Here is a 56,671-nt window from a genome sequence, read left to right as displayed (position 1 = left end):
GCGGGCCTCCCCGCACGGTCACGAAGGTGAGGTCCTTGATCAGTTCGGGCAGCCGCGCGGCGGTGCTCTCGTAGGGCAGGATCCGGTCGGCGTCCCCGTGGATGAGGAGGGTCGGCACGTCGATCTTGGGGAGGTCCTGGCGGAAGTCGGTCAGCCAGGTGTCCACACACGCGTAGGCGGCGTGCGCCGAGGCCGCGACGGCCGTGTTGAAGCTGTTGTTCCACGCCTGGTCGCTGATGCGGGTGCCGCGGTAGGTGTCGACGTTGTAGAAGTTGTCGAGGAAGTCCTTGAAGTAGGCCGGCCGGTCCTTGACGACGGCTTCCTTGATGCCGTCGAACACCGACCGGTCGACGCCCTCCGGGTTGTCGTCGGTCTTCAGCAGGAACGGCGGGATCGCCCCCATAAGCACCGCCTTGCTCACCCGCCCCGACCCGTACGTGCCCAGGTAGCGCGTGACTTCACCGGTCCCCATGGAGAACCCGCACAGGATCACGTCGGGCAGGGCCAGCTGGTCGAGGAGCGCGTTGAGGTCCGCGGCGAACGTGTCGTAGTCGTAACCGATCGTCGGCTGGCTGGAGTTGCCGAAGCCCCTGCGGTCGTAGGTGATGACCCGGAAGCCGGCGTTCAGCAGCTCCCGCTCCTGCTTCTCCCAGGAGTGCCCGTTCAGCGGGTAACCGTGGACCAGCACGACGGGCTGTCCGCTGCCGTGGTCCTCGTAGTAGATGTCGATCGGAGTGCCGTTCTCCTGGCCCACGTTCACGATGGCCATGCTCCACCTCAGTTCTCGTTCGCTGCCCCGTTCCCGGCCGTGTCGCGCCGGCGACCCACGTCGCCGGCCGGAAGCAGCACATTCATCCATGAATGCACCGAACGGGTGATTTCGCTACCGGGGTGGGCGTCGGCCCCGCGAGTGCACGCCGGCCTGCCCGTCCGCCTGCCCTGAAGTCCCTCGCCAGACCGGAACCCCCCGGCGATACTCCCTGCTCATGGACGGCTCATGGGCGCTCACGGGCGACCTGCGGGCGGCTCACGGGCGCGAGGCTCCCCACCGGGAGACGCGTGCCGCCCGCCCGCACCGCTCACACCGGCGAACCCGTGCCGCGCGCACCGGACCGCCCGTCCCGCCCGCACCGGGAGGTTCACGGCGCCCGCGTCCCCTTCGCGACCCGTGACCCGTCCGCCGCGCCCCCACCCCGCGACCTCATGCAGAAGACCTTCTGGAGACCCACCCCATGAAACTCACCACGCGTCTCACCCTCACGACCGCGGCCCTCGCCACGGCGGCCGTCGCCACGCTCTCGGGCGCGACGGCCGCGACGGCCGGCCAGGCCGCCGCGCAGCCCGCCCACATCGGCGTCGAGGTCCCCGCCGCGCTCAAGGTTCCCGACGGCAACCGGCTCACCGGCGTCTACTCCGCCGAGGGCGTCCAGACCTACACCTGCGCCGACGGCGCCTGGAAGCTGCTGGAGCCCGCCGCCACCCTGTGGGCCAGGAACGACCGCTCCCACCGGCCCGTCGCCCTCCACTCCCGCGGCCCGGTCTGGGTGTCCACGCGGGACGGCAGCGCCGTCAACGCCACCGCCGTAGCCAACTCGCCCAAGGCCGGCACCATCCCCGAGCTCCTGCTCCGGTCCACCGCCACCCGCGGCGAGGGCACCTTCGCCGACGTCTCCTACATCCAGCGCCTCGGCACCCACGGCGGTGTCGCCCCCACGACCGCGTGCGCGGGCACCGACCAGACCGCCGTCCCGTACTCGGCGACGTACGTCTTCTACAAGCCCGCGAAGTGACGCGGTAGCCGCGCCGGACCCCGTGGTCCGACAAAGCGGACGTGTCGCCCGCCCCCGGGCTCCCGGCCCTCCGTTAAGCTCGCGCCGCCACACAGGTTCGAACTTGACGGAGGGCGTGACGGCGAGGATCAATCGAGAGCGCCTCGTCAGGACGCTGACGTTCTGGCTGCGTCCTGCGTTCGCCCTGCGTGTCGTCAACCGCTTCCAGAAGATCGTCGGGTTCGACCGCTCGATGGCCCTGGCCTCCAGCGCGCTCACCGCGGTGATCCCCCTGGCCATCCTCAGCGGAGCCGTCCTCGGCGACGCCGTGCACTACGACCCCGCGCAGCGGATCATCAAGCGCTACCACCTCACCGGCGCGGGGGCCGACGCCGTCGACTCACTCTTCGCCCCCGCGAAGGACACGACCGCCGGCGTGGGCGTCTTCGGGTTCGTGTTCCTGACGATCTCCGTGCTGAGCTTCGCGCGCGCCACCCAGCGGCTCTTCGAGCAGACCTGGGAACTCAAGCCCCTCAGTGTGCGCAACACCCGCAACGGCCTGTACTGGACCCTCGCCCTGGTCGCCTACACGGTGATCGCGGGCTGGATCGCGGCGGTCCTCGGCGGCCACACGGTACGGCTGGTCGCCCTCGCCTGCCAGCTCCCGGTGACCGCCGTGTTCCTCGTCTGGAGCGGGTGGATCCTGTCCGCGAAACGGATCGCCTGGCGCCACCTGATCCCCTTCGGCGTCACCGCCGCCGTGCTGGCGGCGGCCTGGTCCGTGGCCGCGACCGTCTACCTGCCGCGCGTCTTCAACTCCTCCGTCGCGCGCTACGGGGTCGTCGGCGCCGTCTTCGCGCTGATCTCGGCCCTGTTCACCGCGATGCTCGGGCTGGTCGCGTCGGCGGCGCTCGGACGCGAGGTGCGGGACGAACTGAGCCGCATCCGGCAGGGACTGCGCCCCTCCGACAACGAGGTCCGCCGCCAGTGGGACACCCTGGTCGAACAGACCGGCTCGCGCTGGCGCAAGGTCCGGGCCCAGGCGTCCTACCGCCGGGGCAGGAACGGGGGCGGCGACGCGGGCGGGGGCGGGGGCGGGGGCGGGGGCGCGGACAAGGGTGCGGACCGCTAGTCGGCCGTACGGCCGTCGGGCCGTCATCGGGCGGTCGGTGACCGGTCGCCGACCGGTCACCGAAGGCCGGCGGGTCCCGCCCTCCACCCCACCCGCCGCATTTTCCCCGTGCACGAACCTTGACGCTCTCGGAGACGCACACTTAGCTTCGGAGCGATTTAAACGATTCAAAACCGTAGGCCACTTGAGGGCCCACTCCGTGCTGCCCTCCGGGAGAGTGAACCAGACGCATGAACGACCACTCCGCAGCTCACCCGAGACCGGGCTTCCGCCGTCGTGCGCTGCTGGGTGCCGCGATGGCGACGGCCGCCGCCGGGGCGCTCGACTGGGGCGTACCCGCCGTCGCCGTGGCGGACGCCGCGACCTCCACCGGCATTGAACGTTTCAATGCGGCGATCTTCGCCCGGCCGGAACGAGCCGCGGCCCCCAGGTTCCGCTGGTGGTGGCCGGACGGACTGGTGCAGCCGGACGAGATCAGGCGCGAGATCGACCAGATCGCGGACGCCGGGTTCGGCGGCGCGGAGATCGCCGCCGTGCACCACAGCGTCAGCGACACCTCCGTCCTCGACACCGCCAAGCACGGCTGGGGCGGCGCGGCCTGGGTCGCCGGCGTCGAGGCCGCCCTGAGCCAGGCGGCCCGGCGCGGAATCACCGTCGACCTGACGATCGGCCCCAGCTGGCCGGCCGCGGTGCCGGGCATCACCCCCGACAGCGACGCGGCCGTCAAGGAACTCGCCTACGGCACCGTCACGTTGGCCGCCGGCAGCACCTGGTCCGGCCCGGTGCCGGCCCCCGTGTACGCGGCGGCCTCCCAGGTGACCGAGCAGCACCTGCTGCTGGTGCAGGCGGCCCGGGTCGACACCGCCCACTCCACCCGCAAGGAGACCGGCCTCGACCAGGACTCCGTGCGGGACCTGACCGCCGACGTCAGGGACGGCACCCTCAACTGGACCGCGCCCGGCGACGGCACGTACGTCCTCATCTCGTACTGGGTCCGCGGTTCGGGCCAGACCCCCGAGGCGGGCCCGCACACCGACCCGCCCGCCTACGTCGTCGACCACTTCAGCGCGGCCGGCACCCGCGCGGTGACCGACTTCTGGGAAGCGCACATCCTCACGCCCGCCGTCCGCCGTCTGCTGAAGGTCTCCGGCGGAGCGCTGTTCGAGGACTCCATCGAGCTGGAGACCGACGGACTCCAGTGGACGCCGGGCCTGCCGGAGGCGTTCGAGCGGCACACCGGGCGCTCCCTGCTGCCACTGCTGCCCGCCGTGATCCTCGGCCACAGCAACCAGGTCTTCGCCTTCGAGGCCGCCGCCACCCGGCAGATCCGGCACGACTTCTGGGAGACCGTCTCCGGCCTCTTCAACGAGCACCACGTCACGGCGCTGCGCACCTGGGCCCACCGACTCGGCCTGGAGCTGCGCTCGCAGCCGTACGGCCTGCAGACCGACGCCATCGCCTCCGCCGCGCTCCTGGACATACCCGAAGGGGAGTCCCTCGGCTTCAAGAACCTCGACGACTACCGCTGCCTGGCGGGCGGCCGGGACATGGCCGGCCACACCGTGCTGTCCTGCGAGGCGGGCGCGTACGCGGGCGGGGCGTACAGCACCACCTGGCAGAAGTTCCTGCGCACCATGGGCGGGGCCTACGCCGCGGGCGTCAACCAGACCGTCATCCACGGCTTCTCCTACGCCGAGCTGCCGGGCGTCAAGTGGCCCGGCTACGCCGCCTTCACCCCGTACAAGGGGACCGCGGGCTACGGCGAGTCCTGGGGTCCCCGGCACGCCACCTGGAAGCACGTCCCCGACATCGCCGCCTGCCTCAGCCGCGTGCACGAGGTCCTCCGGACCGGGCGGCCCCGCGCGGACGTCGCGGTCTTCCGGCAGACCGGTTACTCCGCCACCGGCATCGGCGCCTCCTGGTTCACGGCGAGCGGCATCACCTCCGGCTGGACCCACCAGTTCCTCAGCGGCCCCCTGCTCGACCTGCCCTCGGCGACCGTGCGCCGCGGACGGCTCGCCCCCGGCGGGCCCGCCTACAAGGCCCTCTTCGTCGAGGGCGACTTCTTCTACGGCTCCAGCATCACCCTCGCCCTCTCCGACGCCCGCGCCCTGCTGCGGCTGGCCCGGGCGGGCCTGCCAGTCGTCATGCTCGGGGCCTGGGACACCGTCGTACCGTCCGGCCTGCCCGGGACCGGGGAGGCCGAGGAGCTGCGGTCCGTCGTCGGCCGGTTGCTCGCCGAGCCGCTGGTCCGGCAGGTGAGCGACAAGACGGCCGTACCCACGGCTCTCGCCGACCTGGGCGTGACGCCCGACGTCCGGTACGCGACCTCCTCCACCCTCCTCAACTTCCACCGGGTGGCCGACGGCGTCGACTACTACTACCTCTGCAACGGCAAGCACGCCGAGACCGTCAAGCCGGCCGTGGCGGCCATCGACCACGACGTCACCCTGACCCGCACCACCGCCGGGGCCGTGCCGTACCTCCTCGACCCGTGGTCCGGCCGGATCGAACGCGTCGGCCGCTACACCGAGGACGACGACACCGTCACCGTGCGCGTCGCCCTCCAGCCGGGCCAGATGCGGATCGTGGCGCTCGGCCGGCCCGGTCTGTTCGGCGACCGCGACGGCAACCGCCCGCACGCGGTCGCGAGCGAGGCGGAGGAGGTGCGCTTCACCGGGTCCGGCCTCACCGTCCGCGCCTCCGCGTCCGGCACGTACCGGACCGTCCTGTCTCAGGGACGCACCGTCACCACGACCCTGCGGGACGTCCCCGCCGCCACCGAGCCGACCTCCTGGCACCTGCACGTCGAGGACTGGCGCCCCGGCACCACGGCCACGGGCACCACGATCGTGGAGCACGACCTCGACCTGGACGCCCTGCTGCCCTGGTCGCAGATCCCCGAACTCGCCGACGTCTCCGGCATCGGCCGCTACCGCACCACCGTCACCCTCGGCGAAGGCTGGAGCGGCGGCCACGGCGCCCACCTCGAACTCGGCACGGTCACCGACACCTGCCGGGTCACCGTCAACGGCCACCGCCTGGACCCGGTGGACCAGATCCACCCCGTGGTGGACCTCGGCGGCCTGCTGAAGCAGGGCCGCAACATCATCGAGATCGAGGTCGCCACCCCCCTCGCCAACCGCCTCCGCACCACCGACCCCACGGTCTACGGCACCCTGACCCGAGCGCCCTACGGCCTCCAGGGCCCCGTCCGCCTGGTGCCGTACGGGGAGGACCGGATCGCGTGAAGGGCCACCCTGAGCGACCCGAACGCCGGCCGCCCGCCCGGTCGGCCGGGCCTGGAATCGCCGGGGCCCCTCGTGCGTTGAGGGGGGTGGGCCCGAGGGTGGCGGTGTGTGCGCCGGGTGGCCCGGATGATCGAGCTGACTTATGGAGGAGGGCCGATGGCTGCGCAGACGCAGAGGGCCGTGCTGGCGGGCGGATGCTTCTGGGGGATGGAGGATCTGATCCGCCGGCTCCCGGGAGTGGAGGCGACCCGGGTCGGATACACCGGGGGTGACGTGCCGAACGCGACGTACCGCAACCACGGCACGCACGCGGAGGCCATCGAGATCCTCTTCGACCCCGAGCAGACCGACTACCGCGCGATCCTGGAGTTCTTCTTCCAGATCCACGACCCGAGCACCAAGAACCGTCAGGGCAACGACATCGGTCTCAGCTACCGCTCGGCGATCTACTACGTGGACGACGAGCAGAAGCGGGTCGCCGAGGACACCATCGCCGACGTGGACGCCTCCGGACTGTGGCCGGGCAAGGTCGTCACCGAGGTGGAGCCCGTCGGTCCCTTCTGGGAGGCCGAGCCGGAGCACCAGGACTACCTGCTGCGATACCCGGACGGCTACACCTGCCACTTCCCCCGCCCGGGATGGCGGCTGCCCGCCCGCGCGGAGGGCTGACGCCGAGGCCGCCCGGCGCCGGGCGGAGACCGACCGACAGCGCCGGGCGCGAGGTGGCGACGCCTCGCGGGGTCCGACCCCCGGCGCGATTCACGCGCCGGGGGTGAGCAGTGCCCGCAGCGGGGCGGTGTCGGGGGCGTCGGCGACCGCAGACACGACAGCGGCGTCCAGGTCGGTTCTGGTGCCGTCGGCTGCCGGGGGCAGATGCGGGACGGCCGCGCGCTCCCAGGAGAACTCCCAGCGCAGCAGTGAGCGGGCGCTGAGCTCGGCCAGAGCCATGCTGCTGAGGGACTTGTGCAGGGTGGGGCGGACGAACGCGCGGAAGGCCCGGCACTGCGCGTCCACCGCGTGGTCGGACACCGGCAGCCGCTTCGCCAGCTGCCACAGGCCGCCGTCCTCTATCACCCGCAGCAGCGCGGGAATCGTCGGCCGGTCCTCGGTGTACAGGGCGAGCGCCCGTTGCAGGGGCGTACTGCTGGAAGCGAGGGAGGCGGCCATCGTGCGGTCGAGCAGTTCCTGCCAGTCGCGGGTGCGCTCGTGGTGTCGCAGGTCGTCCGCGAGGCAGGTGTCCTCCAAAGCGGTCATGATCCGCTCCGGGTCGTAGAGCAGGCTGAGGGCCGCGCCCCGGGCCTCGTGCGTACGCCCGTCGTCGGGCAGCTCCTCGATCCGGCGGACGCGGTCGGCGAGCGGCGGATGGGAGTCGTACGGCGACGAGGGCCCGGCGGACGGGTCCGCGCGCAGCCCGGCCATCTCCAGCCGGCGGGCGCTGAGCATGCGGCCGAAGCCGCCGAACACCTCACCGCGCGGGGGCAGCAGTCCCGCGCCCGAGCCCAGCATCGCGTAGTTGACCCTGTAGAACCCGAACGCGGCCTCCAGCACCGGGAGTTCGCGCAGTGCCGACGCTGTGGCGTCCCGGCCGGCGACCCGGACGGCGGCGGCATCGGCGGCGTACTCCTGACGGCGGGCCACGGCGAGTGTGGAGCGGAGGCAGAGCCGCGCGTACGCGGAGGGGATCCGCTCGCGCGCGGCGGCCCGGTCGGCCCGCCGCCCGATGCGCGTGACCGTGCGCAGGGCGTGGGTCCGGGCGCGCAGGGCGAGGGTGGCGAAACGGGTACCGGCGTCGGCCCGGTGGCCCAGTTCGTGTGCGAGGACCGCCCGCAGCTGAGCCTCCGACAGGCCCTGCACCAGCGGTACGCCGAGGTGCAGGCGGAGCGGCCCCGGCAGCAGTCCGAACAGGCGGACGGCCTCGGACACGGAGGCGTCGACCTCGGCGGTGAGCACGATGCGGGACGGGACGCGGGTGCCGACCCCGTCGGCCAGTTCCCTCACGGTCCGCCAGAGTTCCGGCTGGTCGGCCTCCGTCACCGTCAGCCCCGCCGTCGCCTCGCCCCGCTCGGCGCGCGGCGTCCGCAGGCCGCGTACCAGGAGAACGGCGAGGACGGCCGGCAGCAGCGTGACCAGCGTCAGCGCCGCCGCGACCGCGCCGGGCGCGTACCGGTGCAGCAGGTGGTCACCGGTGGCGAGCAGCACCGGCGGCAGCCCGCCGAGCAGGAGGAAGCCGGCGAGCGGCGGAAGAGCGCGGAACGCGCGCGGCGTCGTCCCCATCGGGCAGAGATCCCCCCACAGGACGGATCCGAGGATCGCGAGAACCCGGAACAGCGTCGGTCGGCATGAGTCGGCCCGGTGGTCGCGCGAGGCACGGGATGTGCGTGCTCATGACCAATACGGGTTGAGGGCGGAGTATGACCGACCGGTCCGCCGCGGAGCAACACACGCACCGCGGCACGGCGGCGGCACGTCACTGCGGGAGCGTCGCCGGGCTGCCGCCGTTCGCCTCGTAGCCCGCGACCGCGAGAGCGCGGTAGACCGCGAACTCCCCGGCCGGGTCGGCGGTCAGGGTCCAGGGCAGCGCGCCCACGTGCCCGTCGACGTGTATCAGCTGGTTCATGGCCTCCGCCCAGCGCTCGGAACGCACCAGGAAGAAGATCAGCAGGTGGCGGACGTGCGCGAGCATCGGGTCGTCGGAGCGCGCCGAGTGCACGGCGTGCAGCGCGCCGTGCATCGCCTTGGTGACGACCTCGCTCTGGTAGAAGCTGCTGACCAGGTTCACCTCGGGCAGGTGCTCGAAGACCGAGAACAGCGGCATCGCGGCGAGCAGGGAGCCATGCGGGGCGCGGGCGGCGGCGGCCTCCGCGAACGAGGTCGCCAACTCGCGCGAACCGTGCCACTTCTCGCACCAGTAGTGCAGCGCGGCCAGATGGGCACCCATGTGGGCCGGCGCCCGGTCCAGGATCCTCAGCCAGAGCTGCTCGAACTCCGCGTGGGAGTAGGCGAGTCCGCGGGCCACCGACAGTTCGACGATGTACGGGACTGGGTCGCCGGGGGCCAGCAGCGCCGCGTCGCCGCACGCCGAGCGCGCCTCCTCCATGATGATCCGGAACTCGTCCGTGCCGGGCGTCGAGGTGCGCCACGCCTGCTGCACCAGGAACTCCGCCTGTACGGCCGCTCCGCCCGCGTCCTTGGGGGCCTCGGTCCGCCACACCCGCAGCCACTGGCCGCCGGGGATCTCGCCCACCCCGCCGGGCCGCTGCTGGAGTTCCAGGGAGGCGGCGCCCGCGAACGCCTGGACGCGCTGCCAGCGCAGCTCGCCCTCGCTGCCGGTGCCCGCGAGGAGTTGTGCGGCGGCCCGGTAGTCCTGGGTGTGCTGCACCACGTCCAGGACGCCCAGCAGGTCCTGGTCGGGGCCGGGCATGCGGACGTCCAGCTCCTCCTGACGCGCGAATCCGTAGTTCGCCGGGTCCGCGGCGTCCGGGTGGCCGGGCGACACCTGCTCGATCATGCCGCGCCTGCGCCTCAGGAACGGAAGCAGCACGAAGCCGAGCATGACCAGCGCCATCAGGACCCACAGAATCTCCATGCCACAAGCGAACCAGACGGCGCCGACAATTGGCCAACCTGGCTCCCCGGCCTGTGGAAAACCCACGTCACCGGCCTCCGTCACGAGCGGCGAGAGCCCCCGCCGCGCGGCCTCTCGCGCCCCGCTGCCCGTACTCCCGAGCCCGGCCCTCCGGCCTCCGGCGCCCGGCCGTGCGGCCTTGTGTGCCCCGCCGTCCGACACCGGTCCCGCGAGCGCATTACCCTCGGTGCTCATGAGCGACAGGCACATCAGTCAGCACTTCGAGACCCTCGCGATCCACGCGGGCAACACCGCCGATCCCCTGACCGGCGCGGTCGTCCCGCCGATCTACCAGGTCTCGACCTACAAGCAGGACGGCGTCGGCGGTCTGCGCGGCGGCTACGAGTACAGCCGTAGCGCCAACCCGACCAGGACCGCACTGGAAGAGAACCTCGCCGCCCTGGAGGGCGGTCGCCGCGGTCTCGCGTTCGCGTCCGGGCTGGCGGCCGAGGACTGCCTGCTGCGTACGCTGCTCAGCCCCGGCGACCACGTGGTCATCCCGAACGACGCGTACGGCGGCACGTTCCGGCTGTTCGCGAAGGTCGTCTCCCGGTGGGGCGTGGAGTGGTCGGTCGCCGACACCAGCGACCCCGCCGCCGTCCGGGCCGCCCTCACCCCCAAGACCAAGGCGGTCTGGGTGGAGACCCCCTCCAACCCGCTGCTCGGCATCACCGACATCGCCGCGCTCGCCCAGGTCTCCCGGGACGCGGGCGCCCGGCTGGTGGTCGACAACACCTTCGCCACGCCGTACCTCCAGCAGCCGCTGGCGCTGGGCGCGGACGTCGTCGTGCACTCCCTGACCAAGTACATGGGCGGCCACTCGGACGTCGTCGGCGGTGCCCTGGTCGTGGGCGACCCGCAACTGGGGGAGGAGCTGGCGTACCACCAGAACGCGATGGGCGCGGTCGCCGGGCCCTTCGACTCCTGGCTGGTGCTGCGCGGCACGAAGACCCTCTCGGTGCGCATGGACCGGCACAGCGAGAACGCCACCAAGGTCGCCGACATGCTGACCCGGCACGCGCGCGTGACGAACGTCCTCTACCCGGGGCTGCCCGAGCACCCCGGTCACGAGGTCGCCGCCAAGCAGATGCGGGCCTTCGGCGGCATGGTCTCCTTCCAGGTCGAGGGCGGCGAGGAAGCGGCCGTCGAGGTCTGCAACCGCGCCAAGGTGTTCACGCTCGGCGAGTCCCTGGGCGGTGTCGAGTCCCTGATCGAGCACCCCGGGCGCATGACGCACGCGTCGGCGGCCGGCTCCGCCCTGGAGGTGCCCGCCGACCTCGTCCGCCTTTCCGTGGGCATCGAGAACGTGGAGGACCTCCTGGAGGACCTCCAGCAGGCACTCGGCCGCTAGTGCCGTGACCGGAGAGGTTCACCGGCTCGGGACGCCCGGCACGGCTCCCCCAGCCTTCGGCCGGGGGTACCCCCACGCCGCGTTGTCGCATCACCCGAGTACATCCAGTACGCGGGCGGTGCTCCGCCTTGCGATGCAGCGCACCGGACGCCGCGAGCTTCCCGGCAAACCTTCCCGGTCACGGCACTAGCCGGCATCACCGCCGGCGACCGGCACCACGGCCCCGGCCGGCACCACCGCCGGCGACCGGCACCACGGCCGCAACGGGCACCGGTGGGCGGTCGCCAGCGCGCGACCGGCCGCCGTCCTGCCGGCCGGCCGGCCGTTCACCAGCCCGAGACCGGTGGAGTCGTCTCCGACGGCGGCTCCACCCACGGCTGGACGGTCAGCGCCCAGACGGTGAAGGCCACGCACGCGGCGAGCAGCACCAGCCACAGCAGACGCCGTACGGCCGTCCGGCGGCGCAGCATGCGGCCGCCCCGGCGTACGACGTCGGTGTAGAGGTCCGGCGGAACGAGGGGCTGCGTGCCGTCCATGATCCGCCGCGCCTCCGCCTCCCGCTGCGACCGGTTCACGACGCGGCCACCTTCGCCCCCAGCACCGCGCGCGGGGGCCCGGCCGGCGGATGCAGCAGGGTGGCGGTCGCCCGGTCGCAGATCGCGTGGACGCGCTCCGCGGGCAGTCCGAGCAGGGCCGCGGCCTGCTCCTCGGCGACCCCCTCGTACAGCCGCAGCACGATGATCAGGCGTTCCTGCGGGGTGAGGACGGCCAGCGGGCTGTCCGGGTGCGGGCGGCCCCGGCCGAGGGCGCCGTACTGGTGCCATGTCCCGTGCGCGAAGCGGGTGGCCAGATACTGGCGGGCCCGGTCGTACGGGTCCTCGCCGCGCAGCCGGTCCCAGCAGGCGTACGTGTGGGCGAGGGCCAGCGTCAGCAGGCGCCGCGCGCGCGGGTTGTCGCCCGCCGCCTCCGCGGTGAGCAGGGTGGCGGTGTGCAGGAGCCGTCCCGACGCGCCCGCGACGAACGCCTCGCACTCCCGGGCCCGGCGGGCACGTTCGGACATCTGATGTTGTCGCACCGCGCCTCCCCCTGAGGGCGACCTGACGGAACGGACCCGGCCCGTGCACGCTGTCCGCGCCCGCGTACGGCATCGGATGCCCGTACGACCGGGGCCTCGGTCTCATATGAGGCCAGGGGTGGCCTTTCGGTCAAGAGCCTCGGGGACACGAGCGGTGGTCGGGCGAGCGGTGAGCGGCGTGGCGCGCACCCTCAACCCGATGTGCGCACCCGCGCGTGAGGGCGCGTGGCACCCGTCCGCCCGTGTCGACGCCGGAGGCCGCCGTTCAGGACCCCGCGGCCGCCTCGGCCGACGCGTCCGCGCCCGTGAGGCCGGGGGCTGCCGCCATCCGGGTGGACAGGGCGGTGTTGAAGCGGGTGAGGAGCGCGCAGAACGTCTCGCGCTCCCCCGGCGCCCAGTCGTGGGTCAGCTCGGCCATCAACTGACGCCTCGACGAGCGCACTTCCTCCAGCCGGGCCTGTCCGCGCGGGGAGAGCTGGAGCACCACGGCCCGCCCGTCCTCCGGATGCGAGGTGCGCTTGACGAGGCCGGTGTCGACCAGCGGCGCCACCTGGCGGGTGACCGTCGAGGAGTCGATCCCCATGCTCGCGGCGAGCGCCTTGACGCCCATCGGGCCTTCCTTGTCGAGGCGGTTGAGCAGCAGGTACGCGGCGCGGTCCATGGAGTTGCGCACCTGCCCGACGCCGCCGAGCCGGGTCTGTTCGGCACGGCGGGCGAACACCGCCACCTCGTGCTGCAGCGTGTCGAGGAGACCGGGATCACCGACGGTCGTCATGTCCATCGACATTTCAGGTGTAGTGGGCATGGCCGGGGGCTCGCTTCATGAAAGGGGTGCTGGGTTGGGGGACAGGGTACGCGGCCGGGGGGCAGGCCGTGCCGACGCCGGGAAAACCGGTCTCGGGGGTTGGTCACAGCAGCGGCCGCCGTCTGTGAACTGCGAGACTCGGGTCATGAACTACCGTACGGCCCGCCCCTTGCCGCCGGTCACCCTCGACGACGTGCGAGGCGCCCAGAAGATGCTGGGGGGCGTGGCGCGGACGACCGCGATGGAGGGCAGCCGGCACCTGTCCCGGCTGGTGGGCGCGCCGGTGCACCTCAAGTGCGAGAACCTCCAGCGGACCGGATCGTTCAAGCTGCGCGGCGCCTACGTGCGCATCGCCGGGCTGCTGCCCGAGGAGCGGGCCGCCGGTGTGGTCGCGGCGAGCGCGGGCAACCACGCGCAGGGCGTGGCGCTGGCGTCCGCGCTGCTCGGCGTGCGCTCCACGGTGTTCATGCCCCGGGGCGCCCCGCTGCCGAAGATCAGCGCGACCGAGGAGTACGGCGCGGAGGTGCGGCTGCACGGTCAGGTGGTCGACGAGACGCTGAGGGCGGCGCAGGAGTACGCGGCCGCGACGGGCGCGGTGTTCATCCACCCCTTCGACCACCCCGACATCATCGCGGGCCAGGGAACGGTCGGCCTGGAGATCCTGGAGCAGTGCCCCGAGGTGCGCACGATCGTCGTGGGAGTCGGCGGGGGCGGGCTCGCGGCCGGACTCGCGGTCGCGGTGAAGGCGCTGCGGCCGGACGTGCGGATCGTGGGGGTGCAGGCGGCGGGCGCCGCCGCGTACCCGCCCTCGCTGGCGGCCGGCCGGCCGGTGTCGATCGAGAACCCGGCGACCATGGCCGACGGCATCAAGGTGGGGCGCCCGGGCGACGTGCCGTTCGAAATCATTGGCGACCTGGTGGACGAGATCCGTACGGTGAGCGAGGACGAACTGTCCGCCGCACTGCTGCTGTGCCTGGAGCGGGCCAAGCAGGTCGTCGAGCCGGCCGGGGCGAGTCCGGTGGCCGCGCTGCTGAGCGACCCGGGCGCGTTCGAGGGGCCGGTGGTGGCGGTCCTGTCCGGCGGCAACGTCGATCCGCTGCTGCTGCAGCGCATCCTGACCCACGGGATGGCCGCGCAGGGCCGCTACCTGGCCGTTCGGCTGCGGCTGACGGACCGGCCGGGCGCCCTCGCGACGCTTCTGGGGGTGTTGTCAGTGGTGGACGCTAACGTCCTGGATGTGGGGCACGTCCGCACCGACCCGCGGCTCGGGCTCACGGAGGCGGAGGTGGAGTTGCACCTGGAGACCAAGGGCCCGGCGCACTGCGCCGAGGTCGACCGGGCTCTGCGCGAGGCGGGTTACACGGTCATCGGCTGAGGTCGCGGACCGGTTGTCACCCGTTCGGAAAAGTCCGTTGAGACTCACGATACATCGCGTTATGGTGTGTCCGCGGTCACCCTCGTGGCCACCTCTGTGGTGACCGCGCCCCGCGGCCCCGACCGTGTTCCGGAACAACCGTGACGACACCATCCCCGACGACGTGGAGAACCACATGCCAGGCGCCATCTATGCCGAAGGCCTGGTCAAGACCTTCGGTGACGTAAGGGCTCTGGACGGCGTCGACCTCGACGTCCCCGAGGGCACCGTGCTGGGCCTGCTCGGGCCGAACGGCGCGGGCAAGACGACGACGGTCCGCTGTCTGACCACGCTCCTGCGCCCCGACAGCGGCCGGGCGGTCGTCGCCGGCCTCGACGTGCTCAAGCAGCCCAACGAGGTACGGCGGTCCATCGGCCTGTCCGGCCAGTTCGCCGCCGTCGACGAGTACCTGACCGGCCGCGAGAACATCCAGATGGTCGGCCGGCTGTACCAGATGAAGGCGAAGGCGGCGAAGGCCCGCGCGGAGGAGCTGCTCGAACAGTTCCACCTCACCGACGCCGCCGACCGCCCCGCGAAGACCTACTCCGGGGGCATGCGCCGCCGGCTCGACCTGGCCGCCGCCCTGGTCGTCTCCCCGCCCGTGATGTTCATGGACGAACCGACGACCGGCCTCGACCCCCGCAACCGCCAGCAGTTGTGGGAGGTCATCAAGCAACTGGTGTCGGGCGGCACGACCCTGCTGCTGACCACGCAGTACCTGGAGGAGGCCGACCACCTCGCGCACGACATCGCGGTGGTCGACCAGGGCAAGGTCATCGCCCGCGGCACCTCCGACCAGCTCAAGGCCCGCACCGGCGGCGAGCGCGTCGAGGTCGTCGTCCACGAGCGCGACCACATCGCGACCGCCGCCGAGGTGCTGACCGGCTTCGGCAAGGGGGAGACCTCCATCGAGGAGCACACCCGCAAGCTGACCGTCCCCGTCACCGGAGGCGCGAAGCTGCTGGCCGAGGTCATCCGCGAACTCGACGCCCGCGGGATCGAGATCGACGACATCGGCCTGCGCCGCCCGACCCTGGACGACGTCTTCCTCTCCCTCACCGGCCACCTGGCCGAGACGGCGGAGGAAGGGAACGGCGGGGCGGCGACCGAAGGCGGCCCCCAGGACAAGGGCGGCAACGCCCAGCGCAAGGCCAAGGACGCCCAGCCCGAGAAGGAGGCCACCCAGTGAGTGCCAGCACCGAGACCGTGCGCGTCGCGGCGCCCGGCAACGCCCTGAGCCAGTCCGTGCGCGACTCGCTGGTCGTCGCCCAGCGCAACCTGATCCGGATGTCCCGCATCCCGGAGATGGTGATCTTCGGGCTCATCCAGCCGATCATGTTCGTGGTGCTGTTCAGCTACGTCTTCGGCGGATCCATGCAGATCGGCGGCAGCAGCAGCGCCACCGCCTACAAGAACTTCCTGATGGCGGGCATCTTCGCGCAGACCGTCACGTTCGCCACCGCGAGCTCCGGCGCGGGCATCGCCGACGACATGCACAAGGGCCTCATCGACCGCTTCCGCTCGCTGCCCATGGCGCGCGGTGCGGTGCTGACCGGGCGCACCCTCGCGGACCTCGTGCAGACCGCGCTGACGCTGCTCGTCCTCGCCGTGGTCGCCCTCCTGGTCGGCTGGCGGGTCGGGTCCGACGGCGACACCAACGCCGGGCGGGTCCTCGGCGCCTTCGGCCTGCTGCTCCTGCTGGGTTACGCGTTCACCTGGATCGGCGCCCTGATCGGGCTGTCCGTCCGCACCCCCGAGGCGGCCACGTCGGGCGGGCTGATCTGGCTCTTCCCGGTGACGTTCATCTCCAACGCGTTCGTGGACACCAGTCACATGACCCCGTGGCTGCGCCATGTCGCCGAGTGGAACCCGTTCAGCGCCACGGTCCAGGCGTGCCGGGTGCTCTTCGCCAACCCGGGCCAGTCCGCCTCGGACGCCTGGCCCATGGTGCACCCGGTGTGGGCCTCGCTGATCTACTCGGTCCTGATCATCCTGATCTTCAGAACCCTGTCGGTCCGCAAGTACCGCTCCGCCACCGCATGACGAAGCCCTCGGCGTCACCGGGACGCCGAGGGCCTGTCAAGGACCTGCCTGCCGGAGCTCAGGCGCTGTAGGGCTCGGCGCTGAGGATCTTCACGGAGGCCCGCTTGCCGTTGGGCAGCTCGTACTCCGCGTCCTCGCCGACCTTGTGGCCGATCACGCCGGTGCCCAGCGGGGACTGCGGTGAGTAGGTCTCGATGTCGGTACTGGCGTACTCGCGCGAGGCGAGGAGGAACGACAGGGTGTCGTCCTCGTCGCCGTCGAAGGCGATCGTCACGACCATGCCGGGTGCGACCGTGCCGTCCGCCGAGCTGGGTGCCTCGCCGACTTGGGCGTTCTCCAGGAGCTGGGTCAGCTGGCGCACACGGAGCTCCTGCTTGCCCTGCTCCTCCTTGGCCGCGTGGTACCCGCCGTTCTCACGCAGGTCGCCCTCCTCGCGCGCGGCCGCGATCTTGGCGGCGATCTCCGTGCGCGCAGGACCAGTAAGGTACTCAAGCTCGTCCTTGAGCTTGTTGTACGCCTCCTGGGTCAGCCAGGTGACGTTCTCGCTGGTCTGGGTCACAGGGTGCTCCTCGTAGGTACTGGGGATACAAAGCATCGCCCTACCCAGAAGAATGTTCCTTCACGGAAGGGCGAAACCACGAGCCTAACAATTCAGCGGCGGAAGGGGGAGGACATAAGCCATCAGATGTCCGTAGCCGCAGGTCAGCGCCCAGGTATTCGGGCCTGGGTCAGTCGGAGTGGCAGCCCAGCAGCTCGGCCGTCGTGCCCGGCGCGGTGGTACGCAGTGTGACGACCCGGTCGATGCGGGTGGCGCCCCCGTCGAAGTGGAAGTCGGCCCGGCCGACCTCCGCGCCGTTCGCCGCCTGGGACCGCAGCGTGCAGTAGCCGTCGGCGCCGGCGTCCTTGCGGACCTCCAGATGCACCTTCACCGCGTCCTGGCCGGGATCGAAGGTGATGACCTGCGCACTGATCTTGTTCTGGCCGACGTAGTGGTAGGCGAAGTAGCCGACCAGCGTGAGAAGCGCCACCGCGAGGACGGCGCCGACGATCCTGAGCGTGCGGTCCGAGCGCTCGTCCGAGGAGCGGCCGTACCGGCCCTCGGGCGGCCGCGTGCTCGCCGTACTCATGATCGTCCTCTCGGCAGGGGCGGGACCCGGGTCCCGAAGGGGCTCCGAGAACCCGGCCCCGGAATTATTCGCCCCCCGATTCGGTCACTATAGAAGCCGCCGATCGCACCCGTTCACACCGGGCGCCGACTTACGAGGATTGAGTCTTGACTGACCAGCTGCGACTGATGGCCGTGCACGCCCACCCCGACGACGAGTCGAGCAAGGGCGCGGCCACCATGGCGAAGTACGTGTCCGAGGGGGTGGACGTACTGGTCGTGACCTGCACCGGTGGGGAGCGCGGCTCCATCCTCAACCCGAAGCTGCAGGGCGACAAGTACATCGAGGAGCACATCCACGAGGTACGCAAGAAGGAGATGGACGAGGCCCGCGAGATCCTCGGCGTCAAGCAGGAGTGGCTCGGCTTCGTCGACTCCGGCCTGCCCGAGGGCGACCCGCTGCCGCCGCTGCCGGAGGGCTGCTTCGCCCTGGAGGACGTCGACAAGGCGGCCGGCGAGCTGGTGCGGCAGATCCGCTCGTTCCGTCCGCAGGTGATCACCACGTACGACGAGAACGGCGGGTACCCGCACCCCGACCACATCATGACCCACAAGATCTCGATGGTGGCGTTCGAGGGCGCGGCGGACACCGAGAAGTACCCCGAGGCGGAGTTCGGCCCGGCGTACCAGGCGCTGAAGCTCTACTACAACCAGGGCTTCAACCGCCCGCGCACCGAGGCGCTGCACAACGCGCTGCTCGAACGCGGCCTGGAGTCGCCGTACGGGGACTGGCTCAAGCGCTGGTCGGAGTTCGAGCGCGCCGAGCGCACCCTGACCACGCACGTCCCGTGCGCCGAGTTCTTCGAGATCCGCGACAAGGCCCTGATCGCGCACGCCACGCAGATCGACCCCGACGGCGGCTGGTTCCGGGTGCCGATGGACATCCAGAAGGAGGTCTGGCCGACCGAGGAGTACGAGCTCGCGAAGTCCCTCGTGGACAGCTCCCTCCCCGAGGACGACCTCTTCGCGGGCATCCGCGACAATGCCTGACATGAGTGCAAGCGCGAGCCTGGCAATGACGCACCTCGTCCCCCTCGCCAAGGAGGTCGACGAGAACAAGGTCACCCCCGGCGTCCTCGGCTTCATCGTCTTCGCGGCGATGGCCCTGGCGGTGTGGGCCCTGATGAAGTCGATGAGCAAGCACATGAACAAGGTCGACTTCAAGGATCCCGCCGACCCGGACGCGGAAGCCGGGGCGGCGTCCGGCGCCGCCCCCGCAAAGCCCGAGGGCCGCCGGGACTGAACCGCCCGGCGGCGGGGATCCCGCCCGGCCGGTGCGCCTCAGCGCCCGGCCGGCACCGCCACCCCCATCACCTCCCGGGCGTGGCGGCCCGGCACCATGCCGAGCCGCCACGCCTGCCATCCCGCCGCCGGGTCGACGCCCCGCTCCAGCAGCAACGGGTAGGCGCCGAGGCAGTCCTCCAGCTTGGCGTCCCGCGCGGGGTGGCCCGTCCGGGACAGCTCGGCGAGCTCCTCCCGGGCGGCCGCCGTGCCGGCCTCCACCCCGCCGGGGTCCGAGTACGGCAGCAGGGTGCAGCGCAGGAAGCGGGCCCAGTCCTCGCCCCGCTGGTCGCCGTACGACGCGAACAGGGCCGCCGCCTCGTCGCACAGCGCCAGCGCCTGCCGGGTACGGGCGTTGCCCGCGTCGACGACGACCAGTTCCAGGCACGTCCACGCCTCGCCGTGGGCGACGCCGATGCGCTGGAAGTCGGCACGGGCGTCGACCAGCAGCTGCCGGGCGAACCCGGAGTTGCGCAGCGAGCCCGTCTGCGCCGCCCGCTGGTCGCGGGTGACCCGGGCCGAGTGGTGCCGGGCGCAGGCCAGGCCGTACACGTCCCGCATCCGCGAGAACATCGTGCGGGAGCGTTCCAGCTCGCGGACCGCCCGCTCCAGGTCGCCCGTCTCCTCCAGCGCCTGCCCCAGGTAGTACACCGTCCAGCCCTCTCCGCGGGCGTCCTCGTTGTCGCGGTGGCGGGCGGCCGCCTGCCGCAGGCCGTCCACCGCCGCGACGGGATCGCCGTCCACCAGCCGGGCCCGGGCCAGCTGGGTCAGCGCCCACGCCTCCCCGCGGGCGTCGCGGGTACGGCCGTACAGCTCCAGGGCCGTCCGCAGCTCCGACTCGGCGCGCGGCACGTCACCCATGCGCAGGCCCAGCTGGCCGAGCTGGAAGTGGGCCCAGGCCTCGCCGTGCACCGACTCGCCCGCCCGGTGCAGGACCAGCGAGCGGGTCAGCAGGTCCAGCGACTCCGCGATGTGCGCGCGGTCGCGCTCCACGGCCGCCAGCGCGTGCATCGTCCAGGCGCGGTCCGTGGCCAGTTCGGGGTCCGCCTGAAGCTCCAGCGCCTCCCGGAGCTTGACCGCCGCCTCGGTGAGGCTGCCCTGGTGGTGCAGGGTGATGCCCAGTGAGCACAGGGCGCGGGCCGCGCCCGCGTCGTGGTGCGCCTCCATGTACAGGTCGACCACCGAGGTCAGGGTCGTGCGGGCCTTGTCCAGCTCGCCGAGCTGCCGGGCCGCGATGCCGGTGCGCCACTGCACCGAGCGGATCAGCAGCCCCTGGTCGACGGCCTGCGCCAGCTCGCTGATCTCGCCCAGGCGGTACAGGTCGCCCCGCAGCAGGCAGTAGTCGCACAGCGCGCCGAGCAGGTTCAGCACCGCGCCCTGGTCGACGCCCTCCGCCTGCCGCAGCGTCGCCGTGATGAAGCTCGACTCGTCGTCCAGCCAGCGCAGCGCCTCGTCGAGGGAGGTGAAGCCGTGCGGGCCGAACCGGTCCGAGCGGGTCGACATGTTGCCGTCGACCAGCCGCAGCACCGAGTCGGCCAGTTCGGCGTAGTTCACGATCAGCCGCTCCTGGGCCGCCGTGCGCTGCGCCGGCTCCTCCTCGTCGGCCAGCCGCGCCCGGGCGAAGACGCGCACCAGGTCGTGCAGCCGGTAGCGGTCCCCGCGCACCTGGTCGATCAGGCCCGCCCGCGCCAGGTCCGCCAGCCGGCGTCTCGCGTCCGTCTCGTCCGTGGCCAGCAGCGCGGCGGCGGCGGCGGCGCCCAGCGAGGCCCGGCCGGCGAGCGCCAGCCGCCGCAGCAGCCGGCGCGCCGGGTCCGCCTGGTCGGTGTAGCGCAGCCACAGCACCCGCTCGACGGGCTCCACCGGCCCGTACGCGTCGAGATCACCGGCCAGTCGGCGCGGTGAGCGCGGCCCCAGCGAGGAGCCCGCGATCCGCAGCGCCAGCGGCAGCCCGCCGCACAGCTGCCCGATCCGGTCGGCGGCCTCGGCGTCGTAGGGGCCGGCGGCGTCCTGTGCCGCCGCGTTCAGGAGTTCCTCGGCACCCGCCGCGTCCAGCGGTTCGACCGGCAGCTGGTGCACCCGGGCGGACAGGCCGGCCGGCAGCTCCAGCGGCTCGCGGGTGGTCACCAGGACCAGGCTGTCGGAGCGCTCGGGGACGAGGGCGCCGACCTGCGCGGCGTCGAGGGCGTCGTCCAGGACGATCGTCACCGGCAGCCCGGTCAGATGCTGCTGGTACAGCTCCCCGAGGCGCTTGACCTGCTGGTCGGGGGAGGAACGCTCCCGGAACAGCAGTTGCTCGCGCGGTGCGCCGAGCCGGTTCAGCAGGTGCAGCAGGGCGTCCCGGGTCGGCAGCGGCGGCTCCTGGGGGCTGTCGCCGCGCAGGTCGACGAGGCACGCCCCGCGGAACTGGTCCTTCAGCGCGTGGGCGGCCCGGACCGCGAGCGCGGTGCGGCCGCTGCCGGGCGCTCCGTGCAGCACCACGACCGTGGGCCGGGTCTCGGTGCCGGCCCGGGCCGCCTGCACCCACTGCCTGATCCGCCCCAGCTCCGCCCGGCGCCCCGCGAAGGGCTCCGCGGGTTCCGGCAGTCGGCCGTACGACTGGAGCAGCACGCTGCGCCCGCGGGCCGCCGCGCTCTTGTCGGTACCGCGCAACCGGGGCCCCGCCCCCTTCTTCGGCCCGGTGGAGGCGCTCAGCACCCGCTGCTGGTCGAGGAACGGCCGGACACCGCGCACCTCCAGCGCCGTCAGCCACTTCAGGCGCAGTTGTTCGGGGCCGCCGGGCTGGCCGAGGGCACCCGCCCGGTGGTGCGCGGCCGGCACGTGCGAGCCCGCCACCTTCACCACGGTCGCCGCCGCACCCGCCACGCCGACGGCCGCTCCCGCGCCCAGCGCCGTGCCCGCGCCGGTACCGAACGCCAGGTCGGCGATCGCGGCGGCGACCGCCGCGACACCGGCCACCAGCAGAGGGGTGCCGGCCCCCTCCCGCGCGTACCGCTGCCCGAACGTGAGCTGCCCGGCCTGTGCCGCGTCCTGTGCGCGGGTGTACGCCTCGTACTCCTCGGCGGCGGTCTGCGCCATGGCGTCCAGCGAGCCGCGCGCCCGCCCCAGCAGCACGCTCCCGTCGCTGCGCCCGCCCGACCGGCGCACCTCCTCCTCGACGGCCCTCGCCAACAACCGCTCGGCGTCCGCCCGATGAGCGTCCCGCATGTCGTTCCCCCTCCGGCAGCAACACGTTGCCCGCCAAGTGTGCTGCCGATGCCGGTCGCAGGGGAGAGGGCCGGTGGCGGGCGCCCGGGGGCGGCTCCGCGCAACTGCCGCGCCGTACTCCGTGCCGGCCGGGGTTTTGCGGGTACTGCGGCAGGATGGACCGTATGCCGAACCGACTGGCCCACGAGACGTCCCCCTATCTGCTGCAGCACGCCGAGAACCCCGTCGACTGGTGGCCCTGGTCGGCCGAGGCGTTCGAGGAGGCGCGGCGGCGGGGGGTGCCGGTGCTGCTGAGCGTCGGATACAGCAGCTGCCACTGGTGCCATGTCATGGCGCACGAGTCCTTCGAGGACCCGGAGACGGCCGACCGGATCAACGAGCGGTTCGTCGCGGTCAAGGTCGACCGCGAGGAGCGGCCCGACGTCGACGCCGTGTACATGGAGGCCGTGCAGGCGGCGACCGGCCAGGGCGGGTGGCCGATGACGGTGTTCCTGACGCCGGAGGCCGAGCCGTTCTACTTCGGGACGTACTTCCCGCCCGAGCCCCGGCACGGCATGCCGTCGTTCCGGCAGGTGCTCGAAGGGGTCGGACAGGCGTGGTCCGGGCGGCGCGAGGAGGTCGCCGAGGTCGCCGGGAAGATCGTGCGGGATCTGGCCGGGCGGGAGATCTCCTACGGGGACGGCAGCGCCCCCGGTGAGGAGGAGCTGGCGCGGGCGTTGCTGGGGCTGACCCGGGAGTACGACCCGCAGCGCGGCGGATTCGGCGGGGCGCCGAAGTTCCCGCCGTCCATGGTGATCGAGTTCCTGCTGCGCCACCACGCGCGCACGGGGTCGGAGGGCGCGCTCCAGATGGCCCGGGACACCGGTGAGCGGATGGCCCGCGGCGGGATCCACGACCAGCTCGGCGGCGGCTTCGCGCGCTACTCCGTGGACCGGGAGTGGGTCGTGCCGCACTTCGAGAAGATGCTCTACGACAACGCCCTGCTGTGCCGGGTGTACGCCCACCTCTGGCGCGCCACCGGGTCCGGGCTCGCCCGGCGGGTCGCTCTGGAGACCGCCGACTTCATGGTCCGGGAACTGCGCACGGCCGAGGGCGGGTTCGCGTCCGCGCTCGACGCGGACAGCGACGACGGGACGGGCCGGCACGTCGAGGGCGTGTACTACGTGTGGACGCCCCGGGAGCTTGCCGAGGTGCTCGGCGAACAGGACGCGCGACTCGCCGCCGAGTACTTCGGGGTGACCGAGGAGGGCACGTTCGAGCACGGCTCGTCCGTGCTGCAACTCCCCGAGGGGGAGGAGGGGTTCGACGCGGAGCGGATCGCGTCGATCCGGGAGCGGCTGCTGCGGAGGCGGGCGGAGCGGCCCGCCCCCGGCCGGGACGACAAGGTCGTCGCCGCCTGGAACGGGCTCGCGATCGCCGCGCTGGCCGAGACCGGCGCCTACTTCGAGCGCCCCGACCTGGTCGAGGCGGCGGTCGGGGCCGCGGATCTCCTCGTACGGCTGCATCTCGACGACCACGCGCGGCTGGCCCGCACCAGCAGGGACGGCCGGGCCGGGGCCAACGCCGGCGTGCTGGAGGACTACGCCGACGTGGCGGAGGGCTTCCTCGCGCTGGCCTCCGTCACCGGGGAGGGGGTGTGGCTGGAGTTCGCCGGGTTCCTGCTGGACCACGTCCTCGAACGGTTCGCGGACCCGGAGTCGGGCGCGCTGTACGACACCGCCGCCGACGCCGAGCAGTTGATCCGCCGGCCGCAGGACCCGACGGACAACGCGACGCCGTCCGGCTGGAGTGCAGCGGCGGGCGCGCTGCTGAGCTACGCGGCGCACACCGGGTCGGAGGCCCATCGCACGGCGGCGGAGCGGGCGCTCGGCGTGGTGAAGGCGCTCGGGCCGCGGGTCCCGCGGTTCGTCGGCTGGGGGCTGGCCGTCGCCGAGGCGCTGCTCGACGGGCCGCGCGAGGTCGCGGTGGTCGGCCCCGCGGTGGACGACGCGGCGACAGGCGCTCTGCACCGCACGGCACTTCTGGGGTCCGCCCCGGGGGCGGTGGTGGCGGTGGGCACCGCGGAGAGTGACGAGTTCCCGCTGCTCGCGGACCGGCCGCTGGTCGGCGGTGAACCGACGGCGTACGTCTGCCGTAACTTCACGTGTGACGCCCCGACGACCGACCCGGAGCGGCTGCGCGCCGCGCTGAGCGGCTGAGACGCCGGACATACCTGGGCGGTGGGGTGTATTCCGGCTGCCGGAACACGGCACGTGTGCGGACACATCCCACCTAGTCCACCACCGTTCCGAAACATGCTATTTATCGGAGCAGTGTCGGCAATTCACAGTTCTTCCCTAATCTCTGCACAGTGACGCGACGGGTGCAACGCACCGTCGCGACAGGGGGCTTGGGGATCTGGGGGGATCTTTTGCTGACGTCCGTATTTCTCGCTGCCGTTTCGCTGTCCCTGTTCTGGATGGCGGCCTTCACCCTGTGGTGGCAGATGCACGCGTGGCGCACGCCCGAAGTGCTCGCCTCCACCCGATTCAGCAGTCCGGACGGGGACGAACACGTCTCCTTCTCGCTGCTCCTTCCGGCGCGCCACGAACAGGCCGTGCTGGACCACACCATCCAGCGACTGCTGGAGTCCACGCACACCGACTTCGAGATCATCGTCATCGTGGGGCACGACGACCCGGAGACGGCGGCGGTGGCCGAGCGGGCCGCCGGCCGCGACCCGAGGGTCCGGGTGGTCGTCGACACCCACGAGAGGAAGAACAAGCCGAAGGCCATGAACACGGCGCTGCCGCACTGCCGGGGCGACGTGGTGGGGGTCTTCGACGCCGAGGACCAGGTCCATCCGGAGTTGCTGGCCCACGTCGACCACGCGTTCCGCACCACGGGCGCCGACGTCGTCCAGGGCGGGGTCCAGCTGATCAACTTCCACTCCAGCTGGTACAGCCTGCGCAACTGCCTGGAGTACTTCTTCTGGTTCCGCTCCCGGCTGCACCTGCATGCGCAGAAAGGTTTCATCCCACTCGGCGGCAACACCGTCTTCGTGCGCACCGAGGTGCTGCGGGAGGCCGACGGCTGGGACCCCGACTGCCTGGCCGAGGACTGCGACCTGGGCGTACGGCTGTCCAGCGTCGGCAAGAAGGTCGTCGTCGCCTACGACTCCGACATGGTGACCCGTGAGGAGACCCCGGGCTCCCTGATGTCGCTGCTCAAGCAGCGCACCCGCTGGAACCAGGGCTTCCTCCAGGTCTACCGCAAGAGGGACTGGCAGCAACTGCCGGGCTTCGGGCAGCGGTTGCTGGCCCGGTACACGCTGATGACGCCGTTCCTCCAGGCATTCTCCGGCGTCGTCATCCCGCTCAACCTCGCGGTGGCGCTCTTCCTGGACGTGCCCGTCGGGATCGCCTTCCTCACCTTCCTGCCGGCCGTCACCGCGGCCGTCACCTTCGTCTTCGAGCTGGTCGGGCTGCACGACTTCGGCAGGCAGTACGGGCTGCGCGTGCGTTTCGCGCACTACCTCAAGCTCGTCGTGGGCGGCCCCTTCTACCAGGTCCTCCTCGCCGGGGCCGCCCTCCGCGCCGTCTGGCGCGAGCAGCGCGGCCGCACCGACTGGGAGTTGACGACGCACGTCGGCGCCCACCTCACCGAGGCCGGCGTCATCCGCGAGTCCCGAGAGGACGTCCCTGCGTGACCTCCACCCTTCCCGCGGTGACCACAGCCAAGGTCCCCGCGCAGCGGCAGCCTGCGCCTGACGTCCGTTCGACCGGTCGAACCGGGCCGCCGAAGCGCCTGCGCACCTCCCGGCCCGACCTCCTGCTGTGCGGGGCGCTCCTCGTGGCGATCCTCGTCGTGCAGGGCTGGAACATCGCCGACTACCCGACCCTCAGCGACGACGAGGGCACCTACCTCGCCCAGGCATGGGCCGTCCAGCAGGGCAAGGGCCTGGCCCACTACACCTACTGGTACGACCACCCGCCCCTCGGCTGGATCCAGATCGCCGTGCTGACCTGGATACCCTCGCTGGTCAGCCCGGACTCGATGACCGTCGGCTCGATGCGCGTCATGATGCTGGTGGTCGGCGCCCTCAGCGCGGTCCTCGTCTACGTGCTCGGGCGCCGGCTGTCCCTGCCGCGCTGGGCCGCCGGGCTCGGCATGGCGCTGTTCGGCCTCTCGCCGCTGTCGGTGGTGCTCCAGCGGGAGATCTTCCTCGACAACCTCGCGGTGATGTGGACGCTCCTCGCGTTCGCCCTCGCCGCGTCCCCGAGCCGTCATCTGTGGCACCACTTCGGCGCGGGCGTCGCGGCCGCCACGGCCGTGCTCACCAAGGAGACGATGCTCGTCGTCCTGCCCGCGCTGCTGCTGACGATGTGGCGGCACGGGCACCGCGACACCCGGAAGTTCGCGCTCACCGGCGCCATCACCGCCTGCGCGATGATCGGCCTCGCGTATCCCCTGTTCGCCCTCCTCAAGGGCGAGTTGCTGCCGGGCAGCGGCCATGTGTCCCTCTGGGACGGGCTGCGGTACCAGATGACCAGACCCGGCTCGGGCTTCGTCCTCGACCGGGGCTCCGGTTCGTACGGCGTGCTCCAGTCGTGGCTCTACTACGACCGGGTCCTCATTGTCGGCGGTCTCGCGGGAGCCCTGCTGCTCCTGGCGACCTGGCGCTGGTCGGTCACCGCCCGCGCGCTGGCCGGCCCGTCCCTGGCGGTGGCGATCCTCGCGGTGGTCGCCCTGCGGCCCAACGGCTACCTGCCCGCGATGTACGTCATCCAGGCCGTGCCCTTCCTCGCCCTGGTGCTGGCCGGCGGCACCGCCTCCGTCGCCCACGGCGTGCTGCGCCGACGGCGCGCGCAGAGCGAGCACCGGTACGTCACGGGCGGCCGGTACGCACTCGCCGGGATCCTGGCCCTCGCCGCCGGCGCCTACGTCGTACCGCAGTGGTACGACGGCGACCGCACGGCGGTCACCGCCGACGCCAACGCCCCCTACCGGGCGGCCTCGACGTGGCTCACCACCGAGGTGGACGACCCGAAGGACACCCGGGTCCTCGTCGACGACGCGCTCTGGCTGGACCTGGTGCACGCCGGGTACCGGCCCGGACTCGGCGTCATCTGGTTCTACAAGGCCGACCTCGACCCGGCGGTGACGAAGACGATGCCGCACGGCTGGAAGGACCTCGACTACGTGGTGGCCTCCCCGACGGTGCGGCGCGACGCGGTCGACCTGCCCAACGTCAGGGCGGCCATCGAGCACTCGACGCCGGTCGCCGTCTTCGGCACCGGCGCGGACCGGATCGAGATCCGGCGGATCCGGACCGGCGGCGCCGTGGGAGGCGAACGATGAGCCAGGACCACACCGTCCCGGGACGACTGCACGATCCGGCCGTCCGAGCGGTGGAGGTGCCCGAGCCGGGTGCCGTCACCATCGTCGTGCCGACGTTCAACGAGTCGGCGAACGTACGGCAGTTGCTGCGGCAGATCACCGAGTCGGTGCCCGCCCGGCTGCCCTGCGAGGTCGTCTTCGTGGACGACTCCACCGACGACACCCCCGAGGTGATCCGTGAGGCGGCGAAGGACTGCCCCTTCCCGGTGACGGTGCTGCACCGCGAGGAGCCGGTGGGCGGACTCGGCGGCGCGGTCGTCGAGGGCATGAAGGCGGCCGGGTCCGACTGGATCGTCGTCATGGACGGCGACTGCCAGCACCCGCCCTCGCTGGTGCCGGAGCTGGTGGCCACCGGCGAGCGGGCGAACGCGGGGCTCGTCGTCGCCTCCCGCTACATCAAGGGCGGCAGCCGTGCCGGGCTCGCGGGCAGCTACCGGGTGGCCGTCTCGCGCGGGGCGACCTGGCTGACGAAGTCCCTGTTCCCGCGCAGGCTGCACGGCATCAGCGACCCGATGAGCGGGTTCTTCGCGATCCGCCGCAGCGACATCACCGCCGACGCCCTCAAGCCCCTCGGCTACAAGATCCTGCTCGAACTCGCCGTGCGCAGCCGTCCGCGCCAGGTCACCGAGGTGCCGTTCGTCTTCCAGGACCGGTTCGCGGGGGAGTCCAAGTCGAGCGCGCGGGAAGGGTTCCGCTTCCTGCGTCACCTCGTCGGCCTCCGTACGGCCTCGCCCGTCGCGCGGATGGTCGGCTTCGGCCTGATCGGCGCGACCGGCTTCGTCCCGAACCTGTTCGGTCTGTGGGCTCTCACGGTCGTGGGCACGCACTACGTGCCGGCCGAGATCCTCGCCAACCAGCTCGGCGTGGCCTGGAACTTCGTGCTCATCGAGCACCTCCTGTTCCGGGACCGCCGCGCGCACCGGCGCCGGTGGGACCGGGTGGGCCGGTTCGCGCTCCTCGCCAACGCCGACCTTGTGCTGCGCATCCCGCTGATCGCCCTGTTCGTGCACCGGTTCGGGATGGGCGCGCTGTCCGCGACCGCGCTCGCACTGGTGACGACGTTCGTCCTGCGCTTCGCCGGGACCGAGGCGCTGGTCTACCTCCCGCGTAGGGGCCGTGACGCCTCCGACGCGAGCCGCAGCCGCAGCCGCAGAGCAAGGAGAGCCGTGTGAACAAGCACCGGAGAAGAACCGCGATGGTGGGGGTGGGCGCGCTGACCGCCGGTCTGCTGCTCGCCTCGCCGCAGCCCGCGTCGGCCGCCAACCTCGTCAAGAACCCCGGCTTCGAGACCGCCGGGACGGACTCGATGCCGTACTGCTGGGAGAAGTCCGGCTGGGGCGACAACGACTTCACCTTCACCACCACCTCCGACGCCCACTCCGGTTCGAAGGCGATGAAGGTGGCGCTGACCCGCCGGGCCGACGGCGACCGCAAGGCGCTGATCACCGAGTCGACGGACTGCGCGCCGGTGGTCACCGTGGGCAGGCAGTACGACCTGGGGCTCTGGTACAAGACCACCACACCCGACTCGGCCGTCACGCTCTTCCGGCACGACACCACGGCGGGCTGGCAGTACTGGACCGACCTCAAGACCCTGGACCTGCAGAGCTCCTGGACGCAGGCGACGGTCCGCACCCCGCCGGTCCCGGCGGGCACCGACCGCATCACCTGGGGCGCCTCCGTGTACGGCACGGGCTCGGCGACCACCGACGACTACACGATGGACCAGGTGCCCGACGTCGTCCCACCCGCGGCCTGCACGGGTTCGGCCGACGAGTGCGCGAACGGCAGGTGGGACGTGCTGCCCACGCAGAACCCGGTCCGCTCGATGCACTCCGTCGTCCTCAACAACGGCAAGGTGCTGCTGATCGCGGGCTCCGGCAACAGTGAGGAGCAGTTCGACGCGGGCACCTTCACCTCGGCGGTGTACGACCCGGTCAACGGCACGTACAAGGTCATCCCCACGCCGAAGGACATGTTCTGCTCCGGCCACGTCCAGCTCCAGGACGGGCGGGTGCTGGTGATGAGCGGCAACAAGGCGTACCCGGTGGCGGGCGGGCACGGCTACGAGGGCTTCAAGGACTCGTACGTCTTCGACCCCGTCACCGAGACGTACAGCAGGACCAACGACATGAACGACGGCCACTGGTACCCGTCGGCGACCGAGCTCGGCAACGGTGACGTCGTCTCCTTCGGCGGGCTGAAGGAGGACTCGACCGGCTCGGTGACCGCCGAGTACTGGTCGGACGCCGAGCAGCGGTGGCAGCCGCTGTGGAAGGTCAACCAGACCTGGTCGTACTGGGGTCTGTACCCGTCGATGATCCTGATGCAGGACGGCCGCCTCTTCTACTCGGGCAGCCACGTCTTCGGCGACAACATCCCCGGCACCGGGTCGGCGATCTACGACTACGACGCCAACACGGTCACGTCGGTGCCCGGTCTGCGGAACAAGGACCAGCGCGACCAGTCGGCGAGCGTCCTGCTGCCGCCGGCGCAGGACCAGAAGGTGCTGACCCTCGGCGGCGGCAACATCGACTCCAACCCGGACGGCAACCGGCTGACGGACGTCATCGACCTGAAGGCCGCGAACCCCGCGTACGTGGCCGGGCCCCCGCTGCCGCAGGGCACGGTCGACCTCGGCGCCGGCAAGGTCGCCGAGACCGGCGCCCAGGGCAAGATGTACGTCTCCGCCGTACTGCTGCCCGACGGCAAGGTGCTGGAGACCGGCGGCGCCCTGCACAACCGGGCCGACCCGGTGTTCGAGTCCTCCCTGTACGACCCGGCGACCAGCACCTTCGACCCGGTGGCCGCAGACCCGCAGGCGCGCGGCTACCACTCGTCGTCGTTCCTGCTGCCCGACGGCCGCGTGATGTCGACCGGCGACAACCCGGGCAACGGCACCTGGAACCACAACGTGTCGATCTACACCCCGCCCTACCTGCTCAAGGGCACCCGCCCGACGATCACTTCGGTCATCGACACCGAGTGGAACTACGGCGACACCCAGCGGATCACGGTCGACCGCCCCGTCGCCAGGGCCGAGTTGATCCGCCCGGCGGCCGTCACGCACTCCTCGGACCCCAACCAGCGGTTCGTGGACCTGCCCCTGTCGGTGACCGGCGACAACGTCGACCTGAACGTGACGAGCAATCCCGACATGGCGCCGCCCGGCTGGTACATGCTCTTCGCGGTCGACGCCAACGGGGTGCCGTCGGTGGCGAAATGGGTGCACCTCCAGGGCCCGGCGGCGCTGAGCGCCACCGACGCCTCCGCGCACGTCCACTCCTTCGCGGACTCCCTCTCGGGGGCCGTGCAGAAGCCGGGCAAGAAGCGCGCCTCGCAGAAGGTCAGCACCACGATCTCCGGCTGCGACCGGCACTACGGCTCGATCAACGTCTGCGTGCCGACCGCCTTCCCGGCCACGGTCAGGAGGACCACGGCCGCGCGGTGCGCCTGGCTGACGACGAACCACTACGGCCGCCTGAAGATCAACGGCGGGGACGACCCGCTGGGCCTGGACCGCGACAAGGACGGCATCGCCTGCGGAAAGGGTGACGTGAAGAAGGTGAAGAAGGGCTAGCGGTCGCCCGCGAACTCCCGAAGGGCGCGTTCCACGATGGCCACCAGCTGCTCGTGGTGCGCGCCCTTCCAGTACGCCCGCCCGCAGTCCCGGCACTGCGCGAAGACGTCGTAGGACCGCTGCGTCCCGCCGTGCAACTGGTCGGCGACCTCCTCCTTGGTGGCCTCCTTCAGCAGGCCGTTGCAGGCGGTGCACCTGGTCCAGGGCCGCAGCTCGGGACGGAACCGCTCCAGGACGTCGCGGAGTTGCTCCTCCGGGCTGGTGCTGTAGACGAAGCCGCCCGCCCACAGCTCGCGGCGGCGCAGCAGGCCCCGGTCGCGGCTGAGCATGACCCGCCTCTCGGCGGCGGAGAGCGCGGCGAGGGCGGGATCGCCGATGTCCGTGGACTCGTAGGCCGTGTCCACACCGAGCAGGCGCAGCCGGCGGGCGAGGGTGCCGAGGTGGACGTCGAGCAGGAACCGCAGGGGTGCGCCGGGCACCCGCTGCGGCCGCCGGACCGCCCCCACCTCGACCGACTCGCCGGTCACCGGGACGTGCGAGGCGGGGACCTCGCGGCCGTCCACGAGGAGGGCGCCGACCTCGGTCAGGGGCACGCCGGTCGACTCCACGACATGGCCGAGGGACGAGACGCCGTCGGTGGTGAGCGCGCTGGTGCCGGTGCGCCGTTCGGGCGGGAGGAACACGGCCAGCTCGGGGGCGTACGCGACGTGGATCTCCGGTGCGGTCACCGGGTCAGGATGCCACGGTCGCGGGGCGGCGGCTCAGTCGTTCTCCCTGGGCAGGCCGTGCTGCAGGACGTCCAGGGTGCGGTCGACGAGGGTCGGGAAGTCGTCCCGGTGGCCGTTGGCGGCCCAGTACAGGGAGGTCTCCATCAGGCCGCCGATCAGGGACATGGCGTAGACGCGGACCTCCAGGCTGTCCGGGTCGCGGCCGGTGCGCTCGCCGATGGCGGTGCAGAGCATGTGGCCGGTGACCGACATGCTCTCCATCATCCGGGACCGCACGGCGGGGACCTCGACCATCAGCCGGGTGCGCAGCCGCGCCACCTCCGCGTCCTGCTCGACGCCCGTGCGGATGGCCTCCCGCATCACGTGGCGGATGGAGTCCGGCCACGGCTCCTCCGCGGGCCGGGCCCGCAGCTCCTCCATCAGGATCGGGTCGTACTCGTCGGTGAGGACGATGTCCTCCTTGGTGGGGAAGTAGCGGAAGACGGTCGACGGCGACACCTCGGCCCGGTCGGCGATCTGCTCGATCGTCGTGGCGTCGTACCCCTGTTCCCCGACCAGTGCGTAGGTCGCGGTGCGGATCGCCTCGCGGGTCTTGAGCTTCTTCCGCTCGCGCAGGCCCAGCTGGGGGCGGTCGGCGGGGGCGGGAGTCCGTGCAGCCGTCATGGACTCATTGTCGGGCATCGGCGTCCGGAGCCGCCACGACCGGGGGTTCGGCCGGGGTGCCGGGCAGGGCTGCCGGGGCGCCCGGCAGGAAGGCGGCGGCCAGCAGCGCGGCGACGACCGCGGCGATCGCGCACACCAGCATGGCCAGGCCCATGCCGTGGACGTACGCGCTGTTCGCGGTGCTCACCAGCCGGGCGGATCCGGCCTGTTGGGCCACGAGGTGGGCGGCGACCACGGACTCCCCGGCGGTGTGGGCCGCCTCGGTGGGCAGCCCGGTGACGTCGAGCCGGTCGCGGTAGGCGCTCGCGAGCAGGCTGCCCAGCAGGGCGATGCCGATCGCGCCGCCGACCTGGCGCAGCGTCATCAGCAGTCCGGAGCCGCTGCCGGCGCGGTCGGCGGGCAGGGCGCCGAGGGCGCCGGCCATCGCGGGGACCACCGCGAAGCCGAAGCCGATCCCGGCGACCGACAGCCACAGCGCGGTGAAGCCGTACCCGGAGCCGGCCGTCGTACGGCTGCCGAGCAGCGCGGCGAAGGCGAGGACCACCAGTCCGGCGCTCACCACCGCCCGGGCCCCGAAGCGGTCGACGACCGGTTGCGCGGCCCGGGCCGCGACGATCAGGCCGCCCATCATGGGCAGCAGCCGCACACCGGTGCCGAGGGCGTCGTTGCCGAGGACGGCCTGGAGGTAGGGCGGCAGTACGAACAGCAGGCCGGACAGGACGAACATCACCAGGGTCGCCGCGAGGGTGTTGAACAGGAAGCCGCGGCGGGCGAGCAGGGTCATGTCGAGCATGGGGCGGACCGCCCGGCGCTCCCGCCGCACCAGCGCGGCGATCAGCACCACGGCCGCGCCGGAGGTGCAGAGGACGAGCGGGTCGCTCCAGCCGCGGCCGGGGGCCTCGATGATCGCGTAGACGAGGGCGCCGAGGCCGGTCGCGGTGAACGCGGTGGAGAGGGCGTCGACGCGGGGGGAGGCCGGGTCCCGCGTCTCGGGCAGCAGGAGGACGCAGGCGAGGATGCCGAGCGCGGCCATCGGGATGTTGACCAGGAAGACCGAGCCCCACCAGAAGTGGTTGAGCAGCCAGCCTCCGACGATCGGTCCGAGCGGCAGCCCGAGGGTGGAGCCGGCGGACACGATGCCGACGGCTTTCGTGCGTTCCTCGGGGGCGAAGAGCGAGGGCAGGACGGAGAGCGCGAGCGGGGTGACGAGGGCCGCGCCGACGCCCATCACCGCGCGGGCCGCGACGACCTGGTCCACGTCGTCGGCCAGGGCGCCGAGCACGGAGCCCGCGAGGAAGACGCCGAGCCCGGTGATCAGCACGGCGCGCCGGCCGAACCGGTCGCCGAGCAGTCCGGCCGGAAGCATCAGTGCCGCGAAGACGACGACGTACGCGTCCGCCATCCACTGCTGTTCGCCGGTGCTCGCGCCGAGTTGCCCGGCCATCGTGGGCAGCGCCACGTTGAGGATCGTCGTGTCGAAGCCGATCACCAGCATGCTCGCGACCAGAGCTCCGAGGGCCCACCAGCGGCGTGGTTCCGGGCGCACGTCGGCGCCTTGAGTGACAGTAACCATGAAATGAGAGTAACTGTCAAAACGTAGTCACTGTCAATAGATGCGTCCTCCGGGGGCACGGAAATGGCCACGGCTCGGAAGCCGTGGCCATGGGGGGAGCGTGGCGCGGTTACGTGTTCTGGTACGCGACCAGGGAGATCCCGACGTAGTGCACGACGAACGCGGCGACCGTGAGGGAGTGGAAGACCTCGTGGAAGCCGAACCACCGCGGGGACGGGTTGGGTCGCTTGAGGCCGTAGATGACGCCGCCGGCGCTGTAGAGGAGTCCGCCGACCACCACCAGGACGAGCACGGCGATACCGCCCGTGCGCATGAAGTCCGGCAGGAAGAAGACGGCCGCCCAGCCCATCGCGATGTAGCAGGGCGTGTAGAGCCAGCGCGGGGCGCCGACCCAGAAGACGCGGAAGGCGATGCCCGCGAGGGCCGCGGCCCATACGCTCCACAGCAGCCACTGCCCCTTGCTGCCCGGCAGCAGGAGCATCGTGAGCGGGGTGTAGGTGCCGGCGATGATCAGGAAGATGTTGGCGTGGTCGAGTCTGCGCAGGACGCCGTCCATGCGCGGGCTCCAGTCGCCCCGGTGGTACAGGGCGCTGATGCCGAACAGCAGGCAGGCGGTCAGGGCGTAGATCGCGCAGGCGACGCGGGCGCGGGGTGAGCCGGCCAGGGCGGTCAGCACCAGGCCGGCGACGAGGGCGGCCGGGAACATACCGAGGTGCAACCAACCGCGGAGCTTGGGCTTGACCGGGTGCGGCAGGGAGAGCGCGACGGGACCGCGGCCGGTGACCGGCGGGTCCAGGGGCGCGTCGGGGACGGGCGCAGTCATGCGGCCCATCGTACCTACGCAACCGTAGGTTACGGGGGAGCGGGCCCGGAGAAGCGGCCGGGAGTGGCCATCGTCTCACGGGAGTTGGCGGCCGGCACCTTGCGTAAAAGAACCGTCAGCCGAACTCAACGTGCACGCAAAGACACGCTCGGAAACACAATCGGGCGTGGCGATCCTCACGTCGCTCACCTGTGAGGTCCCCTGGACATATGGGCACTCGCGTCGCATGATCATATGAGTGCGGTCGGCACCGGATGAGCGCCAAGGTCTCCTCGAGAAGCATCCGGGCCGCAGCCCCCACGGGGCCTCCAACAAAAAATCCCTCTTTTTAGGAGCAATCGTGGCGCGCGACATCGCGGCTCCCTCCACCGTTCCCACCCAGCACAAGGACCTGATCTCGTGGGTGAACGAGATCGCCGAACTGACGCAGCCGGACAGCGTGGTCTGGTGTGACGGATCCGAGGCGGAATACGAGCGACTGAGTGAGGAGCTCGTCCGCAAGGGCACCTTCAGGAAGCTCGACCCGATCAAGCGCCCCCACTCGTACTACGCCGCCTCCGACCCGACCGATGTCGCGCGGGTCGAGGACCGGACGTTCATCTGCTCCGAGAAGGAGGAGGACGCCGGCCCCACCAACCACTGGAAGGACCCCGCCGAGATGCGGGAGATCTTCACCGGTGAACAGGGCGTCTTCCGCGGCTCGATGCGCGGCCGGACGATGTACGTCGTCCCGTTCTGCATGGGCCCGCTGGGCTCGGACCTCTCCGCGATCGGCGTCGAGATCACCGACTCCGCCTACGTCGCCGTCTCCATGCGCACCATGACCCGCATGGGACAGCCCGTCCTGGACGAACTCGGCGACGACGGCTTCTTCGTGCGTGCTGTGCACACGCTCGGAGCGCCGCTGGCCGAGGGCGAGCAGGACGTGCCGTGGCCGTGCAACTCCACGAAGTACATCTCGCACTTCCCCGAGACCCGCGAGATCTGGTCCTACGGCTCCGGCTACGGCGGCAACGCCCTGCTCGGCAAGAAGTGCTACGCCCTGCGCATCGCGTCCGTCATGGCCCGCGACGAGGGCTGGCTGGCCGAGCACATGCTGATCCTCAAACTGACGCCCCCGCAGGGCGAGTCGAAGTACGTCGCCGCCGCCTTCCCGAGCGCCTGCGGCAAGACGAACCTCGCGATGCTGGAGCCCACCGTCTCCGGCTGGACGGTCGAGACGATCGGCGACGACATCGCCTGGATGCGGTTCGGCGAGGACGGCCAGCTGTACGCGATCAACCCCGAGGCCGGTTTCTTCGGCGTCGCGCCCGGCACCGGTGAGCACACCAACGCCAACGCGATGAAGACGCTGTGGGGCAACTCCGTCTTCACCAACGTCGCCCTCACCGACGACAACGACGTCTGGTGGGAGGGGATGACGGAGGAGACCCCGGCCCACCTCATCGACTGGAAGGGCAACGACTGGACGCCGGAGTCCGGCACCCCGGCCGCCCACCCCAACGCCCGCTTCACCACCCCCGCCGCGCAGTGCCCGATCATCGCGCCCGAGTGGGAGGACCCGAAGGGCGTGCCGATCTCGGCGATCCTCTTCGGTGGCCGTCGCGCCAGCGCCGTCCCGCTGGTGACGGAGTCCTTCGACTGGAACCACGGCGTCTTCCTCGGCGCCAACGTGGCCTCGGAGAAGACCGCCGCCGCCGAGGGCAAGGTCGGCGAGCTGCGCCGCGACCCCTTCGCCATGCTGCCGTTCTGCGGCTACAACATGGGCGACTACATGGGCCATTGGGTCGACGTCGCCAAGGGCAAGGACCAGGCGAAGCTCCCGAAGATCTACTACGTCAACTGGTTCCGCAAGAACGAGGCGGGCGCGTTCGTCTGGCCCGGCTTCGGCGAGAACAGCCGCGTCCTGAAGTGGATCGTGGAGCGCCTCGACGGGAAGGCCGAGGGCGTCGAGACCCCCATCGGCATCCTGCCGACCAAGGAGTCCCTGGACACCAAGGGCCTGGACCTGGCCGAGTCGGACCTGGAGTTCCTGCTCACCGTGGACAAGGACATCTGGCGCGAGGAGGCCGCCCTGGTCCCCGAGCACCTCAACACCTTCGGCGACCACACCCCCAAGGAGCTGTGGGACGAGTACCGCGCGCTCGTGGAGCGCCTGGGCTGAGCCCACCGCCCGACAGACTCCGCGGCCGGTCACCGAGTGCGCCCTGACCTGCACGTCGTCATGGCCGGCCGCGGTGGCGGAACCCCCGTACCGGAGCACGCCGAGTCCGCTCGGCCCCCGTACCGGCGAGGCCCCGCACAACGGCGTGCGGGGTCACGGGCCCGCCGTCACCTCGTGTCCCCGCCCCGGGACCCGGGACGACGGCGGGCCCTCGCCCGTGTCCGGCCGCTCGCTGGTGCCGTGACCGGAGAGGTTCACCGGCTCGCGACGCCCGGCACGGCTCCCCCAGCCTTCGGCCGGGGGTACCCCCACGCCGCGTTGTCGCATCACCCGAGTACATCCAGTACGCGGGCGATGCTCCGCCTCGCGATGCACCGCACCGGACGCCGCGAGCTTCCCGGCAAACCCTTCCGGTCACGGCACTAGGGGCGTCTCCCGGTGGCCGCTCACTTCGAGCGGTGAGCGCGGTCCTCCACATACGGCGTGTGTGACTCCGGGCGCCGCGCCTCGGGTGAGGGGCGCCCCGGAACGCAGCGGGAATCCGCGGTTCCCCCTGCGGCCGGACGGGACACGGCGACGGGGCACGGCGGGAGTGTCCGGCGCCGGCGCGCCGGGCTTTCGTGGCGCCCGGTCCGCGCGTCGCTGCGGGTGCACGCGGACCGGGGCCGTCAGGGGAGCCGTCGGCGGCTCAGTGGGCGGCGACCTCGCGGGGTTCGAGGGCCGCGGTGTGCGCGTCCATCCGTTCGGCGGCCAGGATCGCGGCGGCCGTGTCGGCGCGGGAGGCGGCGACGACCAGAGCGCGGCCGGCGAGCGTGTGCGCCCGCCGGTGCAGGGCCGCCACGCGGGACGGCGCGGCGACGGCGCTCATCGGGGCGCGGGCCGGGGTGCGGCCCTTGCGCAGCCGCGTGACCTGGTCGGCGAGCCGCTCCGCGGCAGCCTCCAGGCCGTCGGACGGGGCCAGTGCGCGCAGTTCGTCGGTGACGGCGAGCAGGGCCGCGAGATGGCCGGCGAGCTGGATGTCCAGCTCCTCCTCGCGGGTGCGGTGCGGGAAGTCGGACGGGGGGCCGGCCATCGTGCTGTGGACCGACTTGGTGCGGATCGGCTCGTACATGGGATGGCCTCCTGTGCTGTCAGGAAACCATCCTAGCTTGGATTCCGTCTAAAGTTGAGTCGGATGCACACAGGGATGGCCGGCACACGCGCCGTGAGCGTCAGGGCTGGCTGTAGCCGTCCAGGAAGGTCCCGATCCGGGTGACCGCGTCCCGCAGGTCCCCGACCGTCGGCAGGGTCACCACCCGGAAGTGGTCGGGTTCCGGCCAGTTGAAGCCGGTGCCCTGGACGACCATGATCTTCTCCTGGCGCAGCAGGTCCAGGACCATCCGGCGGTCGTCCTTGACCTTGAAGACCTGGGGGTCCAGGCGCGGGAAGAGGTACAGCGCCCCCTTCGGCTTCACGCAGGTCACCCCCGGGATCTGGGTCAGCAGTTCGTGCGCCACGTCCCGCTGCTCGCGCAGTCGCCCGCCCGGCAGCACCAGGTCCTGGATGGTCTGCCGGCCGCTGAGTGCGGCGACCACCCCGTGCTGTCCCGGCATGTTCGCGCACAGGCGCATGTTCGCCAGGATCGTCAGGCCCTCGATGTAGGAGTCGGCGTGCGCGCGCGGCCCGGAGATGGCCATCCAGCCCACCCGGTAGCCGGCCACCCGGTACGCCTTCGACATGCCGTTGAAGGTGAGGGTGAGCAGGTCAGGGGCGACCTTCGCGGTCGGGGTGTGCGTGGCGTCGTCGTAGAGGATCTTGTCGTAGATCTCGTCCGAGCAGACCAGCAGGTTGTGCCGGCGGGCGATGTCGGTCAGCCCCCGGAGCATCGCCTCGTCGTACACCGCGCCCGTCGGGTTGTTCGGGTTGATGATGACGATCGCCTTGGTGCGGTCGGTGACCTTCCGCTCGACGTCGGCGAGGTCGGGCATCCAGTCGGACTGCTCGTCGCAGCGGTAGTGCACGGCCGTGCCGCCGGACAGGGACACGGCGGCGGTCCACAGCGGGTAGTCGGGCGCCGGTACGAGGACCTCGTCGCCGTCGTCCAGCAGGCCCTGCATCGCCATCACGATCAGCTCGGAGACGCCGTTGCCGATGAAGACGTGCTCGACGTCCGTCTCGATGCCGAGGGTCTGGTTGTGCATCACCACCGCGCGGCGGGCGGCCAGCAGGCCCTTCGCGTCGCCGTACCCGTGCGCCGACGACACGTTGCGGAGGATGTCCTCCAGGATCTCGGGCGGGCACTCGAAGCCGAACGCCGCCGGGTTGCCGGTGTTCAGCTTGAGGATCCGATGCCCGGCCGCCTCCAGCCGCATCGCCTCCTCAAGGACCGGGCCCCGGATCTCGTAACAGACGTTGGAGAGCTTGGTCGACTGGATCACCTGCATGTCTGGGAGCTTACGGCCCGGTAACGCCCCGCGGGCCGTGTCTTCCGCCACGTGAGACGCGGCTTTTCGGGTGGATGTCGCGGGCGGCTGTCCCTCGGGCCCCTTCCGTCCCTAGAATGCGCCGTCATGTCCAGGCCACATCAGTACGAAGACGCGGGGTACGGCGCCGGCGGTGCCGCCGGCGTCCACGGCGTGGGCGGTCCGTCGCACGAGGTGCCGAAGGTGTACCACCCGCAGGTCCAGGTGACGCCCCCGTACGGGGAGTACGTCGACCCGGCCGCCGCGCACGGCTGGCAGAACGCCTACGACGAGACGGCCGAGCTGCCGCAGGTGGCCGGGGACGGGCCGGTGGCGGTCGGACCGGCGGGGGGCGGGATCGCGCCGGTGCCGGTTCCCGGCGTCGGCCATGGCCGGCGGGGGTCGCGGCGGAAGCCGGGCCGGTGGCGGTCGCGCCGCCTGGTGGTCGCCGTCGGCGCGGCCGGAGCGGTGTCGGCGGCGGCGCTGATCGCCGGGTTCTCCCTCTCGGGGGCCTCCCCGGACGGACGGCAGGGCAAGGAGGGCGCGAGGTCGGCCCCGGACGAGTCCACCCGTCCGGCGGCCCCGTCCTCCTCGGACGGCTCGGCGTCCCCCGGCTCCGCGGACACCGCGGAGCCGGGAGGTACGGCGTCCGCGGGGGCGGCCGCCTCGAAGGGCACCCCGGCGGACGCCTCGCCGGGCACCGCACCGGACGCCTCGCCCGACGAGAGCTCGTCCGCCGAGTCCTCGTCGTCTGCGTCTCCGGCCACCGCCCCCACGGCCACCGCCTCCCCGGTCGACTCGGCTCCGGGCAACTCCGGCGGCAAGGGGCATGGGGCGGGCAGCACGAAGAGGCCCAAGTAGCCGTTCCGTCGGGGGGTGTCTCCGGTCCTGCCGTGCGGCCGAAAACTGCTCCTTGTCCCCCCGCACCCCTCGATTGACAATGCGCATGACAAAGCTACGGGTGACCGGAAGATCTCCGGTCACCCTCGTCATGCAGAGGGGACCCCCACATGAGAAAGCCTCTCGTCGCCGCACTCTTCGCCCTGGTGATCGCCGGGACGGGCGCGGCACCCGCGGTCGCGGCACCCGCGCCCACCGCGCCCGCGGCCCGGGCGGACACCAGGGCCGCCGCACCGACGCTCCAGGCCGTCAACTTCGCCGGCACCGTCTCGCTCAGCAACTGCTCGGGCTCCGTGATCCGCTTCCCCAACTCCGCGGACACCGCCCCGGCGCTCGTCCTCAGCAACGGCCACTGCCTGGAGACCGGGTTCCCCGACCCCGGCGAGGTGATCGTCGGCCAGTCCTCCACCCGCACCTTCGGCCTGCTGAACTCCGCGGCCACCCGGGTCGGCACCCTGCGCGCCAACAAGGTCGTCTACTCGACGATGACCGACACCGACGTGACGATCTACCAGCTCAACACCACCTACGCGGCGATCCGAAGCACGTACGGCATCAGCGCGCTCACCGTGCAGGACACGCACCCGGTGGCCGGCACCGCCATCACCGTCGCCTCCGGCTACTGGAAGCGGCTCTACAGCTGCAACGTCGACGGGTTCGCGTACCGCCTCAAGGAGGGCGACTGGACCTGGAAGGACTCCCTCCGCTACACCTCGGCCTGCCAGACCATCGGCGGCACCTCCGGCTCGCCGGTCATCGACAACGCCACCGGCAAGGTCGTCGCCGTCAACAACACGGGCAACGAGGACGGCCAGACCTGCACGGAGAACAACCCCTGCGAGGTCGACGCCAACGGCAAGGTCACCGTCCGTGAGGGCATCAACTACGCCCAGGAGACCTACCAGATCCCGGCCTGCTTCACGACCGCCAACGTGCTCAACCTGAACGCGAGCGGCTGCGTCCTGCCCAAGCCGTAGCCCCCGCCGGGGCGGGCGGTCACCACGGCGTCCGGCGGACCGCCCGCCCCGCCAGTACGTCCGTGCGCCGCCCGTCCTCGATCACGAACCGGCCGTCCACCAGGACGTACGGGATGCCCGTCGGCAGGGTGCGCGGCTGCTCGAAGGTGGAGCCCGCCGCCACCGTCCGCGGGTCGAACAGGACGAGGTCCGCGCGGTGGCCCTCGCGGACCGTGCCCCGGTCCGGCAGGCGCAGCCGGGCCGCCGGGCGCGAGGTGAGGTGGGCGACGCACTCCTCCAGCGACAGCAGGCCCAACTCCCGCACGTAGTGGCCGAGGTAGCGCAGAAAGGTCCCGTAGGCGCGGGGGTGCGGCTTGGCGCCCTGGAGGATGCCGTCGGAGCCGCCGGTGTGGACGCGGTGCCGCATGATCGCCCGCACGTTCTCCTCGTGGCCCACGTGCTGGAGGATCGTCGGGCCGAGCCGGTCGGCGACCAGCAGGTGACGGGCGGTCTCCCAGGGGGCCTCGCCGCGCAGCCGGGCCGACTCCAGCACCGTACGGCCGACGAACCCGCCGAGGGCCGGGTCGCTCACCCCGGAGATCTCGACGGTGTCCCAGTCGACGGGCACGCCGTGGCAGCCGTCGGCGCCCACCACCTCCAGGTCGTGCCGCAGCCGCCCGGCGCTCTCCTCGTCCGTGAGCCGCCGCAGGACCTCCCGCGGGCCGCCCTCGCTCGCCCAGCTCGGCAGCAGCGCCACCAGCGTGGTGCAGCCGGGGGTGTAGGGGTAGGTGTCGAGGCTGATGTCGGCGCCGGCCGCCAGCGCCCCGTCCAGCAGCGCCAGCAGTTCCGGCGCCCGGTCCTCGTTCACGCCGAAGTTCATGGTGGCGTGGGCGAGGTGCAGCGGGCAGCCGGCCGCCCGGGCCAGGTCCACCATCTCCTCGTACGCCTCCAGCGCGCCGGCGCCGTAGGAGCGGTGGTGGGGGCAGTAGTAGCCGCCGTACCGCGCCACCACCCGGCACAGTTCGGTGAGTTCGGCGTTCTCGGCGTACATGCCGGGCGTGTACGTCAGCCCCGAGGACAGGCCCACCGCGCCCTGCTCCAGGCCCTCCGCGACCAGTCGCCGCATCCGGTCCAGTTCCCGGGGGGTCGCCTCGCGGTCCTCCCAGCCGACGGCGAGCGCGCGGACCGTGCCCTGCGGGACGAGGTAGGCCGCGTTCACCGCGATGCCCTGCCCGTCGACCCCGCGGTCCAGCCGGTCCAGGTACTCGCCGACCGAACGCCAGTCGAAGTCGATGTCGTCGCCGTACCCGTTCCAGCCGGTGATCGCCCGGCGCACCTCGGCGAGCGTGCGGTCGTCGACCGGCGCGTACGACAGCCCGTCCTGGCCGAGGACCTCCAGCGTGACGCCCTGCGCCGCCTTCGCGCTGTGGTCGGGGTCGCGCAGCAGGGCCAGGTCGCTGTGGGCGTGCATGTCGATGAAGCCGGGGGACAGGACGAGCCCCTCCGCGTCCAGCTCCCGGCGCGCCCGCGGGCGCTGGCAGCCCGCCGCGGCGGCCTCCTGGACGATGCCGGTGATCCGGCCGCCGTCGACGACCACGTCCGCGCGGTACGACGGCGCTCCGGTGCCGTCCACGACGTCCGCGTCCCGGATGACGAGCTCTTCCACGTCCGGCCTCCTAGAAGAACGTACGGATGTAGTCGACCACCGTGCCGTCCGCCTCGGCCACCGGGATCAGCTGCCACTTGTCGAAGGACGTGCACGGGTGGGACAGGCCCATGCCGAGCCAGTCGCCGACCTCCAGGTCCGCCCCCGGTTCCGTCCGCAGCCACGCGTGCTGGTCGGACAGGCCGGTCACCGTGATGCCGGTGGCCGGGCGCTCGACACCGTCCCGGCGGACCACCTGCGCGAAGGGCAGGTCCAGGTCGTGCGCCGCGTCCCGCTTGCCCGCGTTGACGAACGCCTGGTCGGCGGACGGCCGGGACACCACCTGCGCCCAGAGGCGGAACGCCGGCTCCAGCGCGCCCTCCTCGGGGACCCGGGTGAACGGGGTGAGCTTGCGGTAGTGGCCGTCGTCGTGCGAGACGTAGGCGCCCGAGCGCAGCAACTTCAGGACCGGCAGCGACAGTTCGGGGATCCCGGCGAACACCTCGGCCACCGCGTCGAACCAGGCGCTGCCGCCCGCGCTCACCACGATCTCCTCCAGGCCCGCGAAGCGCCCCGACCGGTCGAACGCGGCGGCCAGTGCGACGAGTCGCCCGAGCCAGGCGTGCACGCGCTCCGGGTCCGCCCGCGGGACCTCGCCCTCGTAGCCCGCCACGCCGGCCAGGCGCAGGGTGCGTGTGGCGGCGACCGCGTCGGCGACCGCCGCGCACTCCGCCTCGTCGCGGACGCCGGTGCGGGCGCCCTCACCGGCGGCGAGCTCGATCACCACGTCCAGCGGGCGCGCCGCACCGCGCAGGGCCGCGTCCATCAGCTCCACCCCGCGCACGGAGTCGACGTAGCAGAGGAACCGGAAGCCGGGGTCGGCGTCGAGGTCTGCGGAGATCCGGCGCAGGGCCGCCGGGTCGACCAGTTCGTTGGCGAGGAACACGCGTCGCACCCCGAACGCCCGCGCCACCCACACCTGGTGGGGCACCGCGAGGGTGATGCCCCAGGCGCCGCGCTCGATCTGTCGGTGGAACAGCTGCGGGGCCATGGAGGTCTTGCCGTGCGGCGCGAAGGCGAGGTGGTGGCGGGCCGCGTACGTCTCCATCAGCGCCAGGTTGTGCTCCAGGCGCTCGGCGGACAGCGTGAGCACGGGGGTGGTGAAGCCGCCGGTGAACAGGTCGCGCCGCTGGGCGGCCAGTTCGCCGACCGTCAGGCCGTGGGCGTCCGGCGGGAGGCCCTTGAACCGGTGGTCCACGCGTTCGCCGGCGAGACCGGCCAGGGCGTCACGGGCGCCGGGAGCTTCGGCGGGCCGGAGGGATGCGGTGCCGGTGACGCCGGTGTCGCGGGCCATGAGACCTCCTGATCTGGCGCGTTGCGTTCTGCGCAACGTCCGTTGCGTGTATCGCTTACGGCTGTCTAACATCTCGGCCAGCACGCGGTCAACGAAACCGCCGCGACCCGCCCCGCCCCGCACACCGAGCCGAGGAGCCCCGACGACCGTGACCGCCACCGGACCCCGCGACGCCCCCGACGTCGTGGACGTCGTCGCGCTCGGCGAGTCCATGGTCACCTTCCTGCCCTCCCGGCCGGGCCGCCTCGCCGACGTCCCCTCCTTCGACCGTGCCATCGGCGGCGCCGAGTCCAACGTGGCCTGCGCGCTGGCCGCGGCCGGGCACTCGGTGCGCTGGGTGAGCAGGGTCGGCTCCGACGGCTTCGGCGACCACCTCGTGGAGACCATCGGGTCGTACGGCGTCGACGTCACCTCCGTACCCCGCGACCCCTCCCGCCCGACCGGCGTCTACTTCCGCACGGCGGGGGACCGGGCCACCGACGCGCACGAAGTGGCCTACTACCGCGCCGGATCGGCCGCCTCCGCGATGACGGCCGGCAACGTCGACCTGGCGGCCGTGCGGGCCGGACGGGTGCTGCACCTGTCCGGGATCACCGCGGCGCTGTCCGGCGACTGCGCGGGCCTGCTGTGGGAGCTGACGGAGCCCGGACCGGACCGGCCGCTCGTCTCCTTCGACGTCAACTTCCGCCCCGGACTGTGGCCGGACCCCGACGGCGCCCGCGTCCTGCTCGACCTGGCCCGGCGGGCCGACCTCGTGTTCGTCGGGGCCGACGAGGCACGGGCCGCCTGGGGGCTGCACGGCGCCCGCGCCATCGCCGACGCGCTGCCCGGGCCGGACGTCGTCGTGGTCAAACAGGGCGGCGGCGGAGCCGTCGCGTTCGACAAGAACGCCCAAGGCAGGCAGGACGCCGAAGGCAGGGAGGACGCCGAAGGCAGGGAGGACGCCCAAGGCAAGAAGGACGCCGAAGGCAGGCAGGACGCCGAAGGCAGGGAGGACGCCGAAGGCAGGGAGGACGCCGAAGGGACCGCCACCTTCGTCCCCGCCCTCCGCGTCGACGTCGTCGCCGCCGTCGGCGCCGGGGACGCCTTCGCGGCCGGGTTCCTCTCCGCCACCCTGCGCGGACTGCCCCTCCGCGACCGCCTCCGGCACGGCCACCTCGCGGCCGCCGCCGCCCTCACCGCCCCCGGCGACCTCGCCGCGCCCCCCGCCCGCGACCACGCCGACCGGCTGGTCGCCCTGGACGACACCGCGTGGGGGAGACTTCGACTCGGTCCCGGCTGGACAGAACCGACGGGCCGGGCCGACCAGGAGGTACGCACGCCATGAGCCAGACCGTCGACCGCGCGCTCAGCATCCTGCCGCTGCTCGCCGAGGGACCCGCCGACCTCGGGCAGGTCGCCGACCGCATCGGCGTCCACAAGTCCACGGCCCTGCGGCTGCTGCGCACCCTCCACGAGCACGGCCTGGTCTACCGCCAGTCCGACCAGCGCTACCGCCTCGGCGCCCGCCTCATCGCGCTCGCGCAGGAGGCGATGGAGAACCTCGACATCCGCGAGATCGCCCACCCCCACCTCGTACGCCTCAACGAGCAGTGCGGCCACACCGTGCACCTCGCCGTCCTGGAGGACGACGAGGTCCTCTACATCGACAAGGTCGAGAGCCGCTATCCGGTCCGCATGTACTCGCGGATCGGGAAGCCGGTGGCCATCACCGTCGCGGCCGTCGCGAAACTGCTCCTCGCGGACCTGCCCGAGACCGAGCGCCGGGTCCGCGCGGAGAAGCTGGAGTACCCGCTCTACACGGCCCGCTCGACCCCCAACGCCCTCGCGTTCCTGCGGGAGTTGGACAAGGTACGCGACCAGGGCTGGGCCACCGACCTGGGCGGCCACGAGGAGTCCATCAACTGCGTCGCGGCCCCGATCCGCGGAGCCGACGGCCGGGTCACCGCCGCGATGTCGGTCTCCGCCCCCAACGTCGTCGTCACCGCCGACGAACTCCTCACCCTGCTCCCGCTGGTGCGCCGGACCGCCGACGCGGTCAGCGGCGAGTACTCCGGCAGGACCCCCGTACCGGCCCCGGACCGGAACACCTCCGACCGGAACGCCTCCGACCGGAACACCTCCGACCAGAACCCTCCCGACAGGAACGCCCCGGACCGAAAGGCTCCGGACAGGAACTCCCCAGACAGGGACACCGAATGACCGAGAAGACCGCCCTCACCCCCACGACCCACACCACGCCGCCCGCGAGGTTCTCGCACGGCGTGCGCAAGGGCAACATCCTCCAAGTCGCCGGTCAGGTCGGGTTCCTGCCCGCCGAGGAGGGCCGGCCGCCGACACCCGCCGGCCCGACCCTGCGCGAGCAGACCCTCCAGACCCTTGCCAACGTCAAGGCCATCCTGGAGGAGGGCGGCGCGGGCTGGGACGACGTCATGATGATCCGCGTCTACCTGACCGACGTGGACCACTTCGCCGAGATGAACGACATCTACAACACCTACTTCGAGGAGCAGGCGCTCACCGCGCCGCCCGCGGCCCGCACGACGGTCTACGTCGGCCTGCCCGCCGGCCTCCTCGTCGAGATCGACGCGCTCGCCGTCCTCGGCTGACCGCCCCGTGAGCTGACGCTCCCGCACCACCCCGAACCCCCCGCACGCCGTACACGGCACGGCGCTCCCCGAAGCGCCGTGCCGCGATCCCCCCTGCCCGAAAGCTCCATGCACCCCCGCAGAGGACCCCCCGAATGCCCCTTCCGCTCGCGGCCTCCACCCCCGCCGAAGCCCCACCGCACACCGGCGGCCTGCTCCTGCTCCTCGACGGTACGGCCGGACTGCTGACCGTCGCCGCCATCGGCATAGCGCTCCTGCTCTTCCTGATCATCAAGGTGAGACTCCAGCCGTTCGTCGCGCTGCTCGCGGTCTCCATAACCGTCGGCCTGCTGGCCGGCCTGTCCGTCACCGAACTCTTCGGCACGGTCCAGCGCTCGGACGCCGTCTCCACCATCGAGTCCGGCATGGGCGGCATCCTCGGCCATGTCGCGATCATCATCGGCCTGGGCACCATGCTCGGCGCGATCCTCGAAGTCAGCGGCGGCGCCGAGGTGTTGGCGTCCCGGCTGCTCAACCTCTTCGGCGAGAAGCGCGCCCCGCTCGCCATGGGCCTCACCGGCCTCATCTTCGGCATCCCGGTCTTCTTCGACGTCGGCATCTTCGTCCTCGCCCCGATCGTCTACGCGGCCGCGAAAATCCCCCAGGACTCCGACGAGCCGCGCCCCGGGGGGACCCCCAACGGCAAGTCGATCCTCCTGTACTGCCTGCCGCTGCTCGCCGGCCTGTCGATGACCCACGCCTTCCTCCCGCCGCACCCCGGCCCGGTGGCCGCCGCCGGCCTGCTGCACGTGCAGCTCGGCTGGGTCATCCTGATGGGCGTCGTCTGCGGCCTCCCGGCGGTCCTGGCCGCCTGGGCCTACGCGGCCTGGATCGGCCGGCGCATCTTCGTCGCCGTACCGCAGGACATGGTCGAGGCCGCCGCCGAGGCCAGGCAGGCCGTCATCGACGAGCAGCGCGCCTCGGGCGTCGAGCCGCAGGAGAAGCCGGTGCCGCTAGGCACGGTCCTCGGCATCATCGGTACGCCGCTGATCCTCATCCTCGCGGCCACCTTCTCCTCGATCGCCCTCGACCCCTCCACCGTCCGCTCGGTGATCGAGTTCTTCGGCCACCCCTTCGTGGCCCTGACCATCGCCCTGCTGCTCGCCTACTACCTGCTGGGCATCCGCCGCGGCTGGTCGCGCAGGTCCCTGGAGACGGTGTCGACGGCCTCCCTCAAGCCGGTCGGCAACATCCTGCTGGTGGTCGGCGCGGGCGGGATCTTCGGCGCCGTCCTCAAGGCGAGCGGGGTCGCCCAGGCGCTCTCCGACACCTTCCAGGACGTCGGCCTGCCGGTGATCGTCCTGTCGTACCTGATCTCCCTGGTGCTGCGGGTCGCGCAGGGGTCGGCGACGGTCGCGATCGTCACGACGGCCGGGATCGTGGCGCCCCTGCTCGTCGAGGGGGACCACTCCCAGGCGTTCGTGGCCCTGGTCATCATGGCCATCTCGGCGGGCTCGATCTTCGCCTCGCACGTCAACGACGGCGGCTTCTGGATGGTCGCCAAGTACTTCGGCATCAGCGAGCGGGACACCCTCAGGACCTGGACGGTCCTGGAGAGCGTCCTGTCGGTCGCGGGCTTCGTGATGGCGGCCGTGCTGAGCCTGTTCGTGTAGGCGTCTGATAACGAAGTGGGGGGCTGGCTGTGCCCGGCACAGGATCTTCGACCATACTGCCCGCTGTGGAGCAGCGCATAGGTTCGAGCAGCCAGCCCCTGGAGGGCGCCGGGTTCGACCCGGCATTCATCCCCGGGCTCACCGCGCCCGCGTCCGCCCAGCCGGACGAGGACGCGGTCGAGACCGACACCGAGGCCGAGGACGGAGCCGAACAGCCCGCCGACAAGGCGTCCTTGGTCAAGGAACCGGCCGAGGAGTCCGAGGACGGGGACGAGGCGGAGACCCCGGAGGGTCCCGTCTTCGAGGCGTCCGACCGCCGGGCGAAGATCGTCGCCGACGCCCGGGGCGTCCGCCTCAGCCTCGACGAGGAACGGTGCGAGTTCCGCTGGGACGAGATCGGCGCGGTCGAGACGGAGACCCCCCGCTTCGGCAAGCGGTTCACGGTCACGGTCCACACCCCCGACCGCCGCTGGTACCCCATCGAGATCGAAGCGACCACAAGATCCCGCTTCCCCGAATGGGAATCCCAACTGGACAAGGTCCTGGACACCTACTTCGAAGACTGACCCGCCCCCCGGGGGCGCGGGGAACCGCGCACCCAAGCGCCATCTCCCCGCACCCTTGACCCGGGGGCTCACGCAGCCACCCCCAGGGGCGCGGGGAACTGCGCAAAGGCCAGCACCAACTCCCCGCACCTTGAACCCGGGGTTCGCGACCCCCCTCAGGGGCGCGAGGAACCGCGCACCCAAGCGCCATCTCCCCGCACCCTTGACCCGGGGGCTCACGCAGCCACCCCCAGGGGCGCGGGGAACTGCGCAAAGGCCAGCACCAACTCCCCGCACCTTGAACCCGGGGTTCGCGACCCCCCTCAGGGGCGCGGGGAACTGCGCAAAGGCCAGCACCAACTCCCCGCACCCCGAACCGGGGTTCGCGAACCCCCACCCCGCCTACGCGCAGTACTGCGCGGCCTTCCCAATAGCCCGATACATACAGTCCGCGTTCTCCAGCAACTGCAACACCGCATCCCGGTTCCGGGACGTCTCCCGCTCGATCACCTCGTCGGGCGGATAGAACCCACCCCCCGAACTGGACGTCGGGTACATCTCGAAGGTGTAGTCGAAGATCCTCTGCGTACCCCAGAGATAGTCGTCGATCGACCCGTCGGTGATGTACAGGTCGCTCGACTGCTCAGCCGTGTACCCGTTGCTCGCGGCCATCTTCTGCCCGACCGTCCGGAACGCGTTGTAGTCGTCCGCGGTCATCCCCGTCGCCGTGTCGGAGTACGTGTACCCGAACGGCCACAGCACCAGCTCGCTGTAGGTGTGGAAGTCGATCCCCGCGGTGATCTGCTGCTTCCCGCCGACGACCCGCCCGCGCACGAAGTCGGCGACCACCTTCACCTCGGGCGCGGACTCGGCGGCGGCGCCCCGGTAGGTCTCGGAGGACGTCGAGCCCGAGGACCCGCCGCAGCAGCCCCACTTGTAGTTCCAGTTCCGGTTCAGGTCCGTACCGACGTACGAGGAGCCGGAGTTGGGCTGCCGGTTCTTGCGCCACGAACGGTAGGAGCCGCTCGCGATGTCGTACTCGCCGCCGTCCGGGTTGAGGTCGGGGACGATCCAGATCTCGCGGTTGTCGACCATGCTGGTGACGCGGGAGTCGCTGCCGTAGCCCGCGCCCAGTTCGCGCAGCAGGTAGAGGGCCATCTCCACCGTCATGTGCTCGCGCGCGTGCTGGTGGAAGGTGAGGAGGACCTCCGGCTCGTTCTCGTCGGTCGCGACGTTGTCGCTGACCTTGATGGCGACGATGTCCCGGCCCTGGTAGGACTTGCCGATGACCCGCCGGCTCATGATGTTCGGGTAGGCCGCGAGCCGGGTGTTGATCTCGGAGGTCATCTCCGCGTAGTTGTGGTACTTGGAGTCGGCCGACGGGAAGTCGTAGAGGCGCAGGTCGTCCGCCGCCGTGGAACGGTCCGGGGCGGCGCCGAGCGGCGCGACCTCGTAGCCCTGTCGGCGCAGCGTGTCGATCTGTGCCGCCCGGCCGGAGACGACGACGGTCTCCTCGTCGGCCTCGTCCACGCTCACGCCGGCCCGCGCGATGGCGGTGCGGGTGAGCGGGGTGTTGTGGTCGACGTGGATCTCGTACTGGCGGATGTCGTCGGGCCCGGGGGTCGCGGCGCGGACGCTGTCGGCGGTGGCGCTGGTGACCGTGGCCGAGACGGGCGCGGCGAGGGCGAGGGCCATCAGGGCGGCCAGCGCGGCGGTGCGTCTGCCGCCGCGGACGCCTGATCCTCGTATCCGAAGTCGCATGCGAACTCCTTGTTTCTCCAGGTGTTCCGGGGTCTCCGGAAGTGGGGGAGTGGAGCGGGGGGTGGTTCGGCGACGTGCTGGTGCGGGTGTGCCGCTCATCGTCCGGTTATGGCATGAGCAGGTCAAGACGTAGTCAAGCGTCAATGGCGGGTTTCAGCCTCCTGGGCGTATCGGGTGGAGACCGCCGCAGGCCCTCTTGTGCGCCCGCCCCCTTTGCGCTTTCTTGACCTGCATGGCGGACACCACGGGAAACACCGGACCCGGTACGGAGATTGAGGCGGCACGCGACCACGACCGCACGACGAGACAGTCCAGTTGGCGGCACATCGGCCCCGGGATCGTGGTGGCCGCGACCGGTGTCGGCGCGGGCGACCTGGTCGCCACCCTCATCGCGGGCAGCAACTTCGGCTACACCCTCCTGTGGGCGGCGGTCATCGGCTGCCTGGTCAAGATCTCCCTGGCCGAGGCGGCCGGCCGCTGGCACCTGTCCACCGGCCGCACCCTCTTCGACGGCTGGGCGAGCCTGGGCCGTTGGACCACGTGGTTCTTCGTCGTCTACGTGGTGGTCTGGGGCTTCGTCTACGGCGCCGCCGCGATGTCGTCGAGCGCGCTGCCCCTCCAGGCGCTGTTCCCGCACGTGATGGACCTCAAGGCGTGGGCCGTCGCCTGTGGGGTCGTCGGCCTGGTCTTCGTCTGGTTCAACAAGTACGCCGTCTTCGAGAAGGTCATGACGGTCCTGGTGGGCGTCATGTTCGTGGTGACGGTGTACCTCGCGATCCGGGTGACCCCGAACCTGGGCGAGGCGTTCGCGGGTCTCCTGCCGGTCCTGCCCGACGAGAAGGACTCCGTCCTCAACACCCTCGGCCTGATCGGCGGTGTCGGCGGCACCATCACACTCGCCGCGTACGGCTACTGGGTCAACGCCAAGGGCTGGACGGACAGCGGCTGGATGAAGGTGATGCGCCTGGACAACCGCGTCGCGTACGCCACGACCGGCATCTTCGTCGTCGCCATGCTCTTCGTCGGCGCGGAACTCCTGCACTCCGCGAACGTGGCCATCGCCAGCGGCGACACGGGCCTGGTCCAGCTCGGCGACATCCTGGCGGACAGGTACGGCACGGCGACGGCCAAGTTCTTCCTGATCGGCTTCTTCGCCACCTCCTTCACCTCACTCATCGGCGTCTGGCACGGAGTGAGCCTGATGTTCGCCGACTTCGTGGCCCGCTACCGGGGACGCGAGCAGGCGGGCGGCGAGGCGGTCGCGTCCGGCGAACGCGAACGCGGCTGGCCCTTCCGGGCGTACCTTCTCTGGCTGACCTTCCCGCCCGTCGTCCTGCTCTTCCAGGGCCAGCCCTTCCGCCTGATCATCCTCTACGGCGTGCTGGGCGCGGCCTTCCTGCCGTTCCTGGCCGGCACGCTGATGTGGCTGCTCAACTCCCGCCGTACACCCCGTGAATGGCGCAACGGGCCGCTGAGCAACGCGATGCTCGCCCTCGCGGGTCTGCTGTTCCTGGTGCTGTGCGTGAAACAGGTCTGGGACCAGCCGTGGTCGGAGTTCTTCTGATCCGGCCGCGCTCCGGCCGCCGTCTACGACAGCACCAGCCACCTGTCGCCGAGGGCGACCGCGCGCAGCTGCTTCATGGTCAGCGCGGGCTTCGCACGGGTCGGCGCCTCGTGCTGCGTACCGGCGTTGAAGGCGCTGACGACGATCCGGAACCCGTCCGGGCGCAGGCTGTCGACCGTCCACATGACGCCCCCCTCGACGCCCTTGTCGCCCGGCCCCTGGTGCTCCGCGACCAGCGTGCCGTCGGCGAGCTTCTCCGCCCCGGCGAAGAGGTCGCCGGCCTCGTCGCCCATGTTCCGCTGCGCGTTGACCTGCACGAAACTCCTGCCCTTGCCGTCGTCGACGACGACATAGGCGTAGTCGCCCTCGCCGTGCCGGGAGACCACCTTGACGTTCTCGGGCAGGAGCGCGACCAGCGTGGCGAGGACCCGGGCACCGCTGACGGCGTCCTGTCCGTCAGCGCCGGCCGTGGGCGCCGCGGGTGTCCGGGGGATGGTGTCGACGGCCCGCCGCCAGGCCGCGGCCGCGGCGAGGCGCTCCAGGCGGTCCGCGTCCAGGGGCGGGAACGGCCGGGAGACGGCCGCGTCCTTCTCGGCGGCCGCGTTCCACTCGTTCACGGAGACGTGCTGCCCGGCGGGCGTGACCAGGTCGGCGCTCCACCGCTTGGTGTCCACCCGCCGGTCCGGGTACTCGTACCCCTTGAGGATCACCAGCACCGACCCGTCGGACAGCACACGGCGTTCGCACCCGTCCTGCGGCACGAGCGCCTTGTCGGGGCAGGTGCCCCACTGGCCGGCCTGTTCGCTGCCCGGCTCGACGCGGTCCAGGCCCACGGAGAGGGCCGCCTTGCCCCGGCCGTCGTCGAACACGGCGCTCACATACCCCTGACCCGTCTCCGTACCGCGCGCCTGCGTGTCCGTCACCTTGCCCTCGGGGAGCAGCCCCTTGAGCGTGTCGATCAGCTCCTGACCGGTGACCGCGGCGGCCGGCGTGCTCGACCGGGCGCTCGGCGAAGCCCCGCCGACCGAGTCGGGCGCCCCCGGCCGGCCGCCTCCCCAGGGCACGAGCAGCGCCCCGCCGACACCGGCGAGCGCGACCCCGGCCGCACCGCCCACGAAGGCCGCCCGGCGCCGGTGCGCCAGCCGCCGACCGCGGACCGCCCCGGCGGTGACCAGGGCGGGCCGGTCGGTGTCGAAGGAGCCGCCGGTCCGGTGCAGGGCGTCGGTGAGCCGCGCCTCGAAGGAGTCGCTCGGGTGGTGAACGGGCATGGCGAACCACCGTTTCTACGATCACTGTGAACAGGTCTGCGGGACAGGCGCCCCGGTCGCGGCCGGGGGGTGGGCTCAGGGCCTGGCGTACTCGCCGAGGTCGTTGCCGAGCAGCTCCCGCAACCGGCCCAGGGCACGGCTGGACCGCGTCCGTACGGCGGCCGAGCTGGCGTTCATGACGTCGGCGGTCTCCTCGACGGAGCGGTCCTCCCAGTACCGCAGGACGATCACCGCCCGGTCCTTGGCGGGCAGCCCGGCGAGGGCCTGGAGCAGGGTCAGCCGCAACGGCGTGTCACCGTCGCCGGCGCCGGGCAGGTCCGGGAACACGTCCGTGGCGCGCTCGGTGCTGCTGCGGCGCCGCTGATGGGCGAGGAAGGTACGGGTGAGGACGGTCTGCGCGTACCCGGCGGGGTTGTCGACCCGGGCCATGCGGTGCCAGCGGACGTAGAGCCGGCCGAGGGTCTCCTGCACGAGATCCTCGGCGAGATGCGTGTCCCCGGCGGTGAGCAGACACGCGGACCGGTAGAGATGCCCGGCGCGTGCCGCGGCGAACTCCGCGTACTCGTCCGCTCGTGCCTGTCTCATCCGTACCCCCCGGTTGCGTGCACACCGTCCTCACCTCATTGATGCGCCGGGCCCCGGGAAATGTTTCAGATCAGGTGATCGGCCTTGCCCGCCTTGATGTCGAGGATCATCGTCCGCAACGCGTCACGGCTGTCGACGAGAGGGGTGTCCTCGGCGCCGGCTATGGCGATGTAGGCGTTGCCTTGGGGGTCGGTGCCCAGGCGGAAGCAACTGGCTCCTTCGCCGCAGAAGGGCTCTTCCCACGTGATGTCGTCCATCGGGCGTCTCCTCAGAGGCTGTTGGCGATGTCCCGGATGAAGTCGCGCGAGGCCTGCGGAGCCAGGGCGATGCGCTCCATCCAGTCCAGGTGGGTACGGTACTTGGCCAACTGGGACTGACCACTCAGGAATTCCGGCCCGTGAGTGCTGTCGATCTGCACGGTGTCCAGCTGAGGGACCGGCCCCTCCAGGTAGTTGAAGGTCTGTCCCGAGCCGGGAAAGGTACCGGCTGTGAACGGGATGACCAGCAATCGCACGGCGGGCCGCTCCGAGACGGCCAGGAGATGTTCGAGCTGGGCCCGGGCCACCCCTGCTCCACCGAACTGCATCCGCACAGCGGCCTCGTGCACGACGGCGACGTACTCGGGCGGGCCTGCTTTCTCGAGCACCTGCTGCCGTTCCACGCGGTACGCCAGCCGCAGCGCGACCTCGTGCTCCGGCAGCGGAGGCAGCACCGCCCTGAAGAGCTGGAGGGCGTGATCACTGGTCTGCAGCAGGCCCGGGATGTGCGCGATGTGGACGGTCCGCATACGCGCCGCGGACGCCTCGAACTCGGCGATGTCCAGCAAGCCCGCCGGCAGAGAACCTCGGTAACGCTCCCACCAGCCACGCTCGTTGGGCTGGGCCATGGCGACCAGCGCTTCCAGGTAGGCCTGGTCCGAGCAGTCGCAGTTGCAGGCGAGGGTGCGCAGGCGCTCCGGGCTGATGGTGCGGATTCCTGTCTCGATGTTGGAGACCTTCGCCCGGTCGAGGCCCAGCAGCCCGGCGGCCTGGTCCGCCGTTATGCCCGCCGCCACCCGCATCCTGCGCAGTTCGCTGCCCAGACGCCTCTGACGCTCGGTGGGTGTCGTCCTCGGTGGCATGCCCTTCCTTCCCCTGCGGGTAGCCAGCAGTCTGCCGTCAAAAGGAGCGGACGGACCACGATCGGGTCAATTTCCAGAATCGCGTGGCAATTGAACCATCGGTGACCTTACAGTCAGTAGCGCGTCGAATACGTGCCGTACTCGGAAGCGCATCACACGCGTCCGCCCGCCGTCTCCTTCCCTGGGAGGGGTGGGCGTGTGTCAGGGAGACATGCCACCGGGCGCCTCGGCAACCGCAGTTCACCCTTGTACTCCAGTGAAGGAGCCGTCATGTCCGCGTCCCGCTGCCCACTCGCCCCCGCCTTCTCGGCCGATCCGACGAAGCCGACCCCGGAGACCCTGTCGTACAGCTTCACGCTTCCGGCGGCCCTCGCCAGCTCCGCCCTGGCGCGGGCGGCGACGCGGGAGGTGCTGAAGGCGCACGGACTGGACGAGATCAGGGACCCGGTGGTGCAGGCGGTCGGCGAACTGGTCGCGACGGCGGCGCAGTTCACGGAGTCGGTGAACTTCTACCTGTCGCTGCGCTACCGAGCCGACACGCTCAAGGTCATCGTGTACGACAGCCACCCGCGTCACACGCAGCCGCACCTCGCCGCGGCCTGCGACACGCGCCGGCGGGCGGCCCTGCGGGTCCTGGCCTGCGTGTGCCGGGCGTGTGACGGGACGTGGGGATTCGGGGAGTCCAGGGAGCCGTCGAGCGGTACGCGCATGTGGGCCGTACTGCCGAGGGCGGGTGCGGCGAGGTACGGGGCGCCCGTGAACGGATCGGTGGGCTCGGGGTGATCTTTACTTCGCCTTGGTCCGGCCCATACCTCCCGCATAACCGCTCTCCCTAGTGTCGTGGGGTTGGCATGTGCACAGAGCGAAGTACGGGGGCTGGACCGCATGTCGGATCTGAGCAAGGAAGCGGCGTCGATGCGCAAGGCGGCGTCGGGGCTGCGCGGGGTGGGGCAGCAGCACACGGCGAAACCGCTGCAGGAGTTCGAGGCGGAGTCGCACGACCTGTCGGCGCTCGGGGCGCTGGGGTCACTGCTGAGCGCCACGGAGGAGATCCGTGAGGGGATGACCACCCTGGCGAAGCTGACCGGGCAGCTGACGGAGGAGTGGGAGGCGGAGGCGAAGCTGATCGGGGAGGTCTCCGACGCCTTCGGCCTGCTCGACGTGTTGCTGGCGGCGGCGGCCCGGCCGGCGAAGGACTGAGCCGGCCGTGGTCGACCTGAATCCGTTCCACTACATCAACAAGTTC

General features: G+C 71.9%; 48 protein-coding genes (1 of these 48 cut by a window edge). 26 read left to right on the top strand and 22 right to left on the bottom strand.

The window, feature by feature from the left end:
• A protein-coding gene (locus tag ABZT03_RS24780; RefSeq protein WP_356042705.1) for an alpha/beta hydrolase crosses the window boundary here: on the bottom strand, positions 1–769 show its 5' portion. The gene continues 65 nt to the left of window position 1, outside the view; 769 of the gene's 834 nt are visible here — the first part of the coding sequence; the start codon lies at positions 767–769; its stop codon lies off the left edge, out of view.
• 463 nt (positions 770–1,232) lie between these two features.
• Between ABZT03_RS24780 and ABZT03_RS24775 the strand changes: the two genes are divergently transcribed.
• From ABZT03_RS24775 to msrA, 4 genes are all read left to right on the top strand, one after another.
• A complete protein-coding gene (locus tag ABZT03_RS24775) occupies positions 1,233–1,790 on the top strand; it encodes a DUF3455 domain-containing protein (RefSeq protein WP_356042703.1) in 558 nt (185 codons plus the stop codon).
• A 115-nt stretch (positions 1,791–1,905) separates the two neighbouring features.
• Positions 1,906–2,901, top strand: a complete 996-nt coding sequence (locus ABZT03_RS24770) for a YhjD/YihY/BrkB family envelope integrity protein (RefSeq protein ID WP_356042701.1) — start codon at positions 1,906–1,908, stop codon at positions 2,899–2,901.
• 230 nt (positions 2,902–3,131) lie between these two features.
• Entirely contained in the window at positions 3,132–6,152 is a 3,021-nt protein-coding gene (locus ABZT03_RS24765) for a glycosyl hydrolase (protein WP_356042700.1), read from the top strand.
• Positions 6,153–6,308: 156 nt separating this feature from the next.
• Positions 6,309–6,821, top strand: coding sequence for a peptide-methionine (S)-S-oxide reductase MsrA (msrA, locus tag ABZT03_RS24760; protein ID WP_356042699.1), 513 nt, complete (start codon positions 6,309–6,311; stop codon positions 6,819–6,821).
• A gap of 90 nt (positions 6,822–6,911) precedes the next feature.
• Here msrA and ABZT03_RS24755 read toward each other — a convergent pair whose 3' ends face one another.
• Both ABZT03_RS24755 and ABZT03_RS24750 read right to left on the bottom strand, forming a co-directional pair.
• Positions 6,912–8,426, bottom strand: coding sequence for a M48 family metalloprotease (locus ABZT03_RS24755; protein ID WP_356042698.1), 1,515 nt, complete (start codon positions 8,424–8,426; stop codon positions 6,912–6,914).
• A gap of 193 nt (positions 8,427–8,619) precedes the next feature.
• Positions 8,620–9,738 carry a hypothetical protein gene (locus tag ABZT03_RS24750; protein ID WP_356042697.1) on the bottom strand — a complete coding sequence of 373 codons (1,119 nt, stop codon included), beginning with the start codon at positions 9,736–9,738 and terminating at the stop codon, positions 8,620–8,622.
• 232 nt (positions 9,739–9,970) lie between these two features.
• Between ABZT03_RS24750 and ABZT03_RS24745 the strand changes: the two genes are divergently transcribed.
• A complete protein-coding gene (locus ABZT03_RS24745; protein WP_356042696.1) occupies positions 9,971–11,128 on the top strand; it encodes a cystathionine gamma-synthase in 1,158 nt (385 codons plus the stop codon).
• A 326-nt stretch (positions 11,129–11,454) separates the two neighbouring features.
• On the opposite strand, the gene ABZT03_RS24740 is transcribed toward ABZT03_RS24745, so the two are convergent.
• The 3 genes from ABZT03_RS24740 to ABZT03_RS24730 form a co-directional block, all read right to left on the bottom strand.
• Positions 11,455–11,703 carry a hypothetical protein gene (locus ABZT03_RS24740; RefSeq protein ID WP_356042695.1) on the bottom strand — a complete coding sequence of 83 codons (249 nt, stop codon included), beginning with the start codon at positions 11,701–11,703 and terminating at the stop codon, positions 11,455–11,457.
• Positions 11,700–12,203: a sigma factor-like helix-turn-helix DNA-binding protein gene (locus ABZT03_RS24735; RefSeq protein ID WP_356042694.1), complete on the bottom strand. Its 504-nt coding sequence runs from the start codon at positions 12,201–12,203 to the stop codon at positions 11,700–11,702. Before ABZT03_RS24735 ends, ABZT03_RS24740 begins: the two co-directional genes overlap by 4 nt.
• A gap of 265 nt (positions 12,204–12,468) precedes the next feature.
• Positions 12,469–12,990, bottom strand: a complete 522-nt coding sequence (locus ABZT03_RS24730; RefSeq protein WP_356042732.1) for a MarR family transcriptional regulator — start codon at positions 12,988–12,990, stop codon at positions 12,469–12,471.
• A 163-nt stretch (positions 12,991–13,153) separates the two neighbouring features.
• On the opposite strand from ABZT03_RS24730, the gene ilvA reads away from it, so the two are divergent.
• The 3 genes from ilvA (at position 13,154) to ABZT03_RS24715 (ending at position 16,465) form a co-directional block, all read left to right on the top strand.
• Positions 13,154–14,383 (top strand): threonine ammonia-lyase, encoded by a 1,230-nt coding sequence (gene ilvA, locus ABZT03_RS24725; RefSeq protein ID WP_356042693.1) that lies wholly within the window; start codon positions 13,154–13,156, stop codon positions 14,381–14,383.
• 175 nt (positions 14,384–14,558) lie between these two features.
• Positions 14,559–15,611, top strand: coding sequence for an ATP-binding cassette domain-containing protein (locus ABZT03_RS24720; RefSeq protein WP_356042691.1), 1,053 nt, complete (start codon positions 14,559–14,561; stop codon positions 15,609–15,611).
• Positions 15,608–16,465, top strand: a complete 858-nt coding sequence (locus ABZT03_RS24715) for an ABC transporter permease (protein ID WP_356042689.1) — start codon at positions 15,608–15,610, stop codon at positions 16,463–16,465. Before ABZT03_RS24720 ends, ABZT03_RS24715 begins: the two co-directional genes overlap by 4 nt.
• A gap of 58 nt (positions 16,466–16,523) precedes the next feature.
• Here the strand turns inward: ABZT03_RS24715 and greA are convergent, their stop codons facing one another.
• Together greA and ABZT03_RS24705 are read right to left on the bottom strand one after the other, a co-directional pair.
• On the bottom strand, positions 16,524–17,024 hold the full coding sequence (gene greA, locus ABZT03_RS24710) for a transcription elongation factor GreA (protein WP_356042687.1): 501 nt from the start codon (positions 17,022–17,024) through the stop codon (positions 16,524–16,526).
• 169 nt (positions 17,025–17,193) lie between these two features.
• Positions 17,194–17,592 carry a DUF4307 domain-containing protein gene (locus ABZT03_RS24705; RefSeq protein WP_356042686.1) on the bottom strand — a complete coding sequence of 133 codons (399 nt, stop codon included), beginning with the start codon at positions 17,590–17,592 and terminating at the stop codon, positions 17,194–17,196.
• A gap of 146 nt (positions 17,593–17,738) precedes the next feature.
• Between ABZT03_RS24705 and mca the strand changes: the two genes are divergently transcribed.
• Complete coding sequence (gene mca / locus ABZT03_RS24700; protein WP_356042684.1) at positions 17,739–18,620, top strand: mycothiol conjugate amidase Mca; 882 nt, start codon at positions 17,739–17,741, stop codon at positions 18,618–18,620.
• Positions 18,613–18,873, top strand: coding sequence for a hypothetical protein (locus ABZT03_RS24695; protein ID WP_356042682.1), 261 nt, complete (start codon positions 18,613–18,615; stop codon positions 18,871–18,873). Before mca ends, ABZT03_RS24695 begins: the two co-directional genes overlap by 8 nt.
• Before the next feature lie 38 nt (positions 18,874–18,911).
• On the opposite strand, the gene ABZT03_RS24690 is transcribed toward ABZT03_RS24695, so the two are convergent.
• Positions 18,912–22,115: a tetratricopeptide repeat protein gene (locus tag ABZT03_RS24690; protein WP_356042681.1), complete on the bottom strand. Its 3,204-nt coding sequence runs from the start codon at positions 22,113–22,115 to the stop codon at positions 18,912–18,914.
• 164 nt (positions 22,116–22,279) lie between these two features.
• On the opposite strand from ABZT03_RS24690, the gene ABZT03_RS24685 reads away from it, so the two are divergent.
• From ABZT03_RS24685 to ABZT03_RS24665, 5 genes are all read left to right on the top strand, one after another.
• On the top strand, positions 22,280–24,313 hold the full coding sequence (locus ABZT03_RS24685) for a thioredoxin domain-containing protein (RefSeq protein ID WP_356042679.1): 2,034 nt from the start codon (positions 22,280–22,282) through the stop codon (positions 24,311–24,313).
• A 212-nt stretch (positions 24,314–24,525) separates the two neighbouring features.
• The gene (locus ABZT03_RS24680) at positions 24,526–25,803 is read left to right on the top strand and encodes a glycosyltransferase (RefSeq protein ID WP_356042677.1); all 1,278 of its coding nucleotides are present in this window, start codon (positions 24,526–24,528) and stop codon (positions 25,801–25,803) included.
• Positions 25,800–27,455, top strand: a complete 1,656-nt coding sequence (locus ABZT03_RS24675; RefSeq protein WP_356042675.1) for a phospholipid carrier-dependent glycosyltransferase — start codon at positions 25,800–25,802, stop codon at positions 27,453–27,455. Before ABZT03_RS24680 ends, ABZT03_RS24675 begins: the two co-directional genes overlap by 4 nt.
• A complete protein-coding gene (locus ABZT03_RS24670; RefSeq protein WP_356042674.1) occupies positions 27,452–28,666 on the top strand; it encodes a glycosyltransferase in 1,215 nt (404 codons plus the stop codon). Before ABZT03_RS24675 ends, ABZT03_RS24670 begins: the two co-directional genes overlap by 4 nt.
• Positions 28,667–28,689: 23 nt before the next feature.
• The gene (locus ABZT03_RS24665; RefSeq protein ID WP_356042730.1) at positions 28,690–31,074 is read left to right on the top strand and encodes a galactose oxidase-like domain-containing protein; all 2,385 of its coding nucleotides are present in this window, start codon (positions 28,690–28,692) and stop codon (positions 31,072–31,074) included.
• On the opposite strand, the gene ABZT03_RS24660 is transcribed toward ABZT03_RS24665, so the two are convergent.
• The 4 genes from ABZT03_RS24660 to ABZT03_RS24645 all read right to left on the bottom strand — a co-directional run bounded on the left by ABZT03_RS24660 (position 31,071) and on the right by ABZT03_RS24645 (position 34,861).
• Positions 31,071–31,802 (bottom strand): Mut7-C RNAse domain-containing protein, encoded by a 732-nt coding sequence (locus ABZT03_RS24660; RefSeq protein WP_356042672.1) that lies wholly within the window; start codon positions 31,800–31,802, stop codon positions 31,071–31,073. The genes ABZT03_RS24665 and ABZT03_RS24660 overlap by 4 nt on opposite strands.
• Positions 31,803–31,835: 33 nt before the next feature.
• Positions 31,836–32,465, bottom strand: a complete 630-nt coding sequence (locus ABZT03_RS24655) for a TetR family transcriptional regulator (protein ID WP_356042670.1) — start codon at positions 32,463–32,465, stop codon at positions 31,836–31,838.
• A 4-nt stretch (positions 32,466–32,469) separates the two neighbouring features.
• Positions 32,470–34,038, bottom strand: a complete 1,569-nt coding sequence (locus ABZT03_RS24650; RefSeq protein WP_356042668.1) for a DHA2 family efflux MFS transporter permease subunit — start codon at positions 34,036–34,038, stop codon at positions 32,470–32,472.
• A gap of 109 nt (positions 34,039–34,147) precedes the next feature.
• Positions 34,148–34,861 carry a hemolysin III family protein gene (locus ABZT03_RS24645; RefSeq protein WP_356042666.1) on the bottom strand — a complete coding sequence of 238 codons (714 nt, stop codon included), beginning with the start codon at positions 34,859–34,861 and terminating at the stop codon, positions 34,148–34,150.
• A 340-nt stretch (positions 34,862–35,201) separates the two neighbouring features.
• On the opposite strand from ABZT03_RS24645, the gene ABZT03_RS24640 reads away from it, so the two are divergent.
• Positions 35,202–37,025, top strand: a complete 1,824-nt coding sequence (locus tag ABZT03_RS24640; protein ID WP_356042664.1) for a phosphoenolpyruvate carboxykinase (GTP) — start codon at positions 35,202–35,204, stop codon at positions 37,023–37,025.
• A 688-nt stretch (positions 37,026–37,713) separates the two neighbouring features.
• Here ABZT03_RS24640 and ABZT03_RS24635 read toward each other — a convergent pair.
• Both ABZT03_RS24635 and ABZT03_RS24630 read right to left on the bottom strand, forming a co-directional pair.
• Entirely contained in the window at positions 37,714–38,136 is a 423-nt protein-coding gene (locus ABZT03_RS24635) for a hypothetical protein (RefSeq protein WP_356042663.1), read from the bottom strand.
• Between the two features lie 100 nt (positions 38,137–38,236).
• Complete coding sequence (locus tag ABZT03_RS24630) at positions 38,237–39,448, bottom strand: pyridoxal phosphate-dependent aminotransferase (protein WP_356042661.1); 1,212 nt, start codon at positions 39,446–39,448, stop codon at positions 38,237–38,239.
• 126 nt (positions 39,449–39,574) lie between these two features.
• Between ABZT03_RS24630 and ABZT03_RS24625 the strand changes: the two genes are divergently transcribed.
• Both ABZT03_RS24625 and ABZT03_RS24620 read left to right on the top strand, forming a co-directional pair.
• Entirely contained in the window at positions 39,575–40,327 is a 753-nt protein-coding gene (locus tag ABZT03_RS24625; RefSeq protein WP_356042659.1) for a hypothetical protein, read from the top strand.
• A 149-nt stretch (positions 40,328–40,476) separates the two neighbouring features.
• Positions 40,477–41,343 (top strand): serine protease, encoded by an 867-nt coding sequence (locus ABZT03_RS24620; protein WP_356042657.1) that lies wholly within the window; start codon positions 40,477–40,479, stop codon positions 41,341–41,343.
• Positions 41,344–41,362: 19 nt separating this feature from the next.
• Here the strand turns inward: ABZT03_RS24620 and ABZT03_RS24615 are convergent, their stop codons facing one another.
• On the bottom strand, positions 41,363–42,988 hold the full coding sequence (locus tag ABZT03_RS24615) for a D-aminoacylase (RefSeq protein ID WP_356042656.1): 1,626 nt from the start codon (positions 42,986–42,988) through the stop codon (positions 41,363–41,365).
• Positions 42,989–42,998: 10 nt separating this feature from the next.
• A complete protein-coding gene (locus ABZT03_RS24610) occupies positions 42,999–44,321 on the bottom strand; it encodes an amino acid deaminase (RefSeq protein WP_356042654.1) in 1,323 nt (440 codons plus the stop codon).
• A gap of 148 nt (positions 44,322–44,469) precedes the next feature.
• Here ABZT03_RS24610 and ABZT03_RS24605 point away from each other — a divergent pair, with 148 nt between their 5' ends.
• The 5 genes from ABZT03_RS24605 to ABZT03_RS24585 all read left to right on the top strand — a co-directional run bounded on the left by ABZT03_RS24605 (position 44,470) and on the right by ABZT03_RS24585 (position 49,148).
• Positions 44,470–45,648 carry a sugar kinase gene (locus ABZT03_RS24605; RefSeq protein WP_356042652.1) on the top strand — a complete coding sequence of 393 codons (1,179 nt, stop codon included), beginning with the start codon at positions 44,470–44,472 and terminating at the stop codon, positions 45,646–45,648.
• A complete protein-coding gene (locus ABZT03_RS24600) occupies positions 45,645–46,523 on the top strand; it encodes an IclR family transcriptional regulator (RefSeq protein ID WP_356042650.1) in 879 nt (292 codons plus the stop codon). The genes ABZT03_RS24605 and ABZT03_RS24600 overlap by 4 nt, the downstream gene beginning before the upstream one ends.
• Complete coding sequence (locus ABZT03_RS24595; RefSeq protein ID WP_356042648.1) at positions 46,520–46,930, top strand: RidA family protein; 411 nt, start codon at positions 46,520–46,522, stop codon at positions 46,928–46,930. The genes ABZT03_RS24600 and ABZT03_RS24595 overlap by 4 nt, the downstream gene beginning before the upstream one ends.
• 134 nt (positions 46,931–47,064) lie before the next feature.
• A complete protein-coding gene (locus ABZT03_RS24590) occupies positions 47,065–48,582 on the top strand; it encodes a gluconate:H+ symporter (protein WP_356042646.1) in 1,518 nt (505 codons plus the stop codon).
• A 65-nt stretch (positions 48,583–48,647) separates the two neighbouring features.
• The gene (locus ABZT03_RS24585; RefSeq protein ID WP_356042644.1) at positions 48,648–49,148 is read left to right on the top strand and encodes a hypothetical protein; all 501 of its coding nucleotides are present in this window, start codon (positions 48,648–48,650) and stop codon (positions 49,146–49,148) included.
• A 381-nt stretch (positions 49,149–49,529) separates the two neighbouring features.
• Here the strand turns inward: ABZT03_RS24585 and ABZT03_RS24580 are convergent, their stop codons facing one another.
• Positions 49,530–50,888 (bottom strand): M14 family metallopeptidase, encoded by a 1,359-nt coding sequence (locus tag ABZT03_RS24580; RefSeq protein ID WP_356042642.1) that lies wholly within the window; start codon positions 50,886–50,888, stop codon positions 49,530–49,532.
• A gap of 232 nt (positions 50,889–51,120) precedes the next feature.
• Between ABZT03_RS24580 and ABZT03_RS24575 the strand changes: the two genes are divergently transcribed.
• Positions 51,121–52,452: an Nramp family divalent metal transporter gene (locus tag ABZT03_RS24575; protein WP_356042640.1), complete on the top strand. Its 1,332-nt coding sequence runs from the start codon at positions 51,121–51,123 to the stop codon at positions 52,450–52,452.
• A gap of 23 nt (positions 52,453–52,475) precedes the next feature.
• Here the strand turns inward: ABZT03_RS24575 and ABZT03_RS24570 are convergent, their stop codons facing one another.
• From ABZT03_RS24570 to ABZT03_RS24555, 4 genes are all read right to left on the bottom strand, one after another.
• Positions 52,476–53,720, bottom strand: a complete 1,245-nt coding sequence (locus tag ABZT03_RS24570; RefSeq protein WP_356042639.1) for a hypothetical protein — start codon at positions 53,718–53,720, stop codon at positions 52,476–52,478.
• A 75-nt stretch (positions 53,721–53,795) separates the two neighbouring features.
• Positions 53,796–54,305, bottom strand: coding sequence for a SigE family RNA polymerase sigma factor (locus ABZT03_RS24565; protein WP_356042637.1), 510 nt, complete (start codon positions 54,303–54,305; stop codon positions 53,796–53,798).
• A 65-nt stretch (positions 54,306–54,370) separates the two neighbouring features.
• Positions 54,371–54,562: a hypothetical protein gene (locus ABZT03_RS24560; protein WP_356042635.1), complete on the bottom strand. Its 192-nt coding sequence runs from the start codon at positions 54,560–54,562 to the stop codon at positions 54,371–54,373.
• Between the two features lie 11 nt (positions 54,563–54,573).
• Positions 54,574–55,425 (bottom strand): helix-turn-helix transcriptional regulator, encoded by an 852-nt coding sequence (locus tag ABZT03_RS24555; RefSeq protein ID WP_356042633.1) that lies wholly within the window; start codon positions 55,423–55,425, stop codon positions 54,574–54,576.
• A 270-nt stretch (positions 55,426–55,695) separates the two neighbouring features.
• Between ABZT03_RS24555 and ABZT03_RS24550 the strand changes: the two genes are divergently transcribed.
• Both ABZT03_RS24550 and ABZT03_RS24545 read left to right on the top strand, forming a co-directional pair.
• Complete coding sequence (locus ABZT03_RS24550; protein WP_356042632.1) at positions 55,696–56,208, top strand: ATP-binding protein; 513 nt, start codon at positions 55,696–55,698, stop codon at positions 56,206–56,208.
• Positions 56,209–56,310: 102 nt separating this feature from the next.
• A complete protein-coding gene (locus ABZT03_RS24545; RefSeq protein WP_356042630.1) occupies positions 56,311–56,625 on the top strand; it encodes a hypothetical protein in 315 nt (104 codons plus the stop codon).
• Positions 56,626–56,671 lie beyond the last annotated feature (46 nt).

This window comes from Streptomyces sp. NPDC005574, assembly GCF_040605435.1.
Taxonomy (GTDB): Bacteria; Actinomycetota; Actinomycetes; order Streptomycetales; family Streptomycetaceae; genus Streptomyces.
This window is presented reverse-complemented; position numbering and strand designations above follow the sequence as displayed.

Excerpts from the sequence above, each read along its gene's own strand:
- ABZT03_RS24775 (WP_356042703.1), top strand. The coding sequence starts at position 1,233 with ATGAAACTCACCACGCGTCTCACCCTCACGACCGCGGCCCTCGCCACG.
- ABZT03_RS24765 (WP_356042700.1), top strand. The coding sequence starts at position 3,132 with ATGAACGACCACTCCGCAGCTCACCCGAGACCGGGCTTCCGCCGTCGT.
- msrA (WP_356042699.1), top strand. The coding sequence starts at position 6,309 with ATGGCTGCGCAGACGCAGAGGGCCGTGCTGGCGGGCGGATGCTTCTGG.
- ABZT03_RS24755 (WP_356042698.1), bottom strand. The coding sequence starts at position 8,426 with ATGGGGACGACGCCGCGCGCGTTCCGCGCTCTTCCGCCGCTCGCCGGC.
- ABZT03_RS24750 (WP_356042697.1), bottom strand. The coding sequence starts at position 9,738 with ATGGAGATTCTGTGGGTCCTGATGGCGCTGGTCATGCTCGGCTTCGTG.
- ABZT03_RS24745 (WP_356042696.1), top strand. The coding sequence starts at position 9,971 with ATGAGCGACAGGCACATCAGTCAGCACTTCGAGACCCTCGCGATCCAC.
- ABZT03_RS24730 (WP_356042732.1), bottom strand. The coding sequence starts at position 12,990 with ATGTCGATGGACATGACGACCGTCGGTGATCCCGGTCTCCTCGACACG.
- ilvA (WP_356042693.1), top strand. The coding sequence starts at position 13,154 with ATGAACTACCGTACGGCCCGCCCCTTGCCGCCGGTCACCCTCGACGAC.
- ABZT03_RS24720 (WP_356042691.1), top strand. The coding sequence starts at position 14,559 with ATGCCAGGCGCCATCTATGCCGAAGGCCTGGTCAAGACCTTCGGTGAC.
- ABZT03_RS24705 (WP_356042686.1), bottom strand. The coding sequence starts at position 17,592 with ATGAGTACGGCGAGCACGCGGCCGCCCGAGGGCCGGTACGGCCGCTCC.
- ABZT03_RS24695 (WP_356042682.1), top strand. The coding sequence starts at position 18,613 with ATGCCTGACATGAGTGCAAGCGCGAGCCTGGCAATGACGCACCTCGTC.
- ABZT03_RS24690 (WP_356042681.1), bottom strand. The coding sequence starts at position 22,115 with ATGCGGGACGCTCATCGGGCGGACGCCGAGCGGTTGTTGGCGAGGGCC.
- ABZT03_RS24685 (WP_356042679.1), top strand. The coding sequence starts at position 22,280 with ATGCCGAACCGACTGGCCCACGAGACGTCCCCCTATCTGCTGCAGCAC.
- ABZT03_RS24670 (WP_356042674.1), top strand. The coding sequence starts at position 27,452 with ATGAGCCAGGACCACACCGTCCCGGGACGACTGCACGATCCGGCCGTC.
- ABZT03_RS24665 (WP_356042730.1), top strand. The coding sequence starts at position 28,690 with ATGGTGGGGGTGGGCGCGCTGACCGCCGGTCTGCTGCTCGCCTCGCCG.
- ABZT03_RS24655 (WP_356042670.1), bottom strand. The coding sequence starts at position 32,465 with ATGACGGCTGCACGGACTCCCGCCCCCGCCGACCGCCCCCAGCTGGGC.
- ABZT03_RS24650 (WP_356042668.1), bottom strand. The coding sequence starts at position 34,038 with ATGGTTACTGTCACTCAAGGCGCCGACGTGCGCCCGGAACCACGCCGC.
- ABZT03_RS24645 (WP_356042666.1), bottom strand. The coding sequence starts at position 34,861 with ATGACTGCGCCCGTCCCCGACGCGCCCCTGGACCCGCCGGTCACCGGC.
- ABZT03_RS24635 (WP_356042663.1), bottom strand. The coding sequence starts at position 38,136 with ATGTACGAGCCGATCCGCACCAAGTCGGTCCACAGCACGATGGCCGGC.
- ABZT03_RS24630 (WP_356042661.1), bottom strand. The coding sequence starts at position 39,448 with ATGCAGGTGATCCAGTCGACCAAGCTCTCCAACGTCTGTTACGAGATC.
- ABZT03_RS24625 (WP_356042659.1), top strand. The coding sequence starts at position 39,575 with ATGTCCAGGCCACATCAGTACGAAGACGCGGGGTACGGCGCCGGCGGT.
- ABZT03_RS24620 (WP_356042657.1), top strand. The coding sequence starts at position 40,477 with ATGAGAAAGCCTCTCGTCGCCGCACTCTTCGCCCTGGTGATCGCCGGG.
- ABZT03_RS24610 (WP_356042654.1), bottom strand. The coding sequence starts at position 44,321 with ATGGCCCGCGACACCGGCGTCACCGGCACCGCATCCCTCCGGCCCGCC.
- ABZT03_RS24600 (WP_356042650.1), top strand. The coding sequence starts at position 45,645 with ATGAGCCAGACCGTCGACCGCGCGCTCAGCATCCTGCCGCTGCTCGCC.
- ABZT03_RS24595 (WP_356042648.1), top strand. The coding sequence starts at position 46,520 with ATGACCGAGAAGACCGCCCTCACCCCCACGACCCACACCACGCCGCCC.
- ABZT03_RS24590 (WP_356042646.1), top strand. The coding sequence starts at position 47,065 with ATGCCCCTTCCGCTCGCGGCCTCCACCCCCGCCGAAGCCCCACCGCAC.
- ABZT03_RS24580 (WP_356042642.1), bottom strand. The coding sequence starts at position 50,888 with ATGCGACTTCGGATACGAGGATCAGGCGTCCGCGGCGGCAGACGCACC.
- ABZT03_RS24575 (WP_356042640.1), top strand. The coding sequence starts at position 51,121 with ATGGCGGACACCACGGGAAACACCGGACCCGGTACGGAGATTGAGGCG.
- ABZT03_RS24570 (WP_356042639.1), bottom strand. The coding sequence starts at position 53,720 with ATGCCCGTTCACCACCCGAGCGACTCCTTCGAGGCGCGGCTCACCGAC.
- ABZT03_RS24565 (WP_356042637.1), bottom strand. The coding sequence starts at position 54,305 with ATGAGACAGGCACGAGCGGACGAGTACGCGGAGTTCGCCGCGGCACGC.
- ABZT03_RS24560 (WP_356042635.1), bottom strand. The coding sequence starts at position 54,562 with ATGGACGACATCACGTGGGAAGAGCCCTTCTGCGGCGAAGGAGCCAGT.
- ABZT03_RS24555 (WP_356042633.1), bottom strand. The coding sequence starts at position 55,425 with ATGCCACCGAGGACGACACCCACCGAGCGTCAGAGGCGTCTGGGCAGC.
- ABZT03_RS24550 (WP_356042632.1), top strand. The coding sequence starts at position 55,696 with ATGTCCGCGTCCCGCTGCCCACTCGCCCCCGCCTTCTCGGCCGATCCG.
- ABZT03_RS24545 (WP_356042630.1), top strand. The coding sequence starts at position 56,311 with ATGTCGGATCTGAGCAAGGAAGCGGCGTCGATGCGCAAGGCGGCGTCG.